Below are 55,769 nucleotides of genomic sequence, written 5' to 3' on the forward strand. Positions count from 1 at the left end.
CGCCTCGGCGGGATTGCCGCCCATGATGATCATGGTCTTGGCGTTGCGGATGTCGTTGTAGGAGTTGGTCTGAGCGCCGTAGCCCCAGGTATTGGCGACGCCCGCCACGGTGGTGGAGTGGCAGATGCGGGCCTGATGGTCGACGTTGTTGGTGCCCCAGAAGGCGCCGAACTTGCGCAGCAGGTAGGCGGCCTCGTTGGTGTATTTGGCCGAGCCGAGCCAGTAGACCGAATCGGCGCCCGATTCCGCCCGGATGGCCAGAAGCTTGGAGCCGACCTCCTCGATCGCCTGCTCCCAGCCGATGCGGTGCCACGCGCCGCCCTGAAGCTTCATCGGGTATTTCAGGCGCCGCTCGCTGTGGACGAGTTCGCGGATGGCCGCGCCCTTGGCGCAGTGGGTGCCGCGATTGATCGGGCTCGCCCAGGACGGCTCCTGGCCGACCCAGACGCCGTTGACGACCTCTGCCGTGACCGTGCAGCCGACCGAGCAATGGGTGCAGATGTTGCGGCGGATCACCGTCTCGAGGCCGACCGCGGAGGAGCCTGCGGCCTTCGCCTCGCGCACCGCGCCGAGGCGCAGCGAGCCCGCCGCCGCGAGCCCGCCGGCCACGAGGCCGGAGCGCCGCAGGAAGCTGCGCCGATCGAGGGCGGATGCCTCGCCCGGAGGTAGGATGGCCTGACGGGGCGGCCGCGCTCCGGTGTCCCTGCGCTTGACCAGCATGAGGCCTGCTCCTCGCGAGTGGCGGCTGCCCCGGCCGGAGATCCGGTCGGCGCGCACCGGATCCGGAGCATCCCGGATCCGGCGTCGCGCGCGTTCACCCGGGTTAACGGCGCTCGCCTTTTTGCGCCGTCGCTGAGGCGGAGCGGTCCTGCCTCGCTCGCCGCCTCGGCCTCGTCACCCCGTCGATTCCATGTCGGACTCGCCGGCGGGTCCGATCGGCGGCAAGGCGCCGGTTCCGGGCGTGGCGTCCGCGTTCATGAGACGGGGATCGGCGTGCGGGCCCGCGGCGGGCATCTGCGGCCGCACCGGCGGCGCGGCGCCGAGCCGCCGCAGGGTCTCGGGCGGCGTCTCGGCCTCCGTGGCCGCGACGCTCGCGACGCTGCCGCCCTCGACCGCGTCGCGCCGCGCCCGGTCGGAGGCGATCCGCACCACCTCCGCCTCCCCGTCCGGCTCGCGGTTGATCCGGCGCTGCAGGCGGCCGGGGCGCGCCGCGTCCAGGGGATCGTCCTGCCCGAAATCCTGGCCGTTGCGGTCGGTGTAGGGATCGAAGTCCCGCAGGTTCCGACGGCCCGGGCGGCCCGCGGCCGCTCCGTTCTCCGGCGTCCCGCGGTCGCTGAGCGCCACGAGGGCCAGTTCGCCGAGCCCGAGCGCGACCAGCAGGGCACGGTCCTCCCGGCGCTCGCGGCGCATCAGCAGCCCGGCCCCGACGAAGGACAGGGCGCTCAGCGCGTCCAGCGCGAGGTGGGTGCGCATCGGCAGCACGGGCAGGAGCCCGCCCTGGTGCCGGGTCAGCAGGGTGTAGGCGAGGTGCCAGACCGGGCCGACGCCCATGATCCTCCGCGTCCCCGGTCCGCGTCCCGGCATCCGGCCGAGTGCGGCGACGAAGGCCGGGATCGCGTAGTCGCTCGCGGCGTGCAGGCGTGTGCTGATCACGTGACGCTCCCGGCATGAGGTGGACCGCTCATCAAGAGAACGCGCCGGGCGGCGGATGGCGCCCGGCCGGCGCCCCCGGCGTGACGCCACGACGCAATCCGGCTCGGATGCGCGACCCTGCGGTCGGGCGCGGCCGAGCCTCCTGGCCGAGCCTCCAGGCCGAGCCTCCACCCGCCGCAATAGGTCAGGGCCGGCGCGGCGCCGCGAAGGGCGACAGCGACCGCTTCAGGAAGCGGCCCCGGCCGGGCGCTCCCAGGATGCGGCCCTCCTCGGCCACCACCTCCCCGCGCGCGATGGTCATGACCGGCCAGCCCGTGACGCTGATCCCCTCGTAGGGCGTGTAGTCGGCGCCGTGGTGCATCAGCTCCTGGCGGATGGTCTCCTTCCGGTTCGGATCCCAGATGACGATGTCGGCGTCGAAGCCCGGCGCGATCGAGCCCTTGCCCGGATAGAGGCCGTACATCCTGGCGTGATTGGTCGAGGTCAGCGCCACGAACTCGTTGAGGGAGATCCGCCCTTCGACCACCCCCTTCGAGAACAGGATCTGGAGCCGCGTCTCGACGCCCGGGATCCCGTTCGGGACCCAGCGGAACGAGGTGCGGGCCTTCGGGTTCAGCTTGCCCTGCTCGCCCGCGTAGAAGAACGGGCAATGATCGGAGGAGAAGGTCTGGAAGACGCCCGTGCGCAGGCCTTCCCAGATCGCCTCCCAGCTCGCGTGGTCGCGCGGCGGCGGCGAGCAGACGTACTTGCCGCCGCTCTCGTCCATGTTGAGGCCCTTCAGGTCGTCGGCCGTCAGCGCGATGTATTGCGGGCAGGTCTCGCCGTAGACCTTCAGCCCCTTCTGCTGCGCCCAGCGGATCTGCTCCATCGGCTCGCGGCCCGAGACGTGCACGATCATGATCGGCACCTCGACGAGTTCGGCGTGGCTGATCGCCCGGTGGGTCGCCTCGCGCTCGACCGAGGCCGGGCGGGACACGGCGTGGTAGTAGGGCGCGGTCTTGCCGGCGCGTTCGAGTTTTTCCGTCATGAAGCGGATCGCGTCGTAGCCCTCGCAATGGACCATCACGAGCGCGCCGCATTCCCGGGCGCAGTCGAACACGTCGAGCAGCTGCCGGTCGTTCAGCACCAGGTCGTCGTAGGTCATGAAGACCTTGAACGAGGTGTAGCCGTCCGCCACCAGCGCCGGCAGTTCCTGGCCGAGCACGCTGGGCGTTGGGTCTGAGACGATGAGGTGGAAGCCGTAATCGCAGTAGCTCCTGCCGTCGGCCTGCGCGTGGTAGTCGAGGACGCTCTGCCGCAAGGGCGCGCCGCGGGGCTGGAGCGCGAAGGGCAGCACCGTCGTCGTCCCGCCGGCGATGGCCGAGCGCGTGCCGGACTCGAAGTCGTCCGCCATCTCAGGCCCGCCGAAGGCCGGCTGGGCGAGGTGGACATGGCTGTCGATGCCCCCCGGCATGACCAGCAGGCCGCCGGCGTCGATCTCCCGCGCGCCTCCCGCGAGGCTCTCGGCCACGGCGACGATCCGGCCGGCCCGGATCGCCACGTCGGCCCGGACCGTGTCGGCCGCCGTGACCACGGTGCCGCCGCGAATGACCAGATCGTAGGTGCTCATCCACCGTCTCCCTCGGACCATCGGTGCCATGCGTTTTGAGCGGATCGGCGCAGGGCCCGGCCGCGCGTGGTCCTGCGTCCGAATCGGGTCTCAGGCGGCCATCCAGCCGCCATCGACCATCAGGTTGATGCCCGTCACGAAGCTCGCCTCGCCGCTCGCCAGAAACAGGGCCGCCCGCGCGACGTCGTCGGGATGGCCCAGGCGCGGCCAGGGCGTGCGCCGCCGGGCGCGATCGAGCACCGCCTCGTCCAGCAGCCGGCCGCCCTGGCCGGTCACGATCTTGCCGGGCGCGACGGCGTTGCAGATGATCCCCTGGCCGGCGTAATCGGCCGCCACCTGGCCGGTCAGGTAGGCGACGCCGGCCTTGGCGACACCGTAGGCGAGGTCGTCAGGCGCGGCGATCATCCCGTGCTGCGACGACAGGTTGACGATGCGCCCGCGCGCCTCGTTGCGGATCTCCTGCGTGAGCATCCGGCGCGCCGCGGCCCGGCAGCAGATAAAGACGCCCTTCAGGTTCACCGCCATCACCCGGTCCCAGTCACCCTCCTCCAGCTCCGTGAGGCGGCGGGCGTGCCGGATGCAGGCGTTGTTGACGATCACGTCGAGCCGGCCGGTGAGTCGCGCGGCCTCGTCCACCAGCGCCTCGACCGCCTGCGCATCCGAGACGTCGGTCCGGCGGAAGACGGCGCTGCCGCCCTCGCGGGTGATCAGCCCGACCGTCGGCTCGCCGCCTTCGAGCACCGTCTCCGTCACGTCCGCGACCACCACATGGGCGCCGTGGCGGGCAAACAGCCGCGCGATGGCGCGCCCGATCCCCGAGGCCGCCCCCGTCACGATGCAAGTCTGGCCGGCGAGGCGGCGGTTGCCGTCGAAGGCGGGCGGCTGCGTCATGGCGATACGCTCCAGGGCTCGCGGAGGAAGTCGCGGGCGACCGCCGCGAGGTCGAATGCCGGCCGGTAGGCGGTGTCGGCCACGATCCGGGCGACGCTCATCGGCGCCCGGTCGAAGGCCTCGTAGAGGTCGACATTCGCCGCCTCGGGGCCTGAGACCGACCAGCGGAAGCCCGGACGGGCACCCGCCAAAACCGCGCACAACTCGCTCAGCGGCCACTCGAACCCCGCCGCGACGTTGTAGACGGCGTGGCTCGGCCGCCCGGCGTCGAGGAGCGCGAGCAGCCCCGCCACCGCATCCCGGATGTAGAGCCAGTCGCGCCGGCCCGGGCGCGGCAGCCGCACCGGCTCGCCCCGCGCGGCGAGGCGCAGGATCTGGTGCGGGGCGCTCAGGGTGTCGCGCAGCCCCGTGTCGCGCTCGAAGGGGCCGAAGCAGGTGCCGAGCCGCGCGGCGACGAGGTCGAGGCCGAAGGTGTCGGCGAGGCGAAGCGCCGTGGCCTCGCCGGCCTGCTTGCTGATCGCGTAGAGCGAGCGCGGCCGGAGCGGCGTCTCGTCCTCGACCAGGGCCGCCGTGCCGGCCGCGCTCTCGCCGTAGACCGCGCCGGAGCCGAGATAGAGCACCCGCCCCACGCGGTGCCGCGCGGCCGCCCGGATCGCGTCGGCCACGGCGCCGACATTGACCGCGATGACGCCCGCCGGATCGGCGCGCTCGCGGGCGGCATCGGCGGTGACCGCCGCGCCGATGACGAGGCGGTCGGGCCGGGCCTCGGCCAGGATCGGATCGAGCGCCCCCGCCTGCCGCAGGTCGGCCGCCACGAACCGGAAGGTGCCGCGCCCCTCCCGGGGTTCGGCCGGGGGCGGGGCGCGGTCGACCCCGATCACGTCCTCGCCCCGAGCGACGAGGGCGGCGGCGAGCGCCCCGCCGACGAACCCGGAGGCGCCGGTGACGAGGAGGGTCACGGTGCCGCCTCCCCCAGGCTACTTGTCGCCGAGATCGGCCGCCGGCTGCCCGGTCGCGGCCTGGAGGAAGCTGTAATCCATGTTCCTGGACACCTCCGCCGAGACGTCCTTCGAGATGTATCTCAGGTCCCGCATCATCCCGGCGATCGCCAGCGCCTGCGGCTTGTACATCCGGTAATCGGGCTTGAGGTTCTCGATCGCCCCTTCGGCGATGGCCTTGTCGAGGCCGGTCACCTTGGTGATGACGCCGACCCAGGCCTCGCGGTTCTTGCCGATGTAATCGTTGACCTTGACGATGGCGGCGACGGTCGATTCCAGGCCCTTGCGGTTGCCCTTGATCACGTCGGACCGGGTCAGCATCAGGTTGGTCAGATTGCCCGCCGACTGGTCGTACGGGTAGGTGAAGAACTTGCCCGCCTTCACCTGCCGGATCTGGGTGGCGAAGGGCTCGACCGAGCAGATCAGGTCGACCTCGCCCCGGCGCAGCGCCTGGGCATGGTCGGACGGGTTCGGAATGTTGACGAACTCGACTTCCTTGGCGAAGTCGATGCCCTGCCTGGCGAAGGCGCCGCGCATGTGGATGTCCTGCGCGTTGCCGCGGGAGGCGGCGACCTTCAGCGGCTTGCCGGCCGCCTTGCGCTCGGCGATCAGCGTCTTCAGGGCGGCCCAGTCGTTGGCCTCCACCGGCAGGTCGTTGCTCAGCACGATCTGCGAGCCGCCGTTGACCTGGCCCGAGATCGCCACGAGGTCGAAGCCCTTGTCGAGGGCGGTGGCGTAGTGGAGGTAGGTGATCTGGCCGAGATCGATGCTCTTCGAGACGAGCGCGGTGAGCACGTCGTTGCCGGTGTTGAAGGGCACGACTTCGAGGTCGATGTCCTTGGCATAGTCGGGCGTGAGCACGAGCGGGGTGCAATGGGCGCACTTGGCGAAGCCGAGCTTGATCTTCGGCCTGTCCTGGGCCGCGGCCGCCACGGTGATGAGCGGGATCAGGGCCAGACCGGCCAGCCAGCGTCGCAGAATCGTCATCAGAGTCCTCCTCGTCCGTGATGGGATCAGGCCGCGCTCGACGCCGGATCGATCCGGCCGGCCAGGCTGGTGGTGACCACAGCGGCCGTCTGGCCGACATGCTCCTGCAGGAGGCGGCCGGCCTGGAGCGGATCGCGCGCGTCGAGCGCGTCCAGAATGGCTTGGTGCTCGCGGATCGACTGCTCCCAGCGGTCCTCCAGCCCGAGGGCGAAGACGCGCACCTGATCGGCGCGCGAGAGCAGCGCGGCATGCACCTCGGCGAGCGGCACGTTGCGGGCCGCCAGCACGATGGTGCGGTGGATGGTGCGGTTGGCCGCCGCGTAGCTGTCGCGGCGCCCCGCCTCGTGCTCGCGCACGATCTCGGCCTGGAGCGCGCGCAGGCGCTCGAGGTCCGCCGCCGTGATGCGCTGGGCGGCGAGTTCGGCCGCGATGCGCTCGATCCCGGCCAGCGCCTCGAACAGTTCGCGGATCTCGGCCGCCCGCAACGGCCGCACGCACGGCGAGCGGTTCGCCCGCAGCTCGACGAGGCCCTGCTGGGCCAGAAGCTTGATCGCCTCCCGGATCGGCGTGCGCGAGATGCCGAGCATCGCCGAGAGCTCCACCTCGACCAGGGACGCGCCGGGCGCGAGGTCGCCGCGCACGATCAGGTCGCGCAGCCGTTCGGCCGCCTGCTCGTGGAGGTTCGCCCGCACGACGCGCTGACCGGCCATGATCGCGGCGTCGAGGCGCTTGCGCGGCCGGCCGCGACGGCGGGCGGCGGCGGCATCGGTCGGCGTGGGTGGGCGCTGCATGAGCGAGTCATACCGCGGTTCTCACCGCGCCGGTGCCGATATATTTCGCATTTATCGGCGTTTTTGCAGTCACTTCGCGCAAATTGCATGCAATCGCCAGAAAAGGCTTGCGCCCGGCCCCGCCCCCTCCCCAAGTGGTGCCAGGCAACGCGCCGCCCTCACCCGCGACGGCCCGGCCCGCGGGGGGCGCCACGATCTCATCCGGAGCCCATCATGCAGACGGCAAGCGAGAGGCTGCCGGCCGCGCGATACGCCGCGGCTTGGCGCCTCTGGTCGAAACTGGAGCGCGTGGTCGTCCCGGCGCTCATCCTGGCGGGCTGGGAGGCGTTTTCCCGGTCGGGTGCCCTGCCGCAGAGCCTGCTGCCGCCCCCCTCCGCGGTGCTGCATGCGCTCGGGGACTGGGTGCTGGGCCTGGACGGCAGCACGCAGGATTATTCGGGGACGTGGTTCAGGCACGCCCTGTCGAGCTCGTGGCGCGTCTTCGCCGGATTCGTGATCGCCGGCCTGTCCGGCATCCTCATCGGCACCGCCATCGGCTGGTCGCGCTCGGCCGAGAAGACGCTGGAGCCGACCCTGCAGATGCTCCGGCCGGTGCCGCCGGTCTCGTGGATCCCGCTCGCGATCATCTGGTTCGGCATCGCCGACAAGCCCGCGATCTTCCTCGTGTTCCTGGGCGCCTTCTTCCCCACCCTGATGAACACGATCCACGGGGTGAAGACGATCGACCGCAACCTCATCCGCGCCGGCGCCATGATGGGCGCCAGCGGCCGGCAGCTCCTCGTGCACATCGTCGTGCCGGCCGCCCTGCCGTCGATCTTCGCCGGCCTGCGCATCGCGATCGGCTCGGCCTGGATGCTGACGGTCACCGCCGAGATGGTCGCGGTGAAGAGCGGCGTCGGATACGTGCTGTGGGATTCCTACTATTTCCTCCGCTACGACATGGTCATCGCCGCGATGGTGTCGATCGGCCTGCTCGGCTACCTGTCCGATCTCGCGATCAAGCGGCTGATGGGCGTCGTGCTCCGCTGGCAGCGCACCACCACCGTCCAGGGCCGGGAGGGCTGAGCATGGCCGAGATCGCGATCCGCAGCATCGTCAAGACCTTCACGGACCGCACGCGGGGCCGCGAGATCACCGCGCTCGACACCGTGAGCCTGAACATCGGCGACCACGACTTCGTCTGCCTGCTCGGGCCGTCGGGCTGCGGGAAGTCGACGCTGCTCAACATGATCGCCGGCTTCGAGGCGCCGAGTTCGGGGCGGATCGAGGTCGGCGGCACCCTGGTCGAGAAGCCGGGCGCGGATCGCGGCGTGGTCTTCCAGCAGCCGACGCTGATGCCGTGGCTGACCGTGGCCGACAACGTCGCCTTCCACCTCAAGCTCAAGGGCGTCGGCCGCACCGAGCGGCGCGCGCGCGCCCAGCACTTCATCGACCTCGTGGGGCTCACGGGGTTCGAGGGACATTATCCCTCCGAACTCTCCGGCGGCATGAACCAGCGCGTCGGCATCGCCCGCGCGCTCCTGATGAACCCGCGCGTGATCCTGATGGACGAGCCCTTCGCGGCCCTCGACGCCCAGACCAAGCTGGAGATGCAGGAGGAACTCGTCGCGATCTGGCAGCGGATCCGCTGCACGATCGTGTTCGTGACGCACAGCGTCGACGAGGCGCTCGTCCTCGGCAACCGGATCGCCGTGATGACGCGCCGGCCGGGCCGGATCCGCGATTATTTCGACTTCGACATGCCGCGCCCGCGCGACATCACCTCGCCGGCCTTCAACGATGCCAAGCGGCGCGTGCTCGCGCTCATCCGCGAGGAGGCCGGATCGAGCCGCAAGGCGGCCTGACCCGCCGCTCGACACGCCCGTCCCAGGACCCGCCATGACCGTTTCCATGACGCCCGCGCCTACGACGGCGCCCGAGCCTGCGACAGCGCCCGTGCCCCTCCGGCTCGGCATGCTGACACCGTCCTCCAACACCGTGCTCGAACCCGTGCTCGCGCGGATGACGGGGCCGAGCGCACTCAGCGTCCATTACAGCCGCTTCCGCGTCACCGAGATCTCGCTCTCGCAGCAGGGGCTCGGGCAGTTCGCCCTCGACGGCATGCTGCAGGCGGCGGAGCTGCTCGCCCATGCCAAGGTCGACGTCATCGCCTGGAACGGCACCTCGGCCGGCTGGCTCGGCTTCCCGCAGGACGAGGAGCTCTGCGCCCGCATCACCGCCGCCACCGGCATCCCGGCCACGAGCTCGGTCCTGGCCTTCCGGGATGCCTTCCGGAGCCTCGGGATCGGGCGGGTCGGGCTCGTCACGCCCTACACCGCGGACGTGCAGCGGCGGATCATGGCAAACTGGGCGGAGGCCGGCTTCCCGTGCACGGCGGAGCGGCACCTGAACCTCTCCGACAACTTCTCCTTCGCCGGGACCGCCGAGACGGTGATCGCCGACATGGTCCGTCAGGTCGCGGCGGAGGGGTGCGACGCGGCGGCGATCGTGTGCACCAACATGCGCGGGGCCGCGGTCGCGCCGGGGCTCGAACGGGATCTCGGCATCCCGGTGATCGATTCGGTCGCGGTGACGCTCTGGGCGAGTCTGCGCCGGATCGGCGCCGGGACGGGCGCCTTCGCCGGGTGGGGCCGGATCTTCGCCCTCCCGACCGCCGCCCCCGCGCACCGCACCGGCAGGGCCGTCGCGTGACCGGCGCGCGCATCCTGCTCCTCAATCCGAACACCTCCGCCGAGATGACGGAGCGGATGCTGGAGGCGGGCCGGGCGGTGGCGGCGCGGGACACGGATCTGGTGCCGCTCACGGCCGTGCGCGGCGTGCCCTACATCGCGACGCGGGCCGAGGCACAGATCGGCGGCGCGATCGCCCTCGAGATGCTGGCCGAGCACCATCGCCGCGTCGACGCGGCCATCATCGCGGCCTTCGGCGATCCGGGCCTGTTCGGGGCCCGGGAGCTGTTCGACATCCCGGTCGTCGGGCTCGCCGAGGCCGCCATGCTGACCGCCTGCATGCTCGGGCGCCGGTTCGCCATCGTCAGCTTCGCCCGCGCGCTCGGCCCCTGGTACGAGGAATGCGTGGCGATGCACGGGCTCACCGGCCGCTGCGCCGGAATCCGCCTGCTCGACTCGCCCTTCCGGGAGGTGACCGCGGTGCAGGAGGAGAAGGAGGATCGTCTCGTCCGGCTGGCCAACGAGGCCGTCCAGCGGGACGAGGCCGACGTCGTGATCCTGGCCGGAGCGCCGCTGTCGGGTCTCGCCGCCAAGGTGGCCCACCGCATCCCGGTGCCGGTGGTCGATCAGGTGGCGGCCGCCGTGAAGCAGGCCGAGGCGCTCGCCGCGCTCCGGCCGCGCAAGGCGACCGAAGGCACGTTCCGACGCCCGCCCGCCAAGCGCGTGACCGGTCTGCCGGCCGCCCTCGCCGCCCGCATCACCCATGCGGACGACGTCGAGGCCTGACGCCGAGGCCGGCTCCAGGCGCAGGCGGCGCGGCCGTGGACTGCGAAGCCCCCGGAGAACAGGCCGATCCCACCGAAACCGGCATGCCGCACCGGCCGATCATCCTCCCCCGACGCCGGGAACGGCCGGCGTCGTGCGACGTCGGCTCGTGCGGTCTGCGCCCGTCGGGGCTCGATCCCCGAGTGTCGGCGAGGGAGGATCACCTATCCTGTCCGCGACCCCTGGACCGGCCCGCGTGCGGCGCCACGGCGGCCGGGCTCAGGCGGCGAGGTGGCGGGCGAGGGCGGCCGGGTCGACGTTGCCGCCCGACAGGATGATCCCGACCCGCCGGCCGGCCACCGGCACCGCGCCCGCGAAGGCGGCCGCGGCCGCGAGGCACCCGGTCGGCTCGACCACCAGCTTCATGCGCTCGATGAAGAAGCGCATCGCCGCCACGAGCTGCGCATCGGTTGCCGTGACGATGCCGGCGGCCTCCCGGCGGATGATCGGGAAGGTGTGCGCGCCGAGATGCGTGGTCAGCGCCCCGTCGGCGATCGAGACCGGGACCGGGATGCGCACGACCTCGCCCCTGGCCAGCGACATCTGGCCGTCGTTGCCCGCCTCCGGCTCGACGCCGTAGACCGCGGCCTCGGGCGAGAGGGCGCGCGCGGCCAGAAGCGAGCCCGCGAGCAGGCCTCCGCCGCCGAGGCAAACGAGGATCATGTCGAGCGGGCCGGTCTCCTCGACGAGTTCCATCACCGCGGTGCCCTGGCCGGCGATCACGTCCGGGTGGTCGTAGGGCGGGATCAGCGTCAGGCCGCGCGCCTCGGCGAGGCCGCGGCTCACCGCCTCGCGGTCCTCCGTGTAGCGGTCGTACAGGACGATCTCGGCGCCGTAGCCGCGGGTGGCCGCGACCTTGATGGCGGGCGCGTCGTGCGGCATCACGATCACGGTCGGCGCGCCCTGGAGCGCGCCCGCATAGGCGATGGCCTGGGCGTGGTTGCCCGACGAGAAGGCGATGACGCCGCGGCGGCGCTCGGCCTCCCCCAGCGCCGCGATGGCGTTGTAGGCGCCCCGGAACTTGAAGGCGCCGCCGCGCTGAAGTGCCTCGGCCTTGAAGAACAGGCGCCCGCCCGTGCGGGCATCCGCCGTGCGCGAGGTGAGCACCGGCGTGCGGTGGGCCACCCCCCGGAGGCGGCCGGCCGCCGCCTCCACGTCCGCGAAGGTGACGCTCATCAGCGGTGCTCGAAGCGCGGCTTGCGCTTCTCCAGGAAGGCGGCCATGCCCTCCTTCTGATCGGCCGTGGCGAAGAGCCCGTAGAAGACCCGGCGCTCGAAGCGCACGCCCTCGTCCAGGGTGGTCTCGAAGGCGCGGTCGACGCATTCCTTGGCCACCATGACCACCGGCAGCGACATCGCCGCGATGGTCTCGGCGGTTTTCCAGGCCTCGTCGAGGAGGTCGGCGGCCGGCACCACCCGGGCGACGAGGCCGGCGCGCTCGGCCTCGGCCGCATCCATCATCCGCCCGGTGAGGCACAGCTCCATCGCCTTCGCCTTGCCGACCGCGCGGGTGAGGCGCTGCGTCCCGCCCGCGCCGGGGATCACCCCGAGCTTGATCTCGGGCTGGCCGAACTTCGCGGTGTCGGCGGCCAGGATGAAGTCGCACATCATGGCGAGCTCGCAGCCGCCGCCGAGCGCGTAGCCGGCCACCGCGGCGATGATCGGCTTGCGCCGCCGCCCGACCCTGTCCCATTCGCCGAACGGATCGGCCATGTAGAATTCCGGGTGGGTGCGCTCGCGCATCTCGGCGATGTCCGCGCCGGCCGCGAAGGCCTTGTCCGAACCCGTGATGACGATGCAGCCGATGCCCTCGTCGCGGTCGAACCCGTCGAGCGCCGCGTTGAGTTCGGCGATCAGCGCGTTGCAGAGCGCGTTGAGCTGGGCGGGCCGGTGCAGCGTGACGAGGGCGACCCGCCCCCGCGTCTCGACCCGGATGTTCTCGTAGGCCACCGTCGATCCTCCCGATTCTGCGCCTCCTCGCTAGAAGAGGCGGCGCGGTTCGGCAAGGCGCCGGCGAGGCCTCGGCAAGGCTGCGGCGGTCAGGCGGGAGGCGGGGGGTCGGGCGCCTCGACCACGTGCTGGCGCTGGAGCTGCAGGGCGACGAACCAGCACAGCGAGGCCCAGGCCGCGCCGACGCACCAGCCGGCCAGCACGTCGCTCGGCCAGTGCACGCCGAGATAGATCCGGCTGATCCCGACGAGAAGCGTCGTGACCACGCCGAGGGTCAGCACGAAGGCCTTCACGCGCCGCCCGCGCGAGATGCGCGCGAGCAGGATCGCGAGCGTCAGGTAGGCGATGGCCGACAGCATGGCGTGGCCGCTCGGGAAGCTCGCCGTGAAGGTCTCCATCCCGTGCGGCACGAGGTCCGGCCGCGGGCGCCGGTAGAACATCTTGAGCACCGTCGAGAGCACCTCGCCGCCGCCCACCGCCACCACCACGAACAGCGCGGCGTTCCGGCGCGCCGTCATCACGAGGTAGAGCACCACGCAGGCGGTGACGTAGACGATGCCGAACACGCTGCCGAACGCCGTGATGTCCCGCATCGTCTCGGGCAGCCAGGCCGGGCCGATCGGCTGGGCGAGGTCGCCCGGGCGGCGCAGCGCCAGCAGCAGCCTCTCGTCCAGCCCCTTGGTGTCGCCCTCCGCCACCTGACCGGCGAGCGAGAAGAAGCCGAACCCGAACAGGCTCACGGCGAGCAGCGAGACGAGCGGGCCGAGCTCGTTCAGCCGCAGCCGGCGCCACAGGGCGGTGGCTTGGGGAGGTAGGGGAAGGCGGACGAGCCGGTTCATGCGCTGGCGGTTCCTGCGAACGCGAAACGCCCCCGCGCCTCCCAGGGTCCGCCGAGATAGCGCCAGAGCAGGAGGCCCGTGGCGGCGAAGCGGAACGGCACGAAGGCCTCCTGCAGCCGAGCGTGCAGCGCCCGCGCGGTTTCGGGCGCGACCTTGTTCTGGATCGTCACGTGCGGGCGGAAGCCCTGGCGGTCCTGGGGCGTGAGCCAGGGCGCGAAGGCCTGCGCGAGCCGTCCGCGCAGGGCTGCGACCGCGGGGGCGTCGAGGATGTAGGCGACCCCGCGCCCGGTGAAGCGCAGGCCCGTGACGGCGACGTCGGGCGGCGCCTGCGCCCGCACGAGGGCCGCAATCGTCTCGACGATGCCGCGCTCCTCCTCTCCCGGCAGGTGGTGGAACAGGGTGACGTGGGCCGGAATCCGGTTCAGCGCGGGCGGGAAATGCGCGCGGCGCTCTGCGTCGAAGCGCGCGGAGGCGGCCTCGTCCATCGCCAGGGTGAGGATCAGGGGATCGGGCATCCGCTGCGAGATGGGGCGGGCGCCCCGCTTGTCCATCCGGCCACGCTGTTCAGCCGGGCGGGAGGGCGTTACACGCGCCCCATGACGAAGAGAGACGGCGACCTCGTCCATGTCGGGCAGGACGGGTGGCTTTTCCTGACCGGCGGCACCAACGCCGTGCTCCGGCAGTACCGCCCATCGCTTGCCGGGGCGTGGCGCCTGCGGCGGTGGCGGCGGCTGATCGAGCGGCGCACCGCCCGGGCAGCGGGGCTCGGCATCCGCCACCTGCACGTCGTGGTGCCGGAGAAGCTGAGCATCTACGACCACAAGCTCGACGGCCTGCGCCTCGATCCCGCCCGCGCGCCCGCCCGGCGCCTCGGCGCCCTGATGGCCCGCTCCTCCGCCGCGGGCGCCTGGATCGATCTCGTCGGGCCGCTGCGGGCGGCGCGCGAGGCCGATCCGCCGCTCTACCGGCGCACCGACACCCACTGGAGCCCGGAGGGCTGCCTGCTGTGCTTCCACGCCATCATGCGGGCGCTCGGCGCCGTGCCGCCGCCGGACCTCGCCGGGCGCCCCTCCGCCTGCCACGAGTCGGTGCTCGACCTCGGGATGAAGCTCGATCCGTCGCCCCGCGAGAGCGTGCGCTTCTTCGAGTTCCGCCGGGACGCCGCCCGGGTGCAGGCCAACGCCCTCGTGGAGACGTTCGAGGCGGAAGGCCGCCTGATGGACCTGCATGTCGGGGCCAACGTGGTCTATCGCAACGAGAACCCGGCCGCCGACCCGCGCACCCTGGTGCTGTTCGGCGATTCCTGCGCGCATTTCGACACGTTCTTCCTCACCGGCCTCCTCGCCGAGAGCTTTCGCGAGGTGCATTTCGTCTGGTCGTCGAGCCTCGACTGGGACTACGTCGCCCGCGTGCGCCCGCACCTCCTGCTGGTCGAGATGGCGGAACGCTTCCTGGCGCGGCTGCCCGACGACCGCTTCGACCTCGACGCCTTCGCGCGGGCGCGCCTGGCCGCGCCGCGGGGATCCGACGCGCGGGTCTGACGGCGATCTTCCCGGGGGCTGGCCGCGCCCCACTTCTGCGCCAGGGCGCCGCTGCGGCTGCGGGAGGAGGAACCGATGGGTCTGCTCGTCGAGGGCGTGTGGCAGGACAGCTGGTACGACACCAAGGCGACCGGCGGCCGCTTCGTGCGCAAGGAGTCCGCCTTCCGCCACTGGGTGACGGCGGACGGCGCCCCCGGCCCCACCGGCCAGGGCGGCTTCCCGGCCGAGGCCGGGCGCTACCACCTCTACGTCTCCCTCGCCTGCCCGTGGGCGCACCGCACCCTGATCGTGCGCGCCCTCAAGGGGCTGGAAGGGGCGATCGGCGTCACGGTGGTCGATCCGCAGATGGGCCGGGAGGGCTGGGTGTTCGGCGACACCCCGGGCGCCGGTCCCGACACGGTGAACGGCTGCCGGCGCCTCTACGAGGTCTATCTCAAGGCCGATCCGGCCTATACCGGCCGCGTCACCGTGCCGGTGCTGTGGGACAAGCGCCGCCACACGATCGTCTCGAACGAATCGGCCGAGATCATCCGGATGCTCAACGGCGCCTTCGCGGGCGTCGGTGCGACCGGGCCGGACCTCTGCCCGGACGACCTCGTCGCCGAGATCGACGCGCTCAACGCGCTCGTCTACGACCGGGTCAACAACGGGGTCTACAAGGCGGGCTTCGCGACCGCGCAGGCGGCCTACGAGGAGGCCGTGACGGCGCTGTTCGCGGAACTCGACGCGCTCGACGCCCGCCTCGACCGCGGCCGCTACCTCTTCGGGGCGCGGCTCACCGAAGCCGACATCCGCCTGTTCACCACGCTGGTCCGCTTCGATCCGGTCTATGTCGGGCACTTCAAGTGCAACCTGCGCCGGATCGCCGACTACCCGAACCTCGCGCCCTACCTGCGCGACCTCTACCAGCACCCCGGCATCGGCCCGACGGTGAACCTCACGCATATCAAGCGGCACTATTACGAGAGCCACCCGACCATCAATCCGACCGGGATCGTGCCGGTGGGACCGATCCTCGACTACGACGCCCCGCACGGGCGCGCCGAGCGGTTCGGCCGATGACCCCGCCGCGCCTGCTCCTCGATCACGTCGCGATCGCGGCGAACTCCCTCGAGGCCGGCGTGGCCGCCGTGGAGGAGGCCCTCGGCGTCGCCTTCGGGCCGGGCGGGCAGCACCGGGAGATGGGCACGCACAACCGCCTCCTGCGCCTCGGCTCCGACCTCTTCCTCGAAGTCATCGCGATCGACCCCGCGGCACCCCCGCCCGGGCGCCCGCGCTGGTTCGCGTTCGACGCCGCCGGCACGGCGGCGCGCCTCGCGGCGCCGCGGCCCTGGACCTGGGTCATCCGCGCGGACGGCGACGCCGAAGCCGCGCGGGCGGCGCTGCCGCCGGCCCTCGGCCCCTTCGTGCGCGTCAGCCGCGGCGCCCTCGCGTGGCGCCTGACGGTGCCGGAGGACGGCGGCATGGCGCTCGACGGATACCTTCCGGCCTTGATCGCGTGGCCCGAGGGACCGCATCCGGCCGCGCGCATGGCCGAGGCCGGCTGCGGGCTGCGCCGCCTCACCGTCGTGCATCCGCAGGCCGAGCGGATCCGGGCGCCCCTCGCGGCGCTCCTCGACGCCGACCGGCGCGTCGCCGTGGAGACCGGCCCGCCGCATCTCGCGATCGAGATCGACACGCCACACGGGCCGCGGCGCCTCGGCTGAGCCTCAGGCCGGCGCCGGCACCTTGCGGGCCGCGGAGGACAGCACCAGCGCGCCGACGAGCGTCGAGAGCAGCGAGCCCGCCAGCACCCCGAGCTTGGTCTCGGCCTCCAGCACCGGCTGGCCCGCGAAGGCGAGCGCGCCGATGAACAGGCTCATGGTGAAGCCGATGCCGCACAGGAGCGCCACCCCGTAGACGTGCTGCCACGTGGCGCCCGCGGGCTTCTGCGCGAGGCCGAGCCGCACCGCGAGCCAGACGCCGCCGAACACGCCGATCTGCTTGCCGACGAAGAGGCCCGCCGCGACCCCGAGCGTGACCGGGGCGAGCAGGTCCTTCAGCCCGAGCCCGCCCACCGACACGCCCGCATTGGCGAAGCCGAAGATCGGCACGATGGCGTAGGCGACCCAGGGCTGGAGCGCGTGCTCCAGCACGTGCAGGGGCGACGCCGCGTCGTCCGGCCGTCCGGGGCTCGGGCGCAGCGGGATCGCGAGCGCAAGCAGCACGCCCGCGATCGTGGCGTGCAGGCCGGAGCGCAGCACCAGCAGCCACAGCACGAAGCCGAGGATGAGGTAGGGGCCGAGGCGGCGCAGGCCGACCTTGTTCAGCGTGATCAGCATGGCCAGGACCGCCGCGGCGAGCCCGAGCATCGGCAGCGACAGGTCGGCCGTGTAGAACACCGCGATGATCACCACGGCGCCGAGATCGTCGAGGATCGCGAGCGCCGTGAGGAAGATCTTGAGCGACACCGGCACGCGCGGCCCCACCAGCGCCAGCACGCCGAGCGCGAAGGCGATGTCGGTGGCGGCCGGGATCGCCCACCCGCGCAGGGTCGCGGGCGTGTGCCAGTTCGCCGCCGCGTAGACGAGGGCGGGCGCGATCATGCCGCCCAGTGCCGCGATGCCCGGCAGCATCCGGTCCGGCCACGTGCGCAGGTTGCCGTCGAGGATCTCGCGCTTGATCTCCAGCCCCACGAGCAGGAAGAACACCGCCATCAGGCCGTCGTTGATCCAGTGCAGCAGGCTCAACGGCCCGATCTCGACATGGAGCGCGTGGGCGTAGAGGCCGCCGAGCGGCCCGTTCGCCACGATCAGGGCCAGCACGGCGCTGGCCATCAGCACCACGCCGCCCCCGGCGCTGCTGGAGAGGAGACTGCGCAGCGCCGAGAGCGGGCGCGGCCGGCGGCGGACGGGCGGGGAAGCGATCATGCCCTGCCCCTGCCAGGAAACGTGAGCTGGTTCAACGCCGCCGCCGGCCGGATGGAACGGCCGGGGCCATGCCGCAAAGTAAGACGCATAAGGAACGCACCTCGGCATGATTGTGACGAAGCAGCGTCGCGGCTGAGCTGGGGACACAAGGATTTCGAGACTCTGCGATAGGCCGCGTCCGATCCGGTCAAGCCGCCGGCTTGCGCCCCAGCGCCGCCCGCACCAGCGCCAGCGCGTCCGCGCTCGACCATTCGGCCGGGCCCTTCATCACGCCGATCTCGCAGCCGGCGGGGTCGATGAGGAGCGTGGTCGGCAGGCCGACCACTTCGCCGCTCTTCTGCAGCACCGGCAGCACGCGGCCGGCCGGGTCGGAATAGTAGGCGAGGCGCGCAATCCCGTTCTCCTTCATCCAGGCCGGCGGCCGGTCGAGGTTGCGGGTGTCGACGTTGAGGGCGACGACCTCGAAGGCATCGCCGCCGAGCTCGCCCTGGAGCCGGTCGAGGGCCGGCATCTCGGCCTTGCAGGGCGCGCACCACGTCGCCCACAGGTTTAACAGGACCGTGCGTCCCTTGAGGTCGTCCAGGGTGCGCGGCCGGCCGTCCGGCCCCGTGAAGGTGATGGCCGGCGCGGGCTTCGGCGCCCGGTCGACCTGCAGGGCCGCCACCTCGCCGCGGGCGAGCGGCGCCACGCGGGCGGCGGTCGCGGCGGCCGCCGCGCAGGTGCCGCTGGTGCCCCCGCCGCCCGCGGCGTATAGGGCGGCCCCGAGCGCGAGCACGGCGGCGAGGGCCGCGCCCCCGACGGCGAGGCGGGCGGGCGTGGGCGTGAGACGAGGGTCGGACATGAGCAACCGGATGTGGGGCGGGCGCTTCGCGAGCGGCCCCGCCGAGATCATGGAGGAGATCAACGCCTCCATCGGCTTCGACAAGCGCCTCGCCCCCCAGGATATCCGGGGCTCGCTCGCCCACGTGGCGATGCTGGGACGGACGGGGATCCTGCCGCCGGCCGATGTGGCGGCGATCGAGGCTGGTCTCAAGACGGTGCAGGCCGAAATCGAGGCCGGCAGCTTCACGTTCGCGCGCGCCCTCGAAGACATCCACATGAACGTGGAGAGCCGGCTGCGCGAGATCGTCGGCCCGGCGGCCGGGCGGCTGCACACCGCGCGCTCGCGCAACGATCAGGTCGCCACCGACATGCGCCTGTGGGTGCGGGACACGCTGGACGCCCTGGACGCGCAGGCCGCCGACCTGCAGCGGGCGCTGGCCGAGGCGGCCCTGCGCCATGCCGGTACGGTGATGCCGGGCTTCACCCACCTGCAATCGGCCCAGCCCGTCACGTTCGGGCACCACCTCCTCGCCTACGTCGAGATGCTCGGCCGCGACCGCGGGCGCTTCCGCGACGCGCGGGCGCGCCTCAACGAATGCCCGCTCGGCGCCGCGGCGCTCGCCGGCACCTCCTTCCCGATCGACCGCCACGACACCGCCCGGGCGCTGGGCTTCGACCGTCCCACCGCCAACTCCCTCGATTCGGTCGCCGACCGCGACTTCGCCCTGGAGGCCCTCGCGGCGGCGGCGATCGCGGCGGTGCACCTCTCGCGCTTCGCCGAGGAGATCGTGATCTGGACCTCGGCCCAGTTCGGCTTCGTGCGGCTCTCCGACCGCTTCACCACCGGCTCCTCGATCATGCCGCAGAAGCGCAACCCCGACGCCGCCGAGCTGGTGCGGGCCAAGGCCGGCCGGGTGATCGGCGCGCTGTCGGGCCTGCTCATCGTGATGAAGGGCCTGCCCCTCGCCTATTCGAAGGACATGCAGGAGGACAAGGAAGGCACCTTCGACGCGCTCCAGACCCTCTCGCTCTGCCTCGCGGCGATGGCCGGGATGGTGCGCGACCTGGAGCCGGTGCCTGAGGTGCTGAAGCAGGCCGCCGGCGCCGGCTACGCCACCGCCACCGATCTCGCCGACTGGCTGGTGCGCGAACTCGGCCTGCCCTTCCGCGACGCCCACCACGTCACCGGCCGCCTCGTCGGCCTCGCCTCGGCGCGCGGCGTCGGGCTGGAGGCCCTGACGCTGCCCGAGATGCAGGCCGAGGAGCCGCGCATCACGGATGCCGTCTACGCCGTCCTCGGGGTCGAGAACTCGGTCGCGAGCCGCACCAGCTACGGCGGCACCGCCCCCGGCAACGTCCGGGCGCAGGCCGAACGCTGGCTTGAGGCCCTCGGCGGCGAGCCCGCCTGACGGATACCGACCCACACCATCACAACAAGGGAGACACCCCCATGGATCTCGGCCTGACGGGCAAGCGCGCCATCGTCCTCTCCTCCAGCCGCGGCCTCGGCCGGGGCATCGCGGAGGGGCTGGCGGCGGAGGGCGCGAACGTGCTCCTCGCCGCGCGCAGCGCCGACAAGCTCAATGCGGCGGTGGCGGCGATCAACGCCCGCGGCCAGGGCCGGGCCTTCGCGGTGGCGGGCGACCTGAAGGACAGCGTCGAGGCGATCGCGGCGGCGGCCCAGCAGCATCTCGGCGGCGTCGACATCCTGGTCGCCAACACGGGCGGTCCGCCGGCCGGCACCGCGACCAGCGTCAAGCCCGAGGCCTGGACGCCGCAATTCGACGCGATGGTGCTGCCGGTGATCCGCCTCGCCGGGCTGGTGCTGCCGGGCATGCGGCAGGGCGGGTTCGGCCGCATCCTGATCGTGGCATCCAGCGGCGTCGAGCAGCCGATCCCCAACCTCGTGATGTCGAACGCGCTGCGCGCCTCGCTCGCGGGCTGGGCGAAGACGCTGTCGGCCGAGGTCGCCGCCGAGGGCGTGACCGTCAACATGATCCTGCCGGGCCGGATCGAGACCGACCGCACCGGGGAACTCGACGCGGCGAACGCCAAGGCGCAGGGCAAGACCCCGGCCGAGATCGCCGAGGCCGCCCGCGCCGCGATCCCCGCCCGCCGCTACGGCCGGGTGCAGGAATTCGCCGACGTCGCCTGCTTCCTCGCCTCCGAGCGGGCCTCCTACGTCACCGGCAGCATGATCCGGGTCGACGGCGGCGCGGTCCGGTCGATCTGAGCCGGCTCCTCACTCGAACAGCGAGCCCTGCCGGGCCGGCGCCGCCGGCCCGCGCTTGGCGGCGGCGCGGCGGGGGGCGGCGCCCTCGACGGTGGCCGCCACCTTGCCGTCCGCGAACTCGACGGTGAGGCGCCCGGCGGCGCGGGCCGCCTCGGCCTGCGCGACCGGCCGGCCTTCGGCGTCGAGCACCAGCGCGTAGCCGCGGGACAGCACCGCCCGGTAGTTCAGGCTGTCGAACAGGGCGAGGATGCGGGCGAACCGTCCGCGGCGGCGCTCGTCGTCGCGCGCGATCGCCGCGTGAAGGCGCAGCGCCATCCCGGCCAGCCGCTCGGCCCGCACCGCGACGACCCGTTCGAGGGCGTGGCGCGGCCGGTGGTCGATGGCCGCCAAGCGCTCGCGGGCGCGGGCCAGCCGCAGGGCCGGCGGGTGGCGGGTCAGCCCCTGCAGCACCCGGGCGAGGCGCCGCTGCGCGGCGCGGGCGCCCTCCGCCAGCGCCGGGCGCAGCCGCGCCTCGGCGAGGTCGAGGCGCTGGCGCTTCACCGCCAGCAGCGCGTCCGGGCTCGGGATCACGCGGGCCAGCCCGCGCAGGTCACTGCGGCGGCGGTCGATGAGCCGGGCGAGCGCCCCGGCATGGCGCCGGGCGAGGCCGTCGAGATCGGCGAGCAGGTCGAGGCGCACCGGCACCGCCATCTCGGCCGCGCCCGTGGGGGTGGGCGCGCGCCGGTCGGCCGCGTGGTCGATCAGCGTCACGTCGGTCTCGTGGCCGACCGCGGCGATCAGCGGGATCGCGCTCTCGGCGGCGGCCCGCACCACGATCTCCTCGTTGAAGCTCCACAGATCCTCGATCGAGCCGCCGCCGCGGGCGACGATCAGCACGTCCGGCCGCGGGATCGGCCCATCCGGCGGCAGCGCGTTGAAGCCGCGGATCGCCGCCGCGACCTCCTCGGCCGAGCCCTCGCCCTGCACGCGCACCGGCCAGACCAGCACCGGACGGGGGAAGCGGTCCTCCAGCCGGTGGAGGATGTCGCGGATCACCGCGCCGGTCGGCGAAGTCACGACGCCCACGACCCGCGGCAGGTAGGGCAGCGGCCGCTTGCGGGCGGAATCGAACAGGCCCTCGGCGGCGAGCTGCCGGCGGCGCTCCTCCAAGAGCGCCATCCAGGCGCCCTCCCCGGCCGGCTCCAGCACATCGATGACGATCTGATAGGCGGACTTGCCCGGGAAGGTGGTGATGCGCCCGGTCGCGACCACCTCCAGCCCCTCCTTGGGCCGATGACGCAGGCGCGCGAGCGTGCCCTTCCAGATCACCGCGTCGATCTTCGCCCCGCCGTCCTTGAGCGAGAAATAGGCGTGGCCCGAGCCGTGCGGGCCGCGATACCCCGAGATCTCGCCGCGCAGCCGCACATGCCCGAACGCCTCCTCCAGCGTGCGCTTGAGCGCGGCGGCAAGGTCGGTGACCGACCATTCCGCCGCCGTAGCGGGCGCGGACGAGAGGGCGGCGGAGAGGAGCGGGGCGGGCATGCCGCGAGGCTACCGGGCCGCGGGGAGAGGCGGAAGGCCGGGATCGCACGGGTCTGTTGACGGCGCCGCGCGCGTGGCGCCCGCGCATCAGCGGTGGTGCTGGGCTCGTTCGGCTCCAGGCGCCGGCGGTCGCAGCCCCGACGTCCACTGACGCTCCGCTCGGGTCGACACTCAATCGGCTTGGCCATGTGGACGGCTGTTTGCCACCCTTCTCGGTCCTACGCCCGGCAGGGTCGGAGCCTTCCTCCGAGACTACGCGCAGAGTTGCAGCCCGTCTCGCTAAGGCGCCTTATCGAAGCACTCGATAAGCAGCTGAGTGAGGATCCGCACCGTTCGCACCGGATGCTGACCAGGAGGCCGGACGACGAACAAGCCCGCCGGCGGGATCGGGAAGCGCGTCATGACGGGGACGAGCGCTCCGGATGCGAGTTGCACCTCGATGAGCCGCTCTGGAAGATAAGCGATCCCGAGCCCTGCCGTGGCAGCGGCGACCAGGGCGGTCCCATTGTCGGCCTTGAACCGTCCTTGGGGACGGATAGCGATGGACTTCCGGCCATCCATGAAGTGCCACGCTTCGGTGCCCTGCATGAGAGCTTGGTGATCGAGCAGGTCATCGGGTGTCTCGGGTGCGCCATGGGCGCTGATATAGTCCGGACTGGCGACAAGCTTGCCGTAGATCGGGCCGACGCGCCGAGCGATCAAGTTCGAGTCTTGAAGATGGCCGAGCCTGATCGCGCAGTCGAACCCCTCTGAGACGAGATCAACGAAGCGGTCGCTGTAGCAGACTTGAAGGTGAAGCTGTGGGTGGCGCCGAGCCAAATCCGCGAAGACGGCAGCAAGGTGGGTCGGCCCGAAGGAGAGCGGCGCAGCGACCCGTAGCCGGCCACGGACGTCCCCGGCAGGCAGGATCGAATCTTTGGCTAGATCGATCTCGGCGCAGATTTTGGCCGCATGATTTCGGAACGTCGCGCCCGCCTCCGTGAGGGCTGCGCCACGGGTGGTCCGCGCGAGCAATTGCACACCGAGGTCTGCCTCGAGGCGCGCCAGCCGACGGCTGACGATCGATTTGGAGACGCCGAGCCGCCGTGCGGCAGAGGTCACGCCCCCCGCGTCCGCGAGTTCCACGAAGGTTCTCAGCTCTTCGATGTCCAATTCGGCGTTCCAGTTTTCGCGACACTGTGTCGGTACAAGCGACGCTACTGTATCGCATAACGCAATGGCAATGTCGGTTCGACATCGGCAAGGCGGCGCATGTTGCTCCGAACTTGGTCTGTCCCGGTGGCAACAAAAGGATCGTCATGACCGTTCGCAATGGGTTGGCATCGCTTATTCGTCCGGAGGACTCGGTCCTTGTTCTGATCGACCACCAGCCCTACCAGCTCGCGGGCCTGAACAGCCACGATCCGCACATGGTGGTCAACAACACGGCAGCTCTGGCGAAGACCGCCAAGGTATTCGGTGTTCCCGCCATCCTGACGAGTGTGCTCGCCGACCGGGGCGGGGTCATTTTCCCTCAGGTCACCGATGTCTTCCCGGGGCAGGAGGTGATCGACCGAACGCTCATCAACACGTGGGAGGACAGGAAGGTGGTCAGCGCGGTGGAAGCGACGGGCCGCAAGCAGCTGATCATCGCAGGCCTCTGGACTGAGGTTTGCGTTGCGATGCCGGCCATCCAGGCGGCCGGCGAGGGGTGGGACGTCACTGTGGTCACCGACGCCTCCGGCGGAATCTCCATCGAGGCTCACGAGGTCGCCATCCAGCGGATGATTCGGGCCGGCGTAAACATGATGACTTGGCTCGCCGTGATGGCGGAATGGCAGCGCGATTGGGCCCGGCTGGACACGGCGGTCGGGGTCACCGACATCCTCACGCAACACGCCGCGGGGTGCGGGATCGCGTATCTTTGGGAGCAACAGCTGCTCAACACGCCGGTCCCGAGAGCCGCAGGCTGATCCGTACGCGGGAAGCCTCCGGGGCGCAGGCAGGCCCCATGCGGTGGCTGCGTGGCGCCTCACTCGCTACCGCGACGAGGCCGGGTCGGCGCTCCACGGCGGACGATGACGGAAAGCGCCGCGCCCCGGTCCCGGCCACCGCGTGCGGCGCTCCGGAACCGGCGACACAGCTTCACAGCCCCTCAAGCGCCTCGGAAGAACGACGCGGATATCAAATCCGCGTGCTGAAAGCTTGAATCGGAGAGGAATCCAAACTCATGAAGAAGCTCGCAAGCTCGGCAAAAAGCAACACGGATGCCGCCTCGGTCCAGTCCGACATCGAGGACGTATTGCTGGCCTATGAGACGGCGCTGAACGCCTCGGACCCCGACAAGGTGCTGAGCGTTTTCGCGCTCGACGGTGTCTTCATGGCTCCGAACAACCCCTCGACGGTCGGCGCCGATGCGATACGGGCTGCTTACGACGGACTTTTTCGGACGATCACCTTCGACACCGAGTTGACGGTCGAGGAAGTGGTGCAGGTCGCTCCGGACTGGGCGTTCGCTCGCACGCGCTCGAATGGGCACGTGACTATCAATGCCGTCAAGCAACGTGTTCCCGACGCCAACCACGAACTCTTCATTCTGCACAAGGTCAAAGACGACGCGTGGAAGATTGCACGCTATTCATTCGCAACGACGAATTCGCTGCCCCGATAATCAAGTGTAACGCCGCGTCCGACAGGCCACGGAGGCGCACGAGATGGACCGAATCGCGATCTCGACAGTTGGCAGTTTCGTCCAGTCTATGGTGATCGTGACCAGGACCTGGCCGGTGGTTCTTGGGAAGGTCCTACCATTCGTCGCCGTCCTCTCGGGGTTGGGGGCACGGCGGGACGTCCGCTTCCAATGGAAGGGCCAACGCGCGCTACCCGCCGAGGCTGTGTGAAAACGCGGGCGCATGCCAAAAATGGAGAACAATGTTCTATGTGATAGACGCTTCAGGCCGCGGAACGCCGATGGCGAGGCGGACAGAGTGCCTATTCGGCACTGCCCAGAGCCTATGAGGTAAAATCCTTCTACCGCCTTCTCGTTTTCACACAGGCTCCACCCGTTGCTGACGTTGGATCGGCGGGTGCTCTCGCTCTCTCGGCGTAGCCATTAGCCAGCGGGTGGAACGACGGTGTGCCTGTCGCGCATCGTCGCCAGCCAGCGGCGACGCAGGGCGACGGAACGTTCAGGGTAGCGCTGGTCGAGGAACTCGACCGCCGTCAGGCGGTCGGTGCGGAAGATCCGGAAATCCTGCCGCAACTCGCACCATGCCATGATGATGCGGACGGTCGCGACGTATCCGATCATGAACGGCCGGATGACGCGGGCGCTGGCCGCACCGGTTTCGTCGACGTAGCCGATGGCGAGCTTCCGCCCCTCGCGGCACCACTTCCTGAGGCGTGCGACATCGACATGGCCGTCGTCACGGTCGCGCACAGGCGGGGTTCCAACCGCGGGATCGTCGATCAGCGGGCGCAGGTCCTCGGGCACGATCGCGGCGACCTTGGCAAGCACGCCGTGCGCTGCACGCGCCAGCGCCACGTCGGCGTTTGCGACGACCCACTGTGCGCCGAGCGCGACCGCTTCCACCTCATCCACGGTGAGCATCAGTGGCGGCAGGTCGAAGCCCCGATCGAGAACGTAGCCGATGCCCGCCTCGCCCCGGATCGGCACCCGTTGGGCAACGAGCGCGTCGATGTCGCGATAGACCGTGCGCTTGCTCGTCTCCAGTTCGGCGGCGATTCGGTCGGCGGTCACCGGTCTGGAGGCGCGGCGCAGCACCTGGATGATCTCGAAGAGGCGGTCGGCGCGGCGCATGGCCTGGGTCCGATAGCGGAAGGCCGCCCTACGACAGCGCCACCAGGATAGTGCACGATATCAGGCTGCTGGCGACGAAGAAGGGCGCGTTGAGGAGCGCGTAGGCGAAGGGCCGGGGAAAGAGCGGGTTGATGGCGATGGTGACGGTCATCGGCACGAGGTAGCCGACGCCGACGAGCGCGCCCAGGGCGAGCGCGTCGCCGTAGGTGGTGATGCCGAGCGCGCGCAGAAGGATGGCGGTGGTCGTGATGGTGATCGCGCCGCACACGAACGGCCCGGCGAGGAAGAGCAGTCCGGGCTTCTGCCGCGGCTGATCGGCGATGCCGAGCGCGGCGGCGTAGTGCTCGCCCACGAGCGCGGCGAACCAGATGCCGCCGAGGACGAAGTGGGCGGCGCTGGCGACCAGGACGGCGAACCAGTTCACGTGAGAGAGGGCGTTGATCATGGGTCCTGCTTCCTCGCTTCGTACTGTCGAGGACCCTTCGATAGGGGAGCGCTGCTGCCACCGTGCTGTCAGCAGCAGGCACGTCGAGCGGGGTTTCCACGGGGGCTGATCAAGGCGGCCTTGGCCACCTACGGCATGAAGCGAACGACGGCTTCCCACCCGCAGCAGCCTTACACGAACGATCTGATTGAGGTGAGATCCGCAACGTTCGAGCGGGCATCCGTCCTCTCGATCCCGCGGCGGGGGGCTCTTGGCGCCCGCCACAGGGCGCCGCCCTCGCATCCCGGTTGAGGAACCGGCGCTCGGTCCTTACACGGGCAGCGACCACGCATCCACGGACCGGCCATGCCCCATCCTCTCACGATCCTGCTGATCGGCTCCGGCGGCCGCGAGCACGCGCTGGCCTGGAAGCTGTCGCAGAGCCCGGCCTGCGGGCGCCTGCTCGTCGCGCCCGGCAACCCCGGCACCGCCGCCCACGGCACCAACGTGCCGGACCTCGCCGTGGCGGATCCTCCGGGCGTGGTGGCGTTCTGCCGGCGCGAGGGCGTCGGCTTCGTGGTGGTCGGCCCGGAGGCGCCGCTGGTGGCGGGGCTGGTCGACGCGCTGGACCAAGCCGGCATCCCGGCCTTCGGGCCGAGCGCGGCGGCGGCCCGGCTCGAAGGCTCGAAGGGCTTCACCAAGGAGCTCTGCGCCGCGTGCGACATTCCGACCGCGGCCTTCGCGCGCTTCCGCGAGACCGGGCCGGCGCTGGCCTATCTGCGCGCGCGCGGCGCGCCGATCGTCGTCAAGGCGGACGGCTTGGCGGCCGGCAAGGGCGTCGTGGTGGCCGAGACCCTGGCGGAGGCCGAGGCCGCCGTGCAGGGCCTGCTCGGCGGCGACCTGGGCGCGGCCGGGGCCGAGGTGGTGATCGAGGAGTATCTCGCGGGCGAGGAGGCGAGCTTCTTCGCGCTCTGCGACGGCACGCACGCGGTCGCCTTCGGCACCGCGCAGGACCACAAGCGCGTCCATGACGGCGACCGCGGCCCCAACACCGGCGGCATGGGCGCCTATTCCCCCGCCCCGGTCCTCACCCCGGCCCTGGAGGAGGAGGTGATGGCGCGGATCATCCGCCCGACCCTCGACGGGATGCGGGCGCGCGGCACGCCCTTCCGCGGCATCCTCTACGCCGGGCTGATGCTCACCGCCGAGGGGCCGAAGCTCATCGAGTACAACGTCCGCTTCGGCGACCCGGAATGCCAGGTGCTGATGCCGCGCCTCGCCTCCGACCTCGTGCCGCTGCTGCTGGCGGCAAGCCGGGGCGACCTCGCGGGAGCCCTCGCGGGCGGCGCGCCGGACTGGTCCGCCGAGGCGGCCCTGACCGTGGTGATGGCGGCGCCCGGCTATCCCGGCCCGGTCGCCAAGGGGTCGGAGATCCGCGGCCTCGCCGAGGCTGAGGCCGCGGGCGCGCTGGTCTTCCAGGCGGGAACGCGCCGGGAGGGGGATCGCCTCCTCGCCGATGGCGGCCGCGTGCTCGCCGTGACGGCGCGGGGGCCGAGCGTCCGCGCGGCGCAGGCGCGCGCCTATGCGGCCCTTGACCGGATCGACTGGCCGGAGGGGTTCTGCCGCCGCGACATCGGCTGGCGGGCGGTGGAGCGCGAGACGGCCGGCTGACCCGGCCCTCAAGCAGGCGTCGTTCGGGTCGAGCCGTGAAGCCTGTTCTAGGCCTTTGATTCTGCCGCATTTTCTGCGACGAACCGGCATCCACTTCGGCGGACAATGCTCTAGATCCCGCGGGGTCCGTCCCGGAGACCCTGCTTATGCCCGCCGACCTGTTTCCCGGCTTCGACTCCCACTGGATCGATCTGCCCGACGGGCGCTTCTTCGCCCGCAGCGGCGGTCCGGCGGAGGCGCCGCCGCTGCTGCTGCTGCACGGCTTCCCGCAGACCCATGCCTGCTGGCACCGGATCGCGCCGGCCCTGGCCCGGACCCACCGGGTGGTCTGCCTCGACCTGAAGGGCTACGGCTGGTCGGCCGCGCCGCAGGGAGATGCGGCCCACGAGGACTACTCCAAGCGCCGCATGGGCCAGGAGGCCGTGGCCGTGATGGACCGGCTGGGCCACGCCCATTTCACGGTGATCGGCCACGACCGCGGCGCGCGCGTCGGCTACCGTCTCGCCCTCGACGAGCCGGGGCGGGTGGCGCGGCTCGCCCTCCTCGACATCCTGCCGACCGTGGTGCAGTGGCGCCGCATCGAGGCCGATCCGCGCCTCTATCCGCACTGGCCCTTCCTCGCCGAGCCGGCGCCGCGGCCCGAGACCGAGATCGGCCGCGATCCCGACGCCTATTTCGAGGGCCTGCTGCGCGCCTGGACCGGCGACGGCACCCTCGACGCCTTCGCGCCGGCCGCTCTCGACCTCTACCGCCAAAGCTGGAACGTGCCCGAGCGCATCCACGCGGCCTGCGAGGATTACCGGGCGGGCGCGGGCCCCGACCGGGCCGTGGACGAGGCCGACCTCGCGGCGGGCAAGCGCCTCGCCTGTCCGGTGCTGATCCTGCCCGGCTCCGGCTTCGTCGGCCGCGGCGGCCTGGCGCCGGCCCTGCAGGCCTGGCACGAGACCTTCGCGCCGCAGGCGACCGGCGAGGCGATCGCGAGCGGCCACTTCGTGGCGGAGGAGAATCCGGAGGCGACGCTGGCCGCGCTGCAGCGGTTCCTGGCGGACTGACCCGAATCGGAAGGCCAAAACGGGTGCGCCCGCCGGCCGGGTCGCGGGCCGGCGCTACGCGACGAAGTCGCTCCGGCTGAGGCCGTAGCGCTGCATCTTCTCGTTCAGGGTGCGGCGTGGCAGGTCGAGGAGGCGCATGGCCTCGGCGATGTTGCCCTCGGCCTGCCGCAGGGCTTGGCGGATCAGGTCCCGCTCGTAGGCCTCGACCCGGGCCGTGAGCGGCTGCGGCCCGCCCTCCTCCGGATCAGCGCCGGGCCGGTCGAGCCCGAAGGCGTAGCGCTCCGCCGCGTTGCGCAACTCGCGCACGTTGCCGGGCCAGGGGTGCTCGACGAGGTCCTGGACCAGCCGGGCGCTCAACGGGCGCATCGCGCGGCCGTGCGCCTCGGCGGCGCGGCCGGCGAAATGCGCGAACAGGAGCGGGATGTCCTCGCGGCGCTCGCGCAGGGGCGGGATGCGCAGCTCCGCCACGCCGAGGCGGTAGTAGAGATCCGCGCGAAAGAGCCCGGCGGCGGCCTGCTCCCGCAGGTCGACCTTGCTGGCGCAGAGGGTGCGCAGGTCGGCCGGCACCGCCGCGTTCGAGCCGAGGCGCTCCAGGCTGCGCTCCTGCAGCACGCGCAGGAGCGTCACTTGGCCGGAGAGCGGCATCGCCTCGATCTCGTCGAGGAAGAGCGTGCCGCGGTGGGCGTATTCGAGCTTGCCGACCCGGCGCTTGAGCGCCCCCGTGAAGGCGCCGGCCTCGTGGCCGAACAGCTCGCTCTCCAGCATCGTGTCCGGGATGGCCCCGCAATTGACGGCGACGAAGCGGGCCTCGCGCCGGTCGGAGAAGGCGTGCAGGCACTGCGCCACCAGCTCCTTGCCGGAGCCGGTCTCGCCGTTGATCACCACGTTGACCGGCGTGGCGGCGAGGTCGAGCACCTCGCGCCGCAGGGTCTCCATCCCCCGCGAGGTGCCGATCAGGCGCCCCTCGATGCCGCGCGCATCCGTGGCGGCGTGGAGGCGGCGGATGCGCAGGGTCAGCTGGCGCTTCTCGCAGGCCCGGCCGATGGCCTCGACCAGCCGCTCGGGCACGAAGGGCTTCTCGATGAAGTCGTAGGCGCCGCGCCGCATCGCCTCCACCGCCATCGCCACGTCGCCGTGCCCGGTGACGAGCAGCACCGGCAGGTCCGGATCCCGGGCGAGCGCGCGTTCGAGCACGGCGAGGCCGTCGGTCCGCGGCATGCGCACGTCGCTGACGAGGATGCCGGGAAAACCCTCGTCGATCAGCGCGAGCGCCGCCTCAGGCGCCTCGTAGGCCGTGACGGCGTAGCCGGCGAGCGTGAGCCATTGCTCCAGCGCCTCGCGCACCGTCTCCTCGTCGTCGACGAACAGGACCCGTTCGACCCGTGCCGCCATGCCCGTCACGCCTCCGCGGCGGGCAGGACGAGGGTGAGCACGGCGCCGCGCGCGCCGTTGGCGGCGCTGAGGCTGCCGCCGAGGTCGCGCGCGATCTGCGAGGAGAGCGACAGGCCGAGGCCGAGCCCTTCGCCGGGCGCCTTCGTGGTGAAGAACGGGTCGAACACCTGCGCCATGTGCTCCTCGGGGATGCCGGTCCCGCTGTCGGCCACGCAGAGGTGCCAAGTGGACTCCGCGTCGCGCGTCGCCGTCAATGCGAGCTGCCGTTCGGGGGCGTCCCGCATCGCGTCGAGCGCGTTGACCACGAGGTTCAGGAGCACCTGCTCCAGGCGTACCGGCTCGGCCCGCACCACGGCCTCGGGCGGGATCGTGCAGGTCACCGCGACGCCGTCCGCGCGGATGCGGGCCGCGAGCAGGTCCAGGGCGGCCTGGGCCGCGGTCGCGAGCCGCACCGGCTCGCCGTGCGCGGGTCCGGTCCTGCGCGCGAAGGCCTTCAGGTGGCGGATGATCTCGGCGATGCGCTGCGTCACCTCCGTCATGCGCTGCAGGTTCCGGCTGACCGTCGCGGTGTCGCCGCGCTCCAGGAAGACGGAGGAACTGGCCAGGAAGGTGCGCAGGGCCGCGAGCGGCTGGTTGATCTCGTGGTTGATCGCGATGGAGAGCTGGCCGAGCGCGGCCAGCCGGCCCGCATGGACCAGTTCGTCCTGCGTCGTGCGCAACGCCGCGGTGGTCCGCTCCCGCTCCTCGATCTCGCGGCGCAGGCGCGCATTGGCGGCGCTGAGGTCGCGCGTCCGCTCCGCCACGCGCCGCTCCAGGGTGAGCCGCATGGCCCGCTCGCTGCGCAGACGCCGCCGCCGCTGGCTCGCTGCGGCGAGACCGAAGCTGAGCGCCAGACAGGCGATGCCGGCGGCCAGCGCCGCGAGCAGCGCCTGCCGCAGCGCCGGGCCGGTCTCCGCGACGTACCAGAGCGTCCAGCCGAGATCCGGCATGGCGTCGCGCTCGACGATCCCGCTCACCACCTGCCGACCGCCGGTGAGCCGGATCGTGCCCTCCGGCGCCTCCTCCAGCAGCGGGCGCAGATCGCCGTCGCCGTATTGCCGGGCCGCGCGGATGCGCGCTGCCTCGGCCTCCGGCAGCGGCCGGAACGGCCGGTACTTCCAGGCCGGATCGCTGGCCAGGAAAACCACGCCCGCCGCGTCCGAGACGAGGATCCGCTCGCCCGCCTGCCGCCACTCCTCCTGCAGCCCTTCGAGGTCGACCTTGGCCACGACGACCCCGGCCACGCCCCCCTCCCCCGGCACCGCCTTGCCGATGAACAGGCCGGGCAGGCTCGTGGTGGTGCCGACGCCGAAATAGCGGGAGGCGCCCATCGCCATCGCGTCGAGAAAGTAGGGCCGGTAGGCGTAGGAGATGCCGACGAAGCCGAGCGGGAGGTTCCAGTTGCTGGCGCTGCGGGTGAGCCCGTCCGCATCCAGAACGTAGAGGGCGGCGGCGTTCGAGACCTGCGCGATGGCTTCGAGCTTCGCGTTGACGGCGGCGACGCGGGCGGGCGCATCGGCATCGGCGAGGAGATCGCGCACCTGCGTGTCGAGGGCGAGCACCGCCGGCAGGTACTGGTAGCGATCGACCGCCGCACGCAGCACGGCCTCGGCGATCACCAGCCGCTGGCGCGACTGGCGCCGCGCCTGCTCGGTGCCGGCCTCCAGCGTGACCGCGAAGGCCGCCAGCGTGACCGCGAGGGCCGTCGCCGCGAGCGCCCACCGCCACAGTCCCAGCGCCCTGAGCACGGCGCGCGGGCGCGCGATCCGGCGCGCGACCGCCCGGGTGGCGCAGCCCGGCCGCCTCATGGCAGGTCGCCTCATGGCAGATCGCCTCCGGATGGGGCGGCCCCTCGGCGCTCCCCGGGACCGCGCGCCGCCCGGGCCTTACCCCGGCGCGTCGAGCCTGCCGCCTCGACCGGACCGCCGGCGGCGAGCGGATGCAGGCCACCGAGGGACGAGGACGCGATGGCGGGCATGAATGAGACCCGTTCTGAGCACATGTCTGGGGGAGATCGGCCCGCCGCGGAGGGCGTGCCGTCGCGGCTCACGCGGCCGGATCGGGCACCGGGTCCTTCACCTTGGCGCGCAGCTCGTCGACGAGGACGCGGATGTTCTCCGAGTAGTCGATCGGCACCGCCACGAGGTGGACGCCGCCGGCCCGGAAGGCCTGTTCCAGGGTCGGCACCAGCTCCGCGACCGCGTTCACCCGGTGGCCTTCGGCCCCGTAGGAGCGGGCGTAGAGCACGAAATCCGGATTGGTGAAGGTCATGCCGTGGTCGGGAAAGGCGTCCACCGCCTGTTTCCAGCGGATCATGCCGTAGGCGGAATCCTCGATGATCAGCACCACGAGGTTGAGCTTGAGCCGCACCGCGGTCTCCAGCTCCTGCGAGTTCATCAGGAAGCCCCCGTCGCCGCACACCGCGAGCACGCGGCGCTCCGGGTAGAGCAAGGCGGCCGAGATCGCCGAGGGCAGCCCCGCACCCATGGTGGCGAGCGCGTTGTCGAGGAGCAGCGTGTTGGCGACGGCGGTGCGGTAGTTGCGGGCGAACCAGATCTTGTACATCCCGTTGTCGAGGCAGACGATGCCGTCCTCCGGCATGACGTGCCGCACGTCGCGCACCAGCCGCTGCGGGGTCACCGGGAACCGCTCCTCGTCGGCGCGGTCGGCGATGCGGGCCAGGATGTGCTCGCGCAGCGGCAGCAGCGCGCCCGCCTGCGGCAGCCGGCCCTCCAGCCGGTCCGCGAGCAGCTTCAGGGTCGGCCCGAGATCGCCCACCACCTCGGCATCGGGATAGTAGACCTGCTCCACGTTGGCCGGCGTGTAGCTGATGTGGATCACCTTCTGGTTCGGCTGACCCATGAAGAAAGGCGGCTTCTCGACCGTGTCGTGCCCGATGGCGATGATCAGATCGGCCGCGTCGATCGCCTCGTGCACGTAGTCGCGCTCGGACAGGGCCGCAGTGCCCATGTAGAGCCGCGTGCCGTGGGCGACGGTGCCCTTGCCCATCTGGGTGGTGAAGAACGGGATGCCGGTGCGCTGCACGAAGCCGCCGAGATCGCTCGTCGAGCGCGGGCGGCTGGCGGCGGCGCCCAGCATCACCAGCGGGCGCGCGGCGGCGAGGATCATCGCGGCGGCGCGCTCGATCGCCCTGGGATGCGCGACCGGAATGTCGATCGGGTGGCTCGGCACCGTGGTGGCCTCGGCCTCCTCCGCGGCGATGTCCTCGGGCAGTTCGAGGAGCACCGGGCCGGGCCTCTCCTCCATGGCCACCCGGAAGGCGTCGCGCACGATGGTGGGGATCGAGGAGGCGGAGACGATCTGCCGGGCCATCTTGGTCACCGGCCGCATGGTGCCGATCACGTCGACGATCTGGAAGCGGGCTTGGCGCGCGGAGAGGATGCCCTTCTGGCCGGTGATGATGATCATCGGCATCGCGCCGAGATGCGCGTAGGCCGCGCCAGTGGAGAAGTTGAGCGCGCCCGGCCCGAGCGTCGAGAGGCAGACGCCGGGCTTGCCGGTCAGCCGGCCGTAGGTGGCGGCCATGAAGGCGGCGGCCTGCTCGTGGCGGGTCAGGACCAGCTCGATCGTGGAGGTGCGCAGCGACTCGACGACGTCGAGGTTCTCCTCGCCCGGAATGCCGAAGATGCGCTCGACCCCCTCGTTCTCGAGCGCCTGGACGAGGAGATCTGATCCTTTGGCCATGGGCGGCCTCCTCCCATCGTGAATTCTGCTTGTTGGTGCCGAGAGCACGACCCATGGGGCGCCGTGGGGCGATGTTCCGGGCTCGTCCGTGCGGCCTCGCCATCCTACCTCGTCGCCGGATCCCGGCCGGCAAGAGCCGGGATCCGCCCGAGCGATGTCAATCGCTCATCCGGCCATTGCCGTCGAGGTAGCCGTACTTGCGGGTGTCGGGCATCCAGAGCGAGGCGGCGAAGGCCACCCCGGCCATCACGGCGACGTACCAGAAGAACAGGCTCTCGTTGCCGTAGGACTTGAACGAGAGCGCCACGTATTCCGCCGTGCCGCCGAACAGGGCGTTGGCGATGGCGTAGGGCAAGCCGACGCCGAGCGCCCGCACCTCCGCGGGAAACAGCTCGGCCTTCACCACGCCGCTGATCGAGGTGTAGAAGGTCGCGATGACCAGCCCGACCATGATCAGCGCGAAGGCCGCGGAGGGGCTGGCGACCAGCGAGAGCGAGGACAGCAGCGGCACCGCGCCGAGCATGGCCAGCCCGCTGAACAGGATCATGTTGTTGCGCCGTCCGATCCGGTCGGAGAGCGCGCCGAACAGCGGCTGCAGCAGCATGAACACGATGAGCGCCAGCGTCATCACCGTGCTGACCGACTTGAGGTCGAGTTTCATCGTGTTGACCAGGAACTTCTGCATGTAGGTCGTCATCGTGTAGAAGTAGAGCGAGCCTCCCATGGTGAAGGCGAGCGTGATCAGCAGCGCGCGCTTGTGCAGCAGGAGCGCCCGAAGCGAGCCGGCCTCCTTGCGCTGCATGGTGTCGTGGGAGCCCGACTCCTCCAGGCCGCCGCGCAGGAGGACCGCGACGATCGCGCCCGCCGCCCCGAGCAGGAACGGAATACGCCAGCCCCAGGCGCGCAGCTCCTCGCCGGTCAGCAGGTGCTGCAGCGCGAACAGGACCAGCACCGCGAGGAGCTGTCCGCCGATCAGGGTGACGTACTGGAACGAGGACAGGAACCCGCGCCGGCCGCGGCCCGCGATTTCGCTCATGTAGGTCGCCGCCGTGCCGTACTCGCCGCCGACCGAGAGGCCCTGCGCGAGCCGCGCCACGAGGAGCAGCACCGGCGCCATCACGCCGATCGTCTCGTAGGTCGGCAGCAGGCCGATCATCAGCGAGCCGGCGCACATCAGCAGCACCGAGACCATCATCGAGAGCTTGCGCCCGCGCTTGTCGGCGAGCCAGCCGAACAGCCAGCCGCCGAGCGGGCGCATGAAGAACCCCATCGCGAAGATGCCGGCGGTCGCGAGCAACTGGCCAGTCGGGCTGCTGCTCGGGAAGAAGGCCGAGGCGAAGTAGATCGACGTGAAGGCGTAGGCGTAGAAGTCGTACCATTCGACGAGGTTGCCGGACGAGGCGGCCACGATGGCCTTGATCTTCTGGCGGTCCGTCGCCTCGGCGGCGGGGACTCCCCCGAGCACCGCGGGTGCAGCCATGGTCATGGGCGTTCTCCCTGATCGCGTTGCGGTCCCGCACGAGCTGCGGGGCTGACCTGCACCCCTGTCGCCCCCCAAGCCTTCGGCCTTGTGCGGGCGGCATCGACGGGATGCGCCCAAGCCGAATGGCAACCAGGATGCCAGCCCCGGCGATGAGAGAATCTACTTATTTGCCAGCGTGTTGACCGGCACCGGCGTCGCCGTCATCGGCAACAATCCGCCGATCGTCCGCGGCGGATCGGCAGATTTCCGCCGATCATCGGCCTGCGCCGCGGCCCCTGCGCCGGCGGCCCCGCGGGTCCCGATGCGGGTGCGTGCGGTTGGACCCGCATGCCGCCTGCCGCATAGATGCGGGGGTCGGCAGCCGGGAGCCAGGAATGCGCGGAGCGGGCCAGGGCAGCACGCTGATCGGGATCGCCCTGATGATCGGCGCCGTGGCGGGCTTCGCCTGCATCGACGCGTCCGCCAAGTTCCTCAACCGCGAGATGAGCACGCCGCTGATCGTGGCGGCGCGCTACGTCGGCAGCCTGCTGGTGGTGTCGGCCGTGCTGGCGCCGCGGGCGCATGCCGGCCTGCTGCGGACCCGCCGGCCCCTGCTCCAGGTGCTGCGCTCGCTCTGCCTCGTCGCCGCGACCCTCTGCACCGTCGTCGCCCTGCGCTACCTGCCGCTGGCGCAGGTGACCTCCATCACCTTCGCGTCTCCCCTCGTGGTGGCCCTGATCGCCGGGCCGCTGCTCGGCGAGACCGTGGGCTGGCGCCGGACGGCGGCCGTGCTGGTGGGGTTCTGCGGCGTCCTCATCGTCAGCCGGCCGGGCCTCGGCGGCCTGCATCCGGCGGCCGGTCTCGCGGGCGTGACGGCCTGTGCCAACGGTCTCTACATCGTGGTGACGCGGCTGCTGGCCAGCCACGATCCGCCGGAGACCACGATGCTCTACACGAGCCTCGTCGGCTCCGTTCTGATGCTCCCGCTCCTGCCCTTCATCTGGGAGGCCCCGTCCGATCCCTGGCTGTGGGTCGGCATCGGTGCGATCGGCTTCTTCGGCGCGCTCGGGCACTGGCTGCTGATCCTGGCCCACCGGCATGCCCCGGCCTCGACGCTCGCGCCCTTCGCCTACGCGCATCTGCTCTGGGCGGTCCTGCTCGGCTTCGTGGTCTTCCACGATCTGCCCGACCGATGGACCCTGCTCGGCGGCGCGGTGGTGGCCGCCTCGGGCCTGTACCTGCTCTCCCGCGAGCGTCGCCCCGCGCGGCGGTAGCCGCCCGGCGCCGCGTGCGCGCGACGGGAGGGCCGCCCCGTTCCGGTCGGTCCACGGCGGTTGAAGGATCCGCCGCGGTGGTGCATCTCACCGGCGGCCTGGGTCCGACGAGGGGCGATCGAACCGTCCCGATGCGGGCCGTCGCGGAGCGGTGTGACCGCGCGCGGTCGGGGCTCGCGCGCCGAGGAGCGGTCGATGAGTGAGATGGATCCGTTCCTCGACGGCTTCGCGCTGCGCGACATCGCGGCCAACGGGGTCCGGATCCGGGCCGCCTGCGGCGGCGCGGGTCCGCCGCTGCTGCTGCTGCACGGGCATCCGCAGACCCATGCCACGTGGCACGCCGTCGCCCCGCCGCTCGCGTCGCGCTTCAGCGTGGTGGCGATGGACCTGCGCGGCTACGGCGACTCCGACAAACCCGAAGGCGGCGACCGGCACGTCAACTACGCCAAGCGGACCATGGCGGCCGATGCCGTCGCGGTGATGCGGGCGCTCGGGCATGAGCGCTTCGCCGTCGTGGGCCATGACCGCGGCGGGCGCGTCGCCCACCGCATGGCGCTGGACCATCCGCAGGCCGTGACCCGCCTCGCCGTGCTGGACATCGCGCCGACCGCGACCATGTACGCGCGCACCGACAAGGCCTTCGCCACCGCCTATTTCTGGTGGTTCTTCCTGATCCAGCCCGCACCGCTGCCGGAGCGTCTGATCGGTGCGGATCCGGAATTCTTCCTGCGCACGCATGTCGAGGGGCAGTCGAAGACGCCGGGGGTGCCGGGGCCGGACCTGTTCGCGGAATACCTGCGCGTCTACCGCGATCCGGCAACGCGGCACGCCATCTGCGAGGATTACCGCGCCGCGGCGACCATCGATCTGGAGCACGACGCCGCCGATGCGGATCGCCGGGTGGAGGCCCCGCTCCTGGCGCTCTGGGGGGCGAAGGGCACGGTCGGCCGAACCTACGACGTGCTGGCGACGTGGCGGGAGAAGGCCACCGACGTCTCCGGCCACGCCCTCGACTGCGGACACACCCTGCAGGAGGAGCGCCCGGATCTGGTGCTCGCCGCGCTCGCCGATTTTCTCGGCTGAGCGGGGCCGGCGCCCCGTCGCGCATCGGCCGGTTCGCCGGGCGCGACCGGCTCGGTCGAGCGCGGGACGCCGGGCCGGTCAGGGGATGCGGTAGAAGGGGTTCGGCAGCAGGAAGGTGCGCTCGGCATAGCCGCCCGCGAGGTCCGACGGCTGGTCGCCGACATTCGCGATGATCCGGTAGCCCTCCGCCTCGATGGCCGCCCGCCGCGGCGCCTTGAAGTCTGCGGCCGAGGCGTAGCGCGCCCCGAAGGCCGGCATGTCGAGGCGCACGAACGCGGTATAGCCCACCTCGGTCAGGTTGCGCTCCGTCGCCGCCCGCTGCGGCTCGTCCCGGCCGGTGATGAAGAACACCGCGATGCCTTGAGAGCGGGCGAGCGTGTAGAGCGCCAGGGTCGCCGGCAGGACGGGACTGCGGCCCAGGAGATCCCAGTTGACCCAGCCGCATGGCCCCTCCGGCAGCGCCTCGCAGGGGCCGCCGAAGACCCGGCCGAAATCGTCGGCCTGGATCACCTCCCAGTTGGAGAGGGCCGTGTCGTCCACGTCGAGCACGAGGGCCGGGCGCTCCACCTGCCGGGCGCGCTCGGTCAGCCATGCCCCCGCCTGTCCGGTCACGGCGGCCAGGTCGCGGGCGTAGCGCCCGGACGCGTGGTACTCCCTCGCCGCGCGCTTGGCGTCGCCCACATTGGCGGGCTCGCTCAGGGCCGCGGTGGCGGAGCCGGCCGGTCGCTCCTGCGCGTGGAGCGGAGCGGCCGTCGCCGCGAGGAGAAGCCACGCTGCGGCAGCCGGCGCGCGGGACCGGACGAGCGGTGTCATAGGCGTTCCCGATCGACGCAACGCCCGTCGTGGTGCGCGGGTCAGGAGCCGTGATGTCTTTCGATCCCGCACGTCGACCGCCCGCACAGTCCGATGTCCAGATTCAGCTTCACGGTAGAGTCATCCGTTCGATCATGCAAACGACACTCACAGAAGAGCACCGGCGGCTTCTTGCCTGAGGGGTCCGATAGGTCGAGGCAGACCGCCGTATTGCTGCGTGACGGTGGACGACGATGGGTTCGAGGGGACCGGATCCGAGCGGCCGGTGATGAGGTGAGACAGGCCCTTCAGCGAGCCGGTGGTTCCGCCCTGCCGGACTCCTGTGGGGCGAAGACCGTGATGTTGCTGTTGATCTGGTAGGCGGTGGTCGGCGGCGTGTTGACGAAGCGCAGGCGGATCGGGCTCTCGCCCAGGATCGCCCCGAAGGACGGCGTCACCCGCATCGGAAAGCAGCGCGACAGGGCATCGAGGGCCGCATCCTCGAACTGCTTGGCGGCCTCGCGATCGCCCGCGAGCCGGCGGGCGGTGACCCGGGGCTTGCTGCGCAGACGTCCCGTCTTGTCGAGCCCGAACCAGAAGGCGATGAGCGCCCCCTCGGTATCGGGCGGCGGGTGCCAGCACGCGGCGAGCGCGGCGCGCATCTCGGCCCAGTTGTTGACCGGCCCCGTCTCGCGCAGGGGTTCGGCGCCCACGGCGGCCCCGCCCAGGAGACAGGCCACGGCGCACGCCGCATTCCGGAGCCGCACCGGCATCGGTTTCACCCGTCGTTCCCTCGTGCTTGCGCAACACCCGTCCACCCGCGGTGGATCCGGCGCGGCGCCGAACCGGCGAGACCCGTCGACGGCTGTAGCACGCCAGCACAGCAGCGCGGGCGTGCCGGGAGGCGAGGCCCTCCGGTGAAATCGCAGGTCGCGCACGGCGTTTGCCGCGTCGCGATCGCCGCCGAACCGCCACGCGTCGGCGCTGTGGCCCGTGATCCTGGTCACGTCGTCGCGGGTTTCCGACGGCAGATTCGCGCGGCCGGAGAGCCATTGCCGGGTGCGCTGCGGACCGGCGTCGTAGGCCGCCGCCGCGAGGCCGCGATTGCCGAACCGCGCCCGATGGTCTTGCGCCGATCGTCTTGCGGCCGGCCCCTTCTGCGGCGCCTGCGTGAATCCCTTGGCCCGTTCGGCCGCCCTCCGCCCGACATGAACCTCTCGGGACGACCCGGGTTGACCGCAACCTCAACCAGGCGGAGCCGCCCAGCATGCGCACCACGATCGCCCTCGCCGCGGCCCTCGGCCTCGCACTCGCCGGGCCGGCGCCGGCACAGACGGCCAGGGTGCCGGCACCCAGCGATGCGGTCGGCGCACCGGGACCGAGCGGGAACGCGGATGTCGGTCTCGGTCACACCGGATCCGTGTCGCGCCCACCGCGCACCCCGCCCGGCAACCCGGGCAGCGAATCCGTGCCGGGCAGCACGCCCGGCGTCTGGATCGGCGGCGCTCCGACGAGCGGCCCTCCCGGCACCGGGGGGACGGCCGGCGGCATCGCCGGCGATACGCGCTGATCCGCCCCCCTGCCGGGTGCCGGGGAGGTCACGCGTCCCGAGCCTGCCGCCATGCCACCTCCGGCTTCCCGTCGATGCCGGTCCTGAACCGGAGTTAGCCCCTGGAAAGCACCACCCCGATCGGCGATGATCCTATCCTCGGCCTGCCCGCCCTGGCAGTCTGACCTGCCCGGCCCTCCCGGTCATCGTCGTGGACCAGCCTCGGCGGCACCACGCCGTGGGACACGATCGAGCCGGACCATCGGCCGGAGGTCCATGCCCCTTGCCGAGACGATCGCGTCGAAATCCGCGCGGCAGTGGATGGTGAGCGATGTTTCTCAGCGTGTTCGACGTCTTCAAGCCGGGCATCGGCCCTTCGTCGTCCCACACGATGGGCCCGATGACGGCCGCCGCCGATTTCCTCGATCTCCTGCGCGGCACCGAGGCCGGCAGGCATGTGGCGGCGATCCGCGTGACGCTGCATGGCTCGCTCGCCTTCACCGGCCGGGGGCACGCCACGGATCGGGCGGTCGCACTCGGTCTCCTCGGATTCCGGCCCGCGGAGATCGAGATGGACGAGGCGGAGCGCCGCCTCGCGGACCTCGCCCGACACAAGACGCTCAAGCCGGACACTCTGCCGGAGATCGCCTTCGATCCCGCATGTGCGGTCGTGTTCGACTTCGGCCCGCCGCTGCCCGGGCACGCGAACGGGTTGATCCTCACGGCGTCGGGCGCCGCGGGCGATCCCATCCTCTGCGAGACCTACTACTCGATCGGCGGCGGCTTCGTCGTCACGGCTGCGCAGCTGGAGGCCGGCACCTCGCCGCCCTCCGCGGCGGCCGATCCGCGCCTCTGGCCGTATCCCTTCGACACGGCGGCGGCCATGCTGCGGATGGCGCAACAGAGCGGCCTGTCGATCGCCGCGATGAAGCGCGCGAACGAGGCGGTCAGCCGGTCCGCCGCAGAGGTCGATGCTGGCCTCGCCCGCATCTGGCAGACCATGAACGGCTGCGTCGAGCGCGGGCTCTCGCAGGACGGCGAGTTGCCCGGGGGCTTGCACGTCAAGCGGCGGGCCAAGCGCATCCGCGAGCAGCTCGTGCGCGAACGCGGCTCGAACACGGCGCAGCCGCACGCGATAGCGGACTGGCTGAGCGTCTACGCCATGGCGGTCAATGAGGAGAACGCGGCCGGGGGCAAGGTCGTGACCGCGCCGACCAACGGGGCCGCCGGCGTCGTTCCGGCCGTCGCGCGGTACTATCTGGACCATTGCATCGGGGCCGATGTGGGCCGGATCCCCGAGTTCCTGCTGACGGCCGCCGCCATCGGCGGATTGATCAAGCACAATGCCTCCATCTCCGGCGCGGAGGCGGGCTGCCAGGGCGAGGTCGGCTCAGCGAGCGCGATGGCGGCGGCGGGCCTGTGCGCCGTGCTCGGCGGCACGCCGGCACAGGTCGAGAACGCGGCGGAGATCGCCCTGGAGCACCATCTCGGCATGACCTGCGATCCGGTCGCGGGCCTCGTGCAGGTGCCGTGCATCGAGCGCAACGGCATCGGCGCCACCAAGGCCGTTGCGGCCGCGTCCCTGGCTCTGCGCGGGGACGGAACGCACTTCATGCCGCTCGACAACTGCATCGCGGCGATGCGGCAGACCGGCGAGGAGATGAACGCGAAGTACAAGGAGACCAGCCTGGGCGGTCTGGCCGTCAATCTTCCCGAATGTTGAGACCATTCTGGAGCGGGAGCGGCGGAGGTCGCGACCGCCGTCGGGCTGCCTGTGCCGGAGGCTGCGGCCGGCATGAGGGCGCGGCGAGGGGCGATGCCCTGACGCGCCTATAGGGCGATCACCTGCCGGACCGCCTGGCCCCGGTCCAGACGGTCGAAGCCTTCGTTGATGGCCTCGAGCGCCAGGGTGCCGGTCATGAGCTTGTTCACCGGCAGGCGGCCCTGCCGGTACAGGGCGATGTAGCGCGGGATGTCCCGGGCCGGGACGCAGCTTCCCATGTAGCTGCCGCGCACCACCCGCTCCTCGCCCACGAGGCCGACCGCCGGCAGGGTGAAGGCCTGCGTGGGGTGGGCGAGCCCGGCGGTCGCCGTCGTGCCGCCGCGGCGGGTGATCCGGTAGGCGGTGTCGAAGGCCTTCACGGAGCCGGCCATCTCCAGGGCGTGGTCGACGCCGCCCTGCGTGGCGCTGCGGATCTGCGCGACCGCGTCGGGATCGGAGGCGAGGTAGGTGTCGGTGGCGCCGAGCTCCCGGGCGATCCGGAGCTTGTCCTCCGAGAGGTCGACGGCGACCACCCGGCCCGCTCCGCACGCGACGGCCCCCAGCAGCGCCGAGAGGCCGACGCCGCCGAGGCCCACCACCGCGACGCTCTGGCCCATCCTCACCCCGCAGGTGTTCACCACGGCCCCGACGCCGGTCATCACCGCGCAGCCGAACAGGGCAGCCTCGATCAGCGGGATCTCCGGGTCGATCCGGACGATCGAGTGGCGTGAGACCACCGCGTACTCGCCGAAGGCCGAGACGCCGGCGTGGTGGTTGACCTCGACGCCCTCGCAGCGGATGCGCCGCGCGCCGGAGAGCAGCGTGCCCTCACCGTTGGCGGCGTTGCCCGGCTCGCACAGAGCCGCCCGGCCCTCCCGGCAGGGCAGGCAGGTGCCGCAGGTCGGCACGAAGGACATCACCACATGGTCGCCGCGGGCGAGGTCGGTGACGCCGGGACCGCATTCCTCCACCACCGCCGAAGCCTCGTGCCCGAGCGCCAACGGGACGGGACGCGGCCGGTCGCCGTTGATCACCGAGAGGTCGGAGTGACACAGGCCGGCGCCTGCGATCCTGACCAGAACCTCGTCCGGCCCAGGGGGCGCGAGGTCGATGGTCTCGATCGTCAAGGGCCTGCTCGTCGCGTAGGGCCGCGGCGCGGGGGCGTGGCGCAGCACGGCTGCGCGAACTCGCATCGTCACGGTCATCCTCCCGAATGGGGGCACCCGGCCCTCGTTGCCGCCACGCTGGCAGCGCCGGCCCGGCCGGTCAATCGATCAGGCCGCTCCTCGGCGCCGGCGGGCGTCGCCACGCACGTGGCTGTCGCAAACGCCGGCTGCGCGGCGACTCATTCCCGTGCCACCCCTCCTCCTGCAACCATGGCGCGTCGCTGTCCCCAGCGTCCGTGCCGGGGCCGGGCGCGGCCTTCATGCGGCCACGACCATCCATGGCCGCGCAACGATCCGTTCTCGTTCAGGACGTGCCGCCCTTGACCCCGCCGGTGACGGGCACCTGCCGCGACGGATCGGCACTCGTTTCAGAGGGGGCCGACCCGATGGCGGGCGGTCCGGCCGGGATGGCGGCGCTCGGGGACAAGCCCGCCAGGGCGGCGGCAGGCGTGACGGCAAGGCGCGACAATCCGAGCCATGCCGCGAGGGAGCCGAGCGCGTCCGCGAGGCGCTCCACCGTGCACGAGGGTGCCTGCCGCTCGACATGCGCCCGCTGAACGATCAGCGCGCCGGCCTTGCGGTCCGCCTTCAGGTCCACGCGGGCCACGAGTGCACCATCCAGAAGAAGCGGCAGGACGTAGTAGCCGTGCTCGCGCTTGTGGGCAGGCGTGTAGATCTCCAGGCGATAGCGGAAGCCGAACAGCCTCTCGGTGCGCGGGCGATGCCAGACGAGCGGGTCGAACGGCGACACCAGCGCCGCGCCGGCGCGCGTGCGGCCGAGCCGCGCGTCCTTGTGCAGGTAGGCCTGATGCAGCCACCCGCGGACGCGGACGGGAACGAGCGTGCCCTCCTCGACCAGCTGGTCGATGGGCAGCCGGGCATCCGTGGGGCCGATGCGGTAGTAGTCGCGCAGATCGTGCGCCGTTGCGACACCGAGCGCGCGTGCCGACCGGGCGATGAGGTTCCGCCGGGCATCCACCTCGCTCGGCGTCGGGACCTGAAGGATGGCGCGGGGCAGCACCCGCTCAGGCAGATCGTACACCCGCTCAAAACTGCCTCTCCGGTGGGTCGCGGCGACCAGCCCGGCCCAGAACAGCCATTCCAGCGCGTGCTTGGCGGCGCTCCAGGCCCACATGCCCTGCGAGGCCCTGGTGCCGGCGACATCGGAGCCGGCCAGCGCTCCGTCCCTCTCGATGCGCGCAAGCAGCGCGTCGGCCTCGCTGCGTCGCTCCCCCGCGAACGGTGCGAGTTGCCGCCACACGTCCTGTCCGCGGCGCGCGCGCTCCATGCGCCAGCGCAGCAAGGGCTGGCAGGCGATGGGCAGAAGCGAGGCCTCATGCCCCCAGTACTCGAAGACCGGCTTGGACCTCGCCGCCGCGATCGCGTCGAGGAGCGTGCGGTCGTACGCACCCAGACGCGAGAAGAGCGGCATGTAATGGGCACGCACGAGGACGTTGACGCTGTCGATCTGAAGCAGGCCGAGCTGATCGATTCCCTTGAGCAGGCGGGCCGCATCGACGGTCCCCCGGCGGCGCCAAGCCGTGAAGCCTTGTGCCGCGAGTGCGATGCGACGGGCCTCGTCGGCCGAAAGCTCTGCGGTCAGCGCTGCTCTCCCGAGGCGGTCATCACGGCTCCGGATCGGGCGGCCTGCATCGCCGGGAGGCGTGCCGGTGCCGGTCGTGCTTGGCCCGTTCCATACGCGGCCCTCCGCGGCCGGGCCAAGGACCGAGGCCGATCGGTCGACCTCATCGGAAGGTCCGCTGTCGGGAGGGGACGCTGAACCGCGCCGGGTCGTCCGGAAGGCTACGCGATTTGGGTCAGGCAAACCCGTCTTGCACCTCGGTCTTGCACATCGGTCTTGCACATCGGTCTTGCACCTGGAGCTTGGCACGACACTGCGCTTGGCGCACCCGGTTGCGCGGCGTCTCACCCGAGCACCCGATGCGCATTTCGCCGGAGGATGGTCTTGCTCTCTGATCGCACGACACCCCGACGCCCAGGAGAAGATCGGCTTCCAAACATGTTCTGATGAGAGGAATTCGGATTGCGAAGACGTGCTAATAATAAATGTTACTGATGATAAATCGTCTCTCGCCGAATATTCAAGTCGGTCATATCAGGCGATCAGCCGCGAGATCTTCCAATTTGTCAATGGGAATGCGGCGCTGTTTGGTTGCGGATTGTTGCCGGGACGCGGCGCGTTGGGCCCTTGAGGAGGATGCTTGGTGCTTCGAGCCGGGCCGGCGCTTGTCAGGCAGGAGGGCGCGCTGATGCGCGCCATCCACCCCGCTGGTCGTCACGCTCGACTCTCATCGTGATGCTGAGACGGTGCAGGCTGACTTCAACGAGGCCCAAATGGTCGCCGCCAGCGCCTCGAAGCGGATTCCGCCCTGCGCAATCCCGGCGACCGGCCGTCCGGCCCGCCCGTCACTGAACATGCCCTTCACGTCGTGGCAGAGGCCAAGCAGTTCTCGCATCCGGACACCGGCTTTCGCAATGCCCTGGTTGGAGAGTGCAGCTGAGCCTTGAAAGGGTTTCAACTGCCGCTCTGCGATCGAAGCTTCCTCCCTACAAGGAGGAGACTATGCGCTTCGCCTTAGTCCGGCCCGAGTCTGAAACCCGTTTGGCTTAGTTCTTTCGGGCTACGGAGATATTCGATCATGATTTTGCATTTCAACACAACATTAACTGCTGTGATCAAAGATATCTTCCAGTCGTGGAGCCATGACATGCTACGCCTATCCAATTTCAAGATCACCACGAAGATTGTGCTTCCCTTAGCGTTGGTGGCTATTATCGCAGGATTGATCGTCTATCAGGCGCGTAACACCTTTTTCGAACTTAGCAATAAAACTCAGAATATTGTCGACGTTCAAGCCAAGCGCTTGGAGAACATCTTGGGCGTTCGTATCAACGTGACAGAGGCTACAGTTCAGAACCGCAACATGCTTGTCGATAGGCGCGCCGCTGAACTGGAGAATTATAAAGTGCGCTTCGATGCGGCCGTCAAGAGAACATACGAGGCAGCCGACACGCTGATAGCACTCGCAGACACGCCCGAGCGACGCGCAATCAATCAGAAGCTGCGCGACATTCTCGAAGTCTATTTCAGAATCGTTGACCGCGCGAATGCCGCAGCCTCGAAAAACGACATTGAGACCGCAACCAAAATCGTCCTTCTCGAAGGCTTGCAAGCGCGCAGCGCGGTTCGGGATTACGTCCAGCCCCGCATCGATCAACTGACGGAAGAGTTGGAGAAGGCGAAGGCCGACGCACAGGCGAGCGCGGAGGCGTCCACCACACTCCTCGTTGCGACAGCCGCCATCGGGTTGATCGCGGCGTTGGGAACGGCGATCGGCATCGTCGTCTTCGGGCTGACGCGCCCGCTCGCGAACTTGGTTTCAGTACTGCAACGCATGGCCAGGGGCGAGATCGACGCCGACATCAAGGAAGCGGCGCGCCAGGACGAGATCGGCGTTGTTGGACAGGCGGTGGAAGGCATCAAGGCCATGGTGGCCCGGAAGGCCGTCGAGGAAGCGGAGATCCGGCGGCGCGCCGATGAAGCCGCCGCCGCCGAGCGGCGTCGCACGATGATCGAACTCGCGGACAGTTTCGAGCGGGCGGTCAGCGGGATCGTCGGCACGGTCTCGGCCTCGGCGACACAGTTGCAGGCCACCGCTTCGACGATGACGACGACGGCAACTGAAACGGCATCGCAGTCCGGCACGGTGGCGGCCGCCGCCGAGGAGGCCGCCTCCAACGTCAGCACCGTGGCGGCCGCTTCAGAGGAACTGGGAACCTCCGTGCAGGAGATCGGACGCCAAGTGCAGGGCTCGGCATCTCTTGCGCAGGCTGCGGTGGGTGAAGCGGATCAGACCGCGCGGCTCGTGCAGGACCTGTCCGCGGCCGTCACGAAGGTCGGCGACGTCGTCGGGCTGATCTCCTCGATCGCGAGTCAGACCAACCTGCTGGCGCTGAACGCCACCATTGAGGCGGCGCGCGCCGGCGAGGCGGGACGGGGCTTTGCGGTCGTGGCCGCCGAGGTGAAGGAACTCGCTTCGCAGACGGCTCGGGCAACGGACGAAATCAGCGGACAGATCGGCCGCATCCAAGGGGTGACAGGTCAGGCCGTCTCGGCCATTGGCTCGATCACCGCGCGTATTGCCGAGATGAACACGGTATGCACCGCCATTGCCGCTGCGGTCGAGGAGCAGGGCGCGGCGACCCAGGAGATCGTGCGCAACGTCGCCCAGGCAGCCACCGGCACGTCGGAGGTGACCATCAACATTACGGGTATCGCGCATGCATCGGAAGAAACCGGCGTCGCTGCGAGCCAAGTCCTCGTCGCCGCATCCGAGCTGTCCCGCCAATCCGAGCACCTCGCGACCGAGGTCAGCTCCTTCCTCAACACCGTTCGCGCCGCGTGAGGCTATGCGCATGGCTGAAATCAGCATCCTCTCAGCCGGTGATCTTTCCGATTATCAGTTGAAACAGGTCGCCTCTCGATTGGCAGAAGCTCACGCCGCAGGTTATTGATCTTGGTTCGCGAATGTAAAATCTCTCAAGCAAACCCTGCATAAAAATTGCAGTAAATTTTTATCGGAGATCGAATATTTCGAGGATGTGCTGATCAGGCTAGGTATCCCATACTCACAAACGTTTTTGCGGTCGCGGAATCTCGTCGACACCGTGGAAGACTTGGCTGCGAAGATCAGGATCTGTCCCGACGCGGCCCCATGAGATGCCCGTCCAGCCCATGATCGCCATTGCCACGATGCGTGCAAGTGACCTGACGCCTACCACCTCGTGGTTTCGGACGGCATCGCCCACATCATTCAGTGTTGTTTCCCCTTGGAACCCGGACGGATCTCCTGAGCTGATCAAGCGATGAACCCGCGTGGCGAGCCATAGCTCAGCAGACGATGAGGGCGAAGCTCATTGGCGTGCGCCGGCCAAAGCGGAAGCCGGCGCAGCACGCTCCGGGCCTCCGGGATCCGCGACACGGACGAAGTCGCGTTGCAGCAGGCGCACCAAGGCCTCGGCCAAGCCGTTGAATTGAGCGCTCTCCAATGGCGTCGGTGTGATCACCCGGCCCCGAGCCTTCGAATCCGGGGCTGCAGCGGTTGGCTAAGCTGCCTTTCTCGGCCCCTCGACGCCGTCCAGTCGCCTGACGCTCCACGGGCCGTGACGATGCTGACCGCCCCTCTGGCTCGTTCGAGGTGCCGATCCAGGGCGGGATGAAGCGTCACCACCTCTTCGAACCGCATGAGCCGCCTACCACCCACACCTTGAGCTTGGCGAACCCGCGCACAATCATGCCGATGGTCCAAGAGCCGAAGCCGGAGATGGGACCCACCGCCGAAACGGTCCGAAACACCGGTGCTGACGCTCTCATCCGGAGCGTCCAAAAGCGGCAAAAAGTGCTGGACCCATAGTGGCTGGCGCGCCCTACGGGACTCGAACCCGTGTTTTCGCCGTGAAAGGGCGACGTCCTGGACCGCTAGACGAAGGGCGCTCGCCGGGCCTGGGGTCCTATAGTGAGGTTCGCGGCGCGGAGCAACCGGATTGATGGGCCGCGCGATCGATGGGGTTGACGCGGCGCAGGCGCCGCGGCTTGTCGGAGCGCCGCGCGGCGCGGCGGAGATGAGACGGCATGACCACGAGGCGGACGGCGCCGCGGGACCGGGGACGGGGTGGACGGGGGCCTGATCGCCGGCCCGAGCGGCGACACGAGGGGCCGGACGAGGGCCGGGTGGTGCTCTACGGCTGGCACCCGGTGGCCGAGGCCCTGCGCAATCCCGCGCGCGGCCTGCACCGGCTGCTCGCCACGGAGAACGCCGCCCAGCGCCTCACCGAGGAGGTCGGCCCGCTGCGCATCGTGCCCGAACTCGTGCGGCCGGGCGCCATCACGACGCTGCTGGGGCCGGAGGCGGTGCATCAGGGGCTCTACCTGGAGGCCGAGCCCCTCCCCGCCCCGGCCTTCGAGGCCCTGCCGGACGGGGCCGTGCTGCTGGCGCTCGACCAGATCACCGATCCGCACAATGTCGGGGCCATCGTGCGCACCGCCGCGGCGTTCCGGGTCGACGCCATCATCACCACGGCCCGGCACTCCCCGGCCGCCACCGGCGTGCTGGCGAAATCGGCCTCGGGCGGGCTGGAGCACGTCCCCTTCGTGATCGTGCGCAACCTCGCCGAGGCGCTGATCGAGCTCGGCGAGCGGGGCTTCACGCGCATCGGCCTCGATTCCGAGGCCGACACGCCGCTCGCCGGCATCACGCCGCGCACCCCCCTCGTCATCGTGCTCGGGGCCGAAGGCAAGGGCCTGCGTCAGCGCACGCGCGAGTGCTGCGACGTGGTCGCCCGGCTCGATTTCCCGGGCGCGATCAAGAGCCTCAACGTCTCGAACGCGGCCGCCATCACGCTCTACGCGCTGGTGCCGCGCGGCTGACGCGGCCTCAGCGCCAGAAGGGCCGCACGTCGATCAGGGCGGTGTGCGCGGCGGCGGCCTCGGCCAGGAGCTTCTGGGTGCGCTGCTCCACGTCGGCCGCGGTCAGGCCGGCGGCGAAGACCGCGGCGCCCGGCGCGCCACGCACGAGGTCGGCCGTGAGCGTGTGGGCGGTGGCGATGTCGTTGAGATCGCCCAGCGCGTCCTGCAGGTCGGCGAGGGCGCGCACGAACCTCTTGTGGCGCTTGGCGGCCTTCGGCTTGGCGTAGAGGCCGGCGAAGAACTCGGCGCCGTAGCGCAGCTTCTTGGCCGCGATGCGCACCTCGTGGCGGGCGTGCGGCTCGAGATGGTCGAGGCCGCGCCCGCGCTTCTTCACCTTGCGGCGGCGGCGCTCCAGCTCCTCGGTGGCGAAGGCGCGGGCGGGGGCGTCGCGCCGCGCCGCCTGCGGGGCGTCCGCGGCCCGCCACGGCCCCGCATCGAGCCACGCCACGAGGTCGATCAGGACGCCGCGCCACTCCGTACCGCCGAGGGTCGCCATCACCGCCGCGTAGGCGGCGTTGCGCTCATCCTCCAGGTGCCGCTCCAGGGTGAGGAGCCCGGCCTCGTCGGGCCGCCGCTCGCGCTCGGCCGGCAAGGTGGTGGCCAGGAAGACGTCGAGGTTGCGCGCGTGCCCGAACGGCTCGCTCAGGCGCTTCAGCTCGGCCTTGAGCGCCGGCACCCGGGCATCCTCCACGATGTCGCCGAACAGCGAGAAGGCCGAGCGCAGGCGCCGCAGCGCCACGCGCAGCTGGTGCAGCGCCTCCGCGTGCCGGTGGTCGCGCAGCGCCTCCTCGTTCAGCCGCAAGTGGCGCAGGCAGGCCTGGGCGATCGCCTGGAACGCCTCCCCGGCACTCATCGCCGGGTCGAGGGCCACCGGCTCCGCCTTGCTGAAGCGGCCGAGCCCGTCCCCGATGAGCCGGTAGCCGCGCTCGGCCTTGGACAGCACACCGAGCCGCAGCGGGACGCTGGCGCCGAGTTCCCGGGCGAGCCCGAACAGGTCCGCGGCCGATCCCTGCTTGAGTTCGAGTTCGAGTTCGTTGAGCGGCGTCACGCGATCGGCAGCCCCGTCGAGGGCGGTGATCCGGCCGCGGTCCAGGGCCACCTCGATCCGGGCGCCGCCATGCGCCACCGCCCGCACCGAGCGCTCGACCGCCGCCGAGAACAGCGGCCGCAGCACCGCCTTGCGGCCGAGAACGTCGCCGAGCGGGGTCTCGGCGAGCGGGCGCAGGTCTGGCTCGGCCCCGGCCACCGCCCATTCCCATTCGGGCCGGTCGAACAGGCCGGCGCCCGGCAGCGCGGCCTTCACGGTCTGCACGTGGCCGGCGCCGTCGCTGCGCACGCGCAGCGTATAGCCGGCCGCCCTCAGGCGCCGGTCCTCGGTGTCGAAGTAGACGGAGGTGAGCCGCGCCTCCTCGGGCGCCTCGCGCGGGTCCAGCAGCGGATGTCCGCTCAGGGTGGCGAGGTCCGAGGCTTCGAATTCGAGCTTCAGTTCGGTCTCGCGTGGCGTCGTCATCCGGTCTCGTCCATCTCCCGCGTGGCGGCCGATGGGCCGCCGCTCCGGCCGCATCCCGCGGCGAGCCGCCGGATGATGGCCGTGGCGGAAAAGCTCCGCAAGGGGATCGGTTCCGGGCAATCAGCGCCCGCGCAGATGCGCGACGAGCGTTGCCGCGGCCTGTTCGGGCGCGCCGTCGTTGCGGATGGTGAGGTCCGCCTGCACCGGCGCCTCCCGGGCGAGCCGCGCCGCGAGGTCGCCGTCCTCGGGCCGCCCGCGCGCGGCAAGCCGCCGCGCCAGCACGGCGGCCGGGGCCGTTACGGCGACCACGGTGACGCCGGGCAGCCGGGTGCGCGCCTCCGCCACCGCGCGGCGCGAGACGTTGGCGACGACCACGCGGCCGGCCCGCGCGTGGTCCAGGGTCTCGGCCGGCAGGGCGTAGCCGAGGCCGTGGGCACGCCAGGACAGGGCGAAGCGCCCGTCCGCCTCGCCCTGCGTGAAGGCGGCCTCGCTCAGCTCCTCGTTCTCCTCATGGGCGGAGGGCGGGCGCGTGACGAGGCGGCGGGCGAAGACGTAGCGCGCCTCGCCGGCCAGCGCCGCGTGGGCGAGCCGGATCAGCGTGTCCTTGCCAGCCCCGCTCGGCCCCACCACCAGCACGAAGCCGCCCGCCATCACGCCACCCGCTCGCCGCCGCGCCAGACCTGGCGCACCACCGGCACTTCCTCGCTGACGCGCACCCGCACGAGGTCGGCGCGCAGGCCCGGCTCCAGCGCGCCGCGGTCGGCGAGCCCGGTCGCCCGGGCGGGGTTGCGCGTCACCGTCGCCACCGCCTCGGGCAGGGCGATGCCGGGGACGAGGCGCGGCAGCGCGAAGGCGCCCATCAGCAGGCTCGCGGGCACGTAGTCGGAGGACAGGATGTCGAGCAGGCCGTCCGCCGCCAGGGCCGCCGCCGCGACGTTGCCGGAATGCGAGCCGCCCCGGATCAGGTTCGGCGCGCCCATCATCACGGTGATGCCGGCCTGCCTCGCGCCGGACGCCGCCTCGCGGGTGGTCGGGAACTCGGCCAGCGCCACGCCCTCGCGGCGCGCCATCGCGACGTCGTCCGGGGTGGTGTCGTCGTGGCTCGCCAGCGCGATGCCGCGCTCCCGCGCGAAGGCCACCAGCGCCGGGCGGTTGGCCGCTTCGAGCGCCCGCCCCTCGCGGATCTTGCGCTCGGTGCCGGCCTTGATCGCCTCCAGCGAGCGCCCGCCGCGCGTGGCGTACTGGTAGTACTTGGCGATGTCGCGGAACTGCCGCTGGCCCGGCGTGTGGTCCATGAGCGAGATCAGGCCGATCGCGTAGCGCTCCGCGAAGGCGCGCACGGTGTCGACCACGTCGGGAGAGGGCAGTTCGCAGCGCAGATGCGTGAGGTGCTCGGCCCGGAACAGGCCGGCCTCCCGCGCGCGCGCCACCGCCTCCGCGAGCTGCATCAGTTCGGGGCCGAGCCCGCTGCCGTCCGGGTCGCTGCCCGCCCGCAGGCTGTCGAACACCGTGGTGATGCCCGAGGCCGCGATCTGCGCGTCGTAGGCCAGCACCGCGCCGAGCGGGTGCCAGCGCACCCCCGGCCGCGGGGCGTAGTGGCTCTCCAGGTGGTCGGTGTGCAGCTCGATCAGCCCCGGGATCAGGTGGTCGCCCGCGAGGTCGAGACCGCGCTCCGGCGCCCGCCCCTCGCCGATGGCGGCGATGCGCCCGTCCGCCACCGCGAGCCAGCCGCGCTGCACCCGGTCGGGCAGGACCAGCGTCGCGTTCTCGAAGATCTCGGTCATCGGGGATTCCTTCAGGCCGCCGCCTGGGCACGGAAGCGGGTGACGTCGACGATCCGCGTGGCCACGGCCTCGCGCACGTCCGCGTCGTGGAAGATGCCGAGGATGCCCGCCCCCGCCGCCTGCCGCTCGCGGATCAGCGCGACCACCACGGCGCGGTTCTGCGCGTCCAGGGAGGCGGTCGGCTCGTCGAGGAGAAGGAGCGGCTTGTCGGCGACGAGGCCGCGGGCGATGTTCACGCGCTGCTGCTCGCCGCCCGAGAAGGTCGCGGGCGGCAGGTCCCACAGGCGCTCGGGCAGGTTGAGGCGGGCCAGCAGCTCGGCGGCGCGGCGCGCGGCCTCCTGTGGCGCGAGGCCGCCCTCGCGGCCGGCCGCCTCCACCACCGCGCGGGCGCCCACCCGCGGGATCACCCGCAGGAACTGCGACACCGAGGCGATCACCCGGCGGCGCAGGTCGAGGATCTCCCGCGGCGGGGCGGTCGCCACGTCGACCACCCGGTCCCCGTCGCGGACCCGGATGGCGCCGCGGTCGCAGCGGTAGTTGCCGCTCGCCATCCGCAGCAGCGAGGACTTGCCGGCGCCGGACGGGCCGCCCAGCACCACGCACTCCCCCGGATCGACCGAGAGGCTGACGGAATCGACCACCGGCAGCACCAGCCCGCCGCGCAGGTGCAGGGTGAAGCGCTTGGCCACGTCCTCGAAGGCGATGAGCGGGATCATGCGGCGAGCACCGAGGCGACGAGAAGCTGGGTGTAGGGCTCGGCGGGATCGTCGAGCACCTGATCGGTGAGGCCGGATTCGATCACCCGGCCGCCGCGCATCACGATCATCCGGTGCGAGAGCAGGCGCGCCACCGCAAGGTCGTGCGTGACGATGACCACCGCGAGGCCGAGTTCCGCCACGAGCCGGCGGATCAGGTCGAGGAGGCGGGCCTGCACCGAGACGTCGAGGCCGGAGGTCGGCTCGTCCATCAGCACGAGGCGCGGGCCGGTCACGAGGTTGCGGGCGATCTGCAGCCGCTGGCGCATGCCGCCCGAGAAGGCCTTCGGCGGGTCGTCGATGCGGTCGGCGGCGATCTCGACCTTGCCCAGCCACTCGGCGGCGGTGGAGCGGATCCGGCCGTAATGGCGCGCGCCGACCCCCATCAGCCGCTCGCCGACATTGCCGCCGGCGGAGACCCCCATCCGCAGGCCCTGCGCGGCATCCTGGCGGATGAAGCCCCAGTCGGTGCGCATCAGGTGGCGCCGCTCGGCCTCCGAGAGGGCCGCGAGGTCGGCCAGCGTGCCGTCGCGCAGCCGGTAGCGCACCGTGCCCGCATCGGGCGCGAGGTCGCGGGCGATCAGCGACAGGAGCGTCGACTTGCCGGAGCCGGATTCGCCCACGATCGCCAGCACCTCGCCGGGATCGAGATCGAACGCGACGTCGGCGCAGCCGATTCGGTGCCCGTAGCGCTTGGTCAGGCCGCGCACGCAGAGGAGCGGTCCGCACGTCGCCCCGGCACTCATGCCCCCTCCCCCCGATGGCCGGCCGCGCGGCGCTCCTCGCAATGGTCGGTGTCCGAGCACACGAACATCCGGCGCCCGGCATCGTCGAGCAGCACCTCGTCGAGGTAGACGCCCCGGGCCGCGCAGAGCGCGCAGGGTTCGGCGAAGTGTTGCACCCGGAACGGATGGTCCTCGAAATCGAGGCTGCGCACCCGCGTGTGCGGCGGCACCGCGTAGATCCGCTTCTCGCGCCCCGCACCGAAGAGCTGGAGCGCCGGGCAATCGTCCATCTTCGGGTTGTCGAATTTCGGGGTCGGCGAGGGGTCCATGACGTAGCGGCCCGCGACCTCGACCGGATAGGCGTAGGTGGTGGCGATGTGGCCGTGGCGGGCGATGTCCTCGTAGAGCTTGACGTGCATCAGCCCGTACTCGGCGAGCGCGTGGAGCTGGCGCGTCTCGGTCTCCCGCGGCTCGAGGAAGCGCAGGGGCTCGGGGATCGGCACCTGGTAGACCAGCACCTGGCCCTCGGCGAGCGGGCGCTCGGGGATGCGGTGGCGCGTCTGGATCACCGTCGCCTCGGCGGTGCGGGTCGTGACGGCGACGCCCGCGGTCCGGGCGAAGAAGGCGCGGATCGAGACTGCGTTGGTGGTATCGTCCGAGCCCTGGTCGATGACCTTGAGCACGTCGCTCCGCCCCAGGATCGCGGCGGTGACCTGCACGCCGCCGGTGCCCCAGCCATAGGGCATCGGCATCTCGCGCGAGGCGAAGGGCACCTGGTAGCCGGGGATCGCGATCGCCTTGAGGATCGCCCGGCGGATCATCCGCTTGGTGCCCTCGTCGAGATAGGCGAAGTTGTAGCCGGTCCCCGGCTCGGGCGCCGGCTCCGCCGGGAGGTCTTCCGTGCGGGCGTGGGGCTCGGGAGACGGCGTGATGTCCGTCTCATGGCCCGGAAGGCGGGCGTCGCCGCGATGGCCCTCGTCGCTCATTCCACCGCCTCCACGCTCGGCAGGTGGTCCTGCCCTTGCCCTTGCCCTTGCCCTTGCGCTTGCCCTTGCCCCTCTCCCTGCCGCGCGTGCTCCGCCCGCATCCGCCGCACCAGCT

General features: G+C 71.5%; 51 protein-coding genes and 1 tRNA gene (1 of these 52 running past the window's edge). 19 read left to right on the top strand and 33 right to left on the bottom strand.

Annotated elements, in window-relative coordinates; translation table 11 throughout:
• The 7 genes from MFF61_RS04515 to MFF61_RS04545 all read right to left on the bottom strand — a co-directional run.
• A partial coding sequence (locus MFF61_RS04515) for a molybdopterin-dependent oxidoreductase (protein ID WP_238233870.1) occupies positions 1-720 on the bottom strand: 720 nt, incomplete at its 3' end.
• A 174-nt stretch (positions 721-894) separates the two neighbouring features.
• Positions 895-1,653 (bottom strand): hypothetical protein, encoded by a 759-nt coding sequence (locus MFF61_RS04520; protein WP_238233871.1) that lies wholly within the window; start codon positions 1,651-1,653, stop codon positions 895-897.
• A gap of 184 nt (positions 1,654-1,837) precedes the next feature.
• Positions 1,838-3,262, bottom strand: a complete 1,425-nt coding sequence (gene hydA, locus MFF61_RS04525; protein ID WP_238233872.1) for a dihydropyrimidinase — start codon at positions 3,260-3,262, stop codon at positions 1,838-1,840.
• Positions 3,263-3,352: 90 nt separating this feature from the next.
• Positions 3,353-4,153, bottom strand: coding sequence for an SDR family NAD(P)-dependent oxidoreductase (locus MFF61_RS04530; RefSeq protein ID WP_238233874.1), 801 nt, complete (start codon positions 4,151-4,153; stop codon positions 3,353-3,355).
• Complete coding sequence (locus MFF61_RS04535) at positions 4,150-5,112, bottom strand: NAD-dependent epimerase/dehydratase family protein (RefSeq protein WP_238233875.1); 963 nt, start codon at positions 5,110-5,112, stop codon at positions 4,150-4,152. Before MFF61_RS04535 ends, MFF61_RS04530 begins: the two co-directional genes overlap by 4 nt.
• Positions 5,113-5,130: 18 nt before the next feature.
• Positions 5,131-6,138 (bottom strand): ABC transporter substrate-binding protein, encoded by a 1,008-nt coding sequence (locus tag MFF61_RS04540; RefSeq protein WP_238233876.1) that lies wholly within the window; start codon positions 6,136-6,138, stop codon positions 5,131-5,133.
• 26 nt (positions 6,139-6,164) lie between these two features.
• The gene (locus MFF61_RS04545) at positions 6,165-6,929 is read right to left on the bottom strand and encodes a GntR family transcriptional regulator (protein WP_238233877.1); all 765 of its coding nucleotides are present in this window, start codon (positions 6,927-6,929) and stop codon (positions 6,165-6,167) included.
• 213 nt (positions 6,930-7,142) lie between these two features.
• Between MFF61_RS04545 and MFF61_RS04550 the strand changes: the two genes are divergently transcribed.
• Genes MFF61_RS04550 through MFF61_RS04565 form a run of 4 tightly spaced genes read left to right on the top strand, consistent with a single transcriptional unit; the run spans position 7,143 to position 10,384 of the window.
• Positions 7,143-7,994 (top strand): ABC transporter permease, encoded by an 852-nt coding sequence (locus tag MFF61_RS04550; RefSeq protein ID WP_238233878.1) that lies wholly within the window; start codon positions 7,143-7,145, stop codon positions 7,992-7,994.
• Between the two features lie 2 nt (positions 7,995-7,996).
• Positions 7,997-8,773 carry an ABC transporter ATP-binding protein gene (locus MFF61_RS04555; RefSeq protein ID WP_238233879.1) on the top strand — a complete coding sequence of 259 codons (777 nt, stop codon included), beginning with the start codon at positions 7,997-7,999 and terminating at the stop codon, positions 8,771-8,773.
• A gap of 46 nt (positions 8,774-8,819) precedes the next feature.
• The gene (locus MFF61_RS04560; RefSeq protein ID WP_238233880.1) at positions 8,820-9,620 is read left to right on the top strand and encodes a maleate cis-trans isomerase family protein; all 801 of its coding nucleotides are present in this window, start codon (positions 8,820-8,822) and stop codon (positions 9,618-9,620) included.
• The gene (locus tag MFF61_RS04565) at positions 9,617-10,384 is read left to right on the top strand and encodes an aspartate/glutamate racemase family protein (RefSeq protein ID WP_283205965.1); all 768 of its coding nucleotides are present in this window, start codon (positions 9,617-9,619) and stop codon (positions 10,382-10,384) included. The genes MFF61_RS04560 and MFF61_RS04565 overlap by 4 nt, the downstream gene beginning before the upstream one ends.
• 258 nt (positions 10,385-10,642) lie before the next feature.
• On the opposite strand, the gene MFF61_RS04570 is transcribed toward MFF61_RS04565, so the two are convergent.
• The 4 genes from MFF61_RS04570 to MFF61_RS04585 all read right to left on the bottom strand — a co-directional run bounded on the left by MFF61_RS04570 (position 10,643) and on the right by MFF61_RS04585 (position 13,762).
• Positions 10,643-11,599, bottom strand: a complete 957-nt coding sequence (locus tag MFF61_RS04570) for a threo-3-hydroxy-L-aspartate ammonia-lyase (protein ID WP_238233881.1) — start codon at positions 11,597-11,599, stop codon at positions 10,643-10,645.
• A complete protein-coding gene (locus tag MFF61_RS04575; RefSeq protein ID WP_238233883.1) occupies positions 11,599-12,372 on the bottom strand; it encodes an enoyl-CoA hydratase in 774 nt (257 codons plus the stop codon). The genes MFF61_RS04570 and MFF61_RS04575 overlap by 1 nt, the downstream gene beginning before the upstream one ends.
• An 89-nt stretch (positions 12,373-12,461) precedes the next feature.
• Entirely contained in the window at positions 12,462-13,211 is a 750-nt protein-coding gene (locus MFF61_RS04580; RefSeq protein WP_238233884.1) for a phosphatase PAP2 family protein, read from the bottom strand.
• Entirely contained in the window at positions 13,208-13,762 is a 555-nt protein-coding gene (locus MFF61_RS04585; protein WP_373324564.1) for a 2'-5' RNA ligase family protein, read from the bottom strand. Before MFF61_RS04585 ends, MFF61_RS04580 begins: the two co-directional genes overlap by 4 nt.
• Positions 13,763-13,807: 45 nt before the next feature.
• Between MFF61_RS04585 and MFF61_RS04590 the strand changes: the two genes are divergently transcribed.
• The 3 genes from MFF61_RS04590 (at position 13,808) to MFF61_RS04600 (ending at position 16,458) form a co-directional block, all read left to right on the top strand.
• Complete coding sequence (locus MFF61_RS04590; RefSeq protein ID WP_238233885.1) at positions 13,808-14,752, top strand: alginate O-acetyltransferase AlgX-related protein; 945 nt, start codon at positions 13,808-13,810, stop codon at positions 14,750-14,752.
• A gap of 75 nt (positions 14,753-14,827) precedes the next feature.
• Complete coding sequence (locus MFF61_RS04595) at positions 14,828-15,814, top strand: glutathione S-transferase family protein (protein WP_238233887.1); 987 nt, start codon at positions 14,828-14,830, stop codon at positions 15,812-15,814.
• Entirely contained in the window at positions 15,811-16,458 is a 648-nt protein-coding gene (locus tag MFF61_RS04600; protein ID WP_238233889.1) for a VOC family protein, read from the top strand. Before MFF61_RS04595 ends, MFF61_RS04600 begins: the two co-directional genes overlap by 4 nt.
• Positions 16,459-16,461: 3 nt before the next feature.
• On the opposite strand, the gene nhaA is transcribed toward MFF61_RS04600, so the two are convergent.
• On the bottom strand, positions 16,462-17,661 hold the full coding sequence (gene nhaA, locus MFF61_RS04605) for a Na+/H+ antiporter NhaA (RefSeq protein ID WP_238233891.1): 1,200 nt from the start codon (positions 17,659-17,661) through the stop codon (positions 16,462-16,464).
• 187 nt (positions 17,662-17,848) lie between these two features.
• Positions 17,849-18,502: a thiol:disulfide interchange protein TlpA gene (tlpA, locus tag MFF61_RS04610; protein WP_238233893.1), complete on the bottom strand. Its 654-nt coding sequence runs from the start codon at positions 18,500-18,502 to the stop codon at positions 17,849-17,851.
• Between tlpA and argH the strand changes: the two genes are divergently transcribed.
• Together argH and MFF61_RS04620 are read left to right on the top strand one after the other, a co-directional pair.
• Positions 18,501-19,892, top strand: coding sequence for an argininosuccinate lyase (gene argH / locus MFF61_RS04615; protein ID WP_238233894.1), 1,392 nt, complete (start codon positions 18,501-18,503; stop codon positions 19,890-19,892). The genes tlpA and argH overlap by 2 nt on opposite strands.
• A 41-nt stretch (positions 19,893-19,933) precedes the next feature.
• A complete protein-coding gene (locus MFF61_RS04620) occupies positions 19,934-20,716 on the top strand; it encodes an SDR family oxidoreductase (RefSeq protein ID WP_238233896.1) in 783 nt (260 codons plus the stop codon).
• A 9-nt stretch (positions 20,717-20,725) separates the two neighbouring features.
• Here the strand turns inward: MFF61_RS04620 and xseA are convergent, their stop codons facing one another.
• Both xseA and MFF61_RS04630 read right to left on the bottom strand, forming a co-directional pair.
• Entirely contained in the window at positions 20,726-22,237 is a 1,512-nt protein-coding gene (xseA, locus tag MFF61_RS04625; protein WP_238233898.1) for an exodeoxyribonuclease VII large subunit, read from the bottom strand.
• Between the two features lie 279 nt (positions 22,238-22,516).
• A complete protein-coding gene (locus MFF61_RS04630) occupies positions 22,517-23,389 on the bottom strand; it encodes a LysR family transcriptional regulator (RefSeq protein ID WP_238233900.1) in 873 nt (290 codons plus the stop codon).
• 146 nt (positions 23,390-23,535) lie between these two features.
• Between MFF61_RS04630 and MFF61_RS04635 the strand changes: the two genes are divergently transcribed.
• On the top strand, positions 23,536-24,189 hold the full coding sequence (locus MFF61_RS04635) for a hydrolase (RefSeq protein WP_238233901.1): 654 nt from the start codon (positions 23,536-23,538) through the stop codon (positions 24,187-24,189).
• A gap of 257 nt (positions 24,190-24,446) precedes the next feature.
• Positions 24,447-24,887 carry a YybH family protein gene (locus tag MFF61_RS04640; RefSeq protein WP_238233903.1) on the top strand — a complete coding sequence of 147 codons (441 nt, stop codon included), beginning with the start codon at positions 24,447-24,449 and terminating at the stop codon, positions 24,885-24,887.
• A gap of 441 nt (positions 24,888-25,328) precedes the next feature.
• On the opposite strand, the gene MFF61_RS04645 is transcribed toward MFF61_RS04640, so the two are convergent.
• Together MFF61_RS04645 and MFF61_RS04650 are read right to left on the bottom strand one after the other, a co-directional pair.
• Positions 25,329-26,036 (bottom strand): helix-turn-helix transcriptional regulator, encoded by a 708-nt coding sequence (locus tag MFF61_RS04645; RefSeq protein WP_238233904.1) that lies wholly within the window; start codon positions 26,034-26,036, stop codon positions 25,329-25,331.
• Positions 26,037-26,064: 28 nt separating this feature from the next.
• Positions 26,065-26,481, bottom strand: coding sequence for a DUF1761 domain-containing protein (locus tag MFF61_RS04650; protein ID WP_238233905.1), 417 nt, complete (start codon positions 26,479-26,481; stop codon positions 26,065-26,067).
• 345 nt (positions 26,482-26,826) lie between these two features.
• On the opposite strand from MFF61_RS04650, the gene purD reads away from it, so the two are divergent.
• Together purD and MFF61_RS04660 are read left to right on the top strand one after the other, a co-directional pair.
• Positions 26,827-28,131, top strand: a complete 1,305-nt coding sequence (gene purD, locus MFF61_RS04655; protein WP_238233906.1) for a phosphoribosylamine--glycine ligase — start codon at positions 26,827-26,829, stop codon at positions 28,129-28,131.
• Between the two features lie 146 nt (positions 28,132-28,277).
• Complete coding sequence (locus MFF61_RS04660; protein ID WP_238233907.1) at positions 28,278-29,183, top strand: alpha/beta fold hydrolase; 906 nt, start codon at positions 28,278-28,280, stop codon at positions 29,181-29,183.
• Positions 29,184-29,237: 54 nt separating this feature from the next.
• Here the strand turns inward: MFF61_RS04660 and MFF61_RS04665 are convergent, their stop codons facing one another.
• The 4 genes from MFF61_RS04665 to MFF61_RS04680 form a co-directional block, all read right to left on the bottom strand.
• Positions 29,238-30,575, bottom strand: coding sequence for a sigma-54-dependent transcriptional regulator (locus tag MFF61_RS04665; protein WP_238233908.1), 1,338 nt, complete (start codon positions 30,573-30,575; stop codon positions 29,238-29,240).
• A gap of 5 nt (positions 30,576-30,580) precedes the next feature.
• The gene (locus MFF61_RS04670) at positions 30,581-32,437 is read right to left on the bottom strand and encodes a sensor histidine kinase (protein WP_238233909.1); all 1,857 of its coding nucleotides are present in this window, start codon (positions 32,435-32,437) and stop codon (positions 30,581-30,583) included.
• 223 nt (positions 32,438-32,660) lie between these two features.
• Positions 32,661-34,319 (bottom strand): acetolactate synthase large subunit, encoded by a 1,659-nt coding sequence (locus MFF61_RS04675; protein WP_238233910.1) that lies wholly within the window; start codon positions 34,317-34,319, stop codon positions 32,661-32,663.
• 157 nt (positions 34,320-34,476) lie between these two features.
• A complete protein-coding gene (locus MFF61_RS04680; RefSeq protein WP_238234036.1) occupies positions 34,477-35,799 on the bottom strand; it encodes an MFS family transporter in 1,323 nt (440 codons plus the stop codon).
• Between the two features lie 377 nt (positions 35,800-36,176).
• On the opposite strand from MFF61_RS04680, the gene MFF61_RS04685 reads away from it, so the two are divergent.
• Both MFF61_RS04685 and MFF61_RS04690 read left to right on the top strand, forming a co-directional pair.
• The gene (locus tag MFF61_RS04685) at positions 36,177-37,055 is read left to right on the top strand and encodes a DMT family transporter (RefSeq protein ID WP_238233911.1); all 879 of its coding nucleotides are present in this window, start codon (positions 36,177-36,179) and stop codon (positions 37,053-37,055) included.
• Positions 37,056-37,250: 195 nt separating this feature from the next.
• A complete protein-coding gene (locus MFF61_RS04690) occupies positions 37,251-38,138 on the top strand; it encodes an alpha/beta fold hydrolase (RefSeq protein ID WP_238233912.1) in 888 nt (295 codons plus the stop codon).
• Between the two features lie 78 nt (positions 38,139-38,216).
• Here MFF61_RS04690 and MFF61_RS04695 read toward each other — a convergent pair whose 3' ends face one another.
• Both MFF61_RS04695 and MFF61_RS04700 read right to left on the bottom strand, forming a co-directional pair.
• Positions 38,217-38,951, bottom strand: coding sequence for an HAD family acid phosphatase (locus MFF61_RS04695; protein WP_238233913.1), 735 nt, complete (start codon positions 38,949-38,951; stop codon positions 38,217-38,219).
• Between the two features lie 287 nt (positions 38,952-39,238).
• Positions 39,239-39,643: a UCP034077 family protein gene (locus tag MFF61_RS04700; RefSeq protein ID WP_238233914.1), complete on the bottom strand. Its 405-nt coding sequence runs from the start codon at positions 39,641-39,643 to the stop codon at positions 39,239-39,241.
• A 554-nt stretch (positions 39,644-40,197) separates the two neighbouring features.
• On the opposite strand from MFF61_RS04700, the gene MFF61_RS04705 reads away from it, so the two are divergent.
• Positions 40,198-40,500, top strand: a complete 303-nt coding sequence (locus tag MFF61_RS04705) for a hypothetical protein (RefSeq protein ID WP_238233915.1) — start codon at positions 40,198-40,200, stop codon at positions 40,498-40,500.
• A gap of 310 nt (positions 40,501-40,810) precedes the next feature.
• Positions 40,811-42,202: an L-serine ammonia-lyase gene (locus MFF61_RS04710; RefSeq protein WP_238233916.1), complete on the top strand. Its 1,392-nt coding sequence runs from the start codon at positions 40,811-40,813 to the stop codon at positions 42,200-42,202.
• 107 nt (positions 42,203-42,309) lie between these two features.
• Here MFF61_RS04710 and MFF61_RS04715 read toward each other — a convergent pair whose 3' ends face one another.
• Both MFF61_RS04715 and MFF61_RS04720 read right to left on the bottom strand, forming a co-directional pair.
• On the bottom strand, positions 42,310-43,434 hold the full coding sequence (locus MFF61_RS04715) for a zinc-dependent alcohol dehydrogenase family protein (protein WP_238233917.1): 1,125 nt from the start codon (positions 43,432-43,434) through the stop codon (positions 42,310-42,312).
• 277 nt (positions 43,435-43,711) lie between these two features.
• A complete protein-coding gene (locus MFF61_RS04720; protein ID WP_238233918.1) occupies positions 43,712-45,271 on the bottom strand; it encodes a winged helix-turn-helix domain-containing protein in 1,560 nt (519 codons plus the stop codon).
• An 865-nt stretch (positions 45,272-46,136) separates the two neighbouring features.
• On the opposite strand from MFF61_RS04720, the gene MFF61_RS04725 reads away from it, so the two are divergent.
• A complete protein-coding gene (locus MFF61_RS04725) occupies positions 46,137-47,834 on the top strand; it encodes a methyl-accepting chemotaxis protein (RefSeq protein WP_238234037.1) in 1,698 nt (565 codons plus the stop codon).
• 1,012 nt (positions 47,835-48,846) lie between these two features.
• Here the strand turns inward: MFF61_RS04725 and MFF61_RS04730 are convergent.
• Positions 48,847-48,922: transfer RNA gene (locus MFF61_RS04730), tRNA-Glu, on the bottom strand.
• A gap of 138 nt (positions 48,923-49,060) precedes the next feature.
• Between MFF61_RS04730 and MFF61_RS04735 the strand changes: the two genes are divergently transcribed.
• Positions 49,061-49,855, top strand: a complete 795-nt coding sequence (locus tag MFF61_RS04735) for a TrmH family RNA methyltransferase (protein WP_238233919.1) — start codon at positions 49,061-49,063, stop codon at positions 49,853-49,855.
• Between the two features lie 7 nt (positions 49,856-49,862).
• Here MFF61_RS04735 and MFF61_RS04740 read toward each other — a convergent pair whose 3' ends face one another.
• The 7 genes from MFF61_RS04740 to MFF61_RS04770 all read right to left on the bottom strand — a co-directional run.
• Positions 49,863-51,404, bottom strand: a complete 1,542-nt coding sequence (locus MFF61_RS04740) for a CYTH and CHAD domain-containing protein (RefSeq protein WP_238233920.1) — start codon at positions 51,402-51,404, stop codon at positions 49,863-49,865.
• 120 nt (positions 51,405-51,524) lie between these two features.
• A complete protein-coding gene (gene phnN, locus MFF61_RS04745; RefSeq protein WP_238233921.1) occupies positions 51,525-52,055 on the bottom strand; it encodes a phosphonate metabolism protein/1,5-bisphosphokinase (PRPP-forming) PhnN in 531 nt (176 codons plus the stop codon).
• The gene (locus MFF61_RS04750) at positions 52,055-53,188 is read right to left on the bottom strand and encodes an alpha-D-ribose 1-methylphosphonate 5-triphosphate diphosphatase (protein ID WP_238233922.1); all 1,134 of its coding nucleotides are present in this window, start codon (positions 53,186-53,188) and stop codon (positions 52,055-52,057) included. Before MFF61_RS04750 ends, phnN begins: the two co-directional genes overlap by 1 nt.
• Before the next feature lie 11 nt (positions 53,189-53,199).
• Entirely contained in the window at positions 53,200-53,904 is a 705-nt protein-coding gene (gene phnL / locus MFF61_RS04755; protein ID WP_238233923.1) for a phosphonate C-P lyase system protein PhnL, read from the bottom strand.
• On the bottom strand, positions 53,901-54,689 hold the full coding sequence (phnK, locus tag MFF61_RS04760; protein WP_238233924.1) for a phosphonate C-P lyase system protein PhnK: 789 nt from the start codon (positions 54,687-54,689) through the stop codon (positions 53,901-53,903). Before phnK ends, phnL begins: the two co-directional genes overlap by 4 nt.
• A complete protein-coding gene (locus MFF61_RS04765; RefSeq protein WP_283205966.1) occupies positions 54,686-55,654 on the bottom strand; it encodes an alpha-D-ribose 1-methylphosphonate 5-phosphate C-P-lyase PhnJ in 969 nt (322 codons plus the stop codon). The genes phnK and MFF61_RS04765 overlap by 4 nt, the downstream gene beginning before the upstream one ends.
• On the bottom strand, positions 55,651-55,769 hold the final stretch of the coding sequence (locus MFF61_RS04770; RefSeq protein WP_238233925.1) for a carbon-phosphorus lyase complex subunit. 1,027 nt of this gene lie beyond the right edge of the window; 119 of the gene's 1,146 nt are visible here — the last part of the coding sequence; the start codon falls outside the window, past its right edge — the gene reads right to left on this strand; the stop codon is at positions 55,651-55,653. The genes MFF61_RS04765 and MFF61_RS04770 overlap by 4 nt, the downstream gene beginning before the upstream one ends.

Source organism: Methylobacterium isbiliense (assembly GCF_022179325.1).
Classification (GTDB): Bacteria; Pseudomonadota; Alphaproteobacteria; order Rhizobiales; family Beijerinckiaceae; genus Methylobacterium; species Methylobacterium isbiliense.

Bases quoted from the DNA above. Each gene is read 5' to 3' on its own strand.
- hydA (WP_238233872.1), bottom strand. From the start codon at position 3,262: ATGAGCACCTACGATCTGGTCATTCGCGGCGGCACCGTGGTCACGGCG.
- MFF61_RS04530 (WP_238233874.1), bottom strand. From the start codon at position 4,153: ATGACGCAGCCGCCCGCCTTCGACGGCAACCGCCGCCTCGCCGGCCAG.
- MFF61_RS04540 (WP_238233876.1), bottom strand. From the start codon at position 6,138: ATGACGATTCTGCGACGCTGGCTGGCCGGTCTGGCCCTGATCCCGCTC.
- MFF61_RS04545 (WP_238233877.1), bottom strand. From the start codon at position 6,929: ATGCAGCGCCCACCCACGCCGACCGATGCCGCCGCCGCCCGCCGTCGC.
- MFF61_RS04550 (WP_238233878.1), top strand. From the start codon at position 7,143: ATGCAGACGGCAAGCGAGAGGCTGCCGGCCGCGCGATACGCCGCGGCT.
- MFF61_RS04555 (WP_238233879.1), top strand. From the start codon at position 7,997: ATGGCCGAGATCGCGATCCGCAGCATCGTCAAGACCTTCACGGACCGC.
- MFF61_RS04560 (WP_238233880.1), top strand. From the start codon at position 8,820: ATGACGCCCGCGCCTACGACGGCGCCCGAGCCTGCGACAGCGCCCGTG.
- MFF61_RS04570 (WP_238233881.1), bottom strand. From the start codon at position 11,599: ATGAGCGTCACCTTCGCGGACGTGGAGGCGGCGGCCGGCCGCCTCCGG.
- MFF61_RS04580 (WP_238233884.1), bottom strand. From the start codon at position 13,211: ATGAACCGGCTCGTCCGCCTTCCCCTACCTCCCCAAGCCACCGCCCTG.
- MFF61_RS04585 (WP_373324564.1), bottom strand. From the start codon at position 13,762: ATGGACAAGCGGGGCGCCCGCCCCATCTCGCAGCGGATGCCCGATCCC.
- MFF61_RS04590 (WP_238233885.1), top strand. From the start codon at position 13,808: ATGACGAAGAGAGACGGCGACCTCGTCCATGTCGGGCAGGACGGGTGG.
- MFF61_RS04595 (WP_238233887.1), top strand. From the start codon at position 14,828: ATGGGTCTGCTCGTCGAGGGCGTGTGGCAGGACAGCTGGTACGACACC.
- MFF61_RS04600 (WP_238233889.1), top strand. From the start codon at position 15,811: ATGACCCCGCCGCGCCTGCTCCTCGATCACGTCGCGATCGCGGCGAAC.
- nhaA (WP_238233891.1), bottom strand. From the start codon at position 17,661: ATGATCGCTTCCCCGCCCGTCCGCCGCCGGCCGCGCCCGCTCTCGGCG.
- argH (WP_238233894.1), top strand. From the start codon at position 18,501: ATGAGCAACCGGATGTGGGGCGGGCGCTTCGCGAGCGGCCCCGCCGAG.
- tlpA (WP_238233893.1), bottom strand. From the start codon at position 18,502: ATGTCCGACCCTCGTCTCACGCCCACGCCCGCCCGCCTCGCCGTCGGG.
- MFF61_RS04620 (WP_238233896.1), top strand. From the start codon at position 19,934: ATGGATCTCGGCCTGACGGGCAAGCGCGCCATCGTCCTCTCCTCCAGC.
- xseA (WP_238233898.1), bottom strand. From the start codon at position 22,237: ATGCCCGCCCCGCTCCTCTCCGCCGCCCTCTCGTCCGCGCCCGCTACG.
- MFF61_RS04635 (WP_238233901.1), top strand. From the start codon at position 23,536: ATGACCGTTCGCAATGGGTTGGCATCGCTTATTCGTCCGGAGGACTCG.
- MFF61_RS04640 (WP_238233903.1), top strand. From the start codon at position 24,447: ATGAAGAAGCTCGCAAGCTCGGCAAAAAGCAACACGGATGCCGCCTCG.
- MFF61_RS04645 (WP_238233904.1), bottom strand. From the start codon at position 26,036: ATGCGCCGCGCCGACCGCCTCTTCGAGATCATCCAGGTGCTGCGCCGC.
- MFF61_RS04650 (WP_238233905.1), bottom strand. From the start codon at position 26,481: ATGATCAACGCCCTCTCTCACGTGAACTGGTTCGCCGTCCTGGTCGCC.
- purD (WP_238233906.1), top strand. From the start codon at position 26,827: ATGCCCCATCCTCTCACGATCCTGCTGATCGGCTCCGGCGGCCGCGAG.
- MFF61_RS04660 (WP_238233907.1), top strand. From the start codon at position 28,278: ATGCCCGCCGACCTGTTTCCCGGCTTCGACTCCCACTGGATCGATCTG.
- MFF61_RS04665 (WP_238233908.1), bottom strand. From the start codon at position 30,575: ATGGCGGCACGGGTCGAACGGGTCCTGTTCGTCGACGACGAGGAGACG.
- MFF61_RS04670 (WP_238233909.1), bottom strand. From the start codon at position 32,437: ATGAGGCGACCTGCCATGAGGCGGCCGGGCTGCGCCACCCGGGCGGTC.
- MFF61_RS04675 (WP_238233910.1), bottom strand. From the start codon at position 34,319: ATGGCCAAAGGATCAGATCTCCTCGTCCAGGCGCTCGAGAACGAGGGG.
- MFF61_RS04680 (WP_238234036.1), bottom strand. From the start codon at position 35,799: ATGGCTGCACCCGCGGTGCTCGGGGGAGTCCCCGCCGCCGAGGCGACG.
- MFF61_RS04685 (WP_238233911.1), top strand. From the start codon at position 36,177: ATGCGCGGAGCGGGCCAGGGCAGCACGCTGATCGGGATCGCCCTGATG.
- MFF61_RS04690 (WP_238233912.1), top strand. From the start codon at position 37,251: ATGAGTGAGATGGATCCGTTCCTCGACGGCTTCGCGCTGCGCGACATC.
- MFF61_RS04695 (WP_238233913.1), bottom strand. From the start codon at position 38,951: ATGACACCGCTCGTCCGGTCCCGCGCGCCGGCTGCCGCAGCGTGGCTT.
- MFF61_RS04705 (WP_238233915.1), top strand. From the start codon at position 40,198: ATGCGCACCACGATCGCCCTCGCCGCGGCCCTCGGCCTCGCACTCGCC.
- MFF61_RS04710 (WP_238233916.1), top strand. From the start codon at position 40,811: ATGTTTCTCAGCGTGTTCGACGTCTTCAAGCCGGGCATCGGCCCTTCG.
- MFF61_RS04715 (WP_238233917.1), bottom strand. From the start codon at position 43,434: ATGCGAGTTCGCGCAGCCGTGCTGCGCCACGCCCCCGCGCCGCGGCCC.
- MFF61_RS04725 (WP_238234037.1), top strand. From the start codon at position 46,137: ATGCTACGCCTATCCAATTTCAAGATCACCACGAAGATTGTGCTTCCC.
- MFF61_RS04735 (WP_238233919.1), top strand. From the start codon at position 49,061: ATGACCACGAGGCGGACGGCGCCGCGGGACCGGGGACGGGGTGGACGG.
- MFF61_RS04740 (WP_238233920.1), bottom strand. From the start codon at position 51,404: ATGACGACGCCACGCGAGACCGAACTGAAGCTCGAATTCGAAGCCTCG.
- phnN (WP_238233921.1), bottom strand. From the start codon at position 52,055: ATGGCGGGCGGCTTCGTGCTGGTGGTGGGGCCGAGCGGGGCTGGCAAG.
- MFF61_RS04750 (WP_238233922.1), bottom strand. From the start codon at position 53,188: ATGACCGAGATCTTCGAGAACGCGACGCTGGTCCTGCCCGACCGGGTG.
- phnL (WP_238233923.1), bottom strand. From the start codon at position 53,904: ATGATCCCGCTCATCGCCTTCGAGGACGTGGCCAAGCGCTTCACCCTG.
- phnK (WP_238233924.1), bottom strand. From the start codon at position 54,689: ATGAGTGCCGGGGCGACGTGCGGACCGCTCCTCTGCGTGCGCGGCCTG.
- MFF61_RS04765 (WP_283205966.1), bottom strand. From the start codon at position 55,654: ATGAGCGACGAGGGCCATCGCGGCGACGCCCGCCTTCCGGGCCATGAG.